The sequence below is a fragment of the Micromonospora sp. CPCC 206171 genome (assembly GCF_036906755.1).
Lineage (GTDB): Bacteria > Actinomycetota > Actinomycetes > Mycobacteriales > Micromonosporaceae > Micromonospora > Micromonospora purpureochromogenes.
In genome coordinates this window covers 1-55,993 of record NZ_JBAKHT010000001.1, presented here as the reverse complement: position 1 = coordinate 55,993, position 55,993 = coordinate 1, and the positions used below count along the sequence as shown (strand labels likewise).

General features: G+C 73.3%; 54 protein-coding genes (1 of these 54 cut by a window edge). 18 read left to right on the top strand and 36 right to left on the bottom strand.

Translation table 11 applies throughout. From position 1 onward, the window contains the following. The 3 genes from V6U89_RS00270 to V6U89_RS00260 form a co-directional block, all read right to left on the bottom strand. Positions 1 to 879, bottom strand: partial view of a long-chain-fatty-acid--CoA ligase gene (locus V6U89_RS00270; RefSeq protein WP_334568521.1) — the 5' portion only. 648 nt of this gene lie to the left of the window's left edge; 879 of the gene's 1,527 nt are visible here — the first part of the coding sequence; it begins with the start codon at positions 877 to 879; its stop codon lies beyond the left edge, outside the window. A 140-nt stretch (positions 880 to 1,019) separates the two neighbouring features. Then, positions 1,020 to 1,898, bottom strand: a complete 879-nt coding sequence (locus V6U89_RS00265; RefSeq protein WP_334568520.1) for a LysR family transcriptional regulator — start codon at positions 1,896 to 1,898, stop codon at positions 1,020 to 1,022. Beyond that, positions 1,895 to 2,779 carry a LysR family transcriptional regulator gene (locus V6U89_RS00260; RefSeq protein ID WP_334568518.1) on the bottom strand — a complete coding sequence of 295 codons (885 nt, stop codon included), beginning with the start codon at positions 2,777 to 2,779 and terminating at the stop codon, positions 1,895 to 1,897. Before V6U89_RS00260 ends, V6U89_RS00265 begins: the two co-directional genes overlap by 4 nt. 136 nt (positions 2,780 to 2,915) lie before the next feature. On the opposite strand from V6U89_RS00260, the gene V6U89_RS00255 reads away from it, so the two are divergent. After that, positions 2,916 to 3,284, top strand: coding sequence for a VOC family protein (locus V6U89_RS00255; protein WP_334568517.1), 369 nt, complete (start codon positions 2,916 to 2,918; stop codon positions 3,282 to 3,284). 44 nt (positions 3,285 to 3,328) lie between these two features. On the opposite strand, the gene V6U89_RS00250 is transcribed toward V6U89_RS00255, so the two are convergent. From V6U89_RS00250 to V6U89_RS00240, 3 genes are read right to left on the bottom strand one after another with little or no spacing between them, the layout of a single operon-like run. Then, the gene (locus V6U89_RS00250) at positions 3,329 to 4,489 is read right to left on the bottom strand and encodes an aminoglycoside phosphotransferase family protein (protein WP_334568515.1); all 1,161 of its coding nucleotides are present in this window, start codon (positions 4,487 to 4,489) and stop codon (positions 3,329 to 3,331) included. A 42-nt stretch (positions 4,490 to 4,531) separates the two neighbouring features. Next, complete coding sequence (gene yidD, locus V6U89_RS00245) at positions 4,532 to 4,918, bottom strand: membrane protein insertion efficiency factor YidD (protein WP_442933841.1); 387 nt, start codon at positions 4,916 to 4,918, stop codon at positions 4,532 to 4,534. A 39-nt stretch (positions 4,919 to 4,957) separates the two neighbouring features. Beyond that, a complete protein-coding gene (locus V6U89_RS00240; protein WP_334568513.1) occupies positions 4,958 to 5,746 on the bottom strand; it encodes a PPOX class F420-dependent oxidoreductase in 789 nt (262 codons plus the stop codon). Positions 5,747 to 5,805: 59 nt separating this feature from the next. On the opposite strand from V6U89_RS00240, the gene V6U89_RS00235 reads away from it, so the two are divergent. After that, positions 5,806 to 6,225, top strand: coding sequence for a VOC family protein (locus V6U89_RS00235; RefSeq protein ID WP_334568511.1), 420 nt, complete (start codon positions 5,806 to 5,808; stop codon positions 6,223 to 6,225). Here V6U89_RS00235 and V6U89_RS00230 read toward each other — a convergent pair. Then, a complete protein-coding gene (locus V6U89_RS00230; RefSeq protein ID WP_334568510.1) occupies positions 6,218 to 7,333 on the bottom strand; it encodes a hypothetical protein in 1,116 nt (371 codons plus the stop codon). The two genes, V6U89_RS00235 and V6U89_RS00230, sit on opposite strands and share 8 nt — an antisense overlap. Before the next feature lie 170 nt (positions 7,334 to 7,503). After that, positions 7,504 to 8,649, bottom strand: a complete 1,146-nt coding sequence (locus V6U89_RS00225; RefSeq protein WP_334568508.1) for a hypothetical protein — start codon at positions 8,647 to 8,649, stop codon at positions 7,504 to 7,506. A 159-nt stretch (positions 8,650 to 8,808) separates the two neighbouring features. On the opposite strand from V6U89_RS00225, the gene V6U89_RS00220 reads away from it, so the two are divergent. After that, positions 8,809 to 10,347 carry a gluconokinase gene (locus V6U89_RS00220; RefSeq protein ID WP_334568506.1) on the top strand — a complete coding sequence of 513 codons (1,539 nt, stop codon included), beginning with the start codon at positions 8,809 to 8,811 and terminating at the stop codon, positions 10,345 to 10,347. A 48-nt stretch (positions 10,348 to 10,395) separates the two neighbouring features. Next, on the top strand, positions 10,396 to 11,919 hold the full coding sequence (locus V6U89_RS00215) for a GntP family permease (protein ID WP_334568505.1): 1,524 nt from the start codon (positions 10,396 to 10,398) through the stop codon (positions 11,917 to 11,919). A 154-nt stretch (positions 11,920 to 12,073) separates the two neighbouring features. Here the strand turns inward: V6U89_RS00215 and V6U89_RS00210 are convergent, their stop codons facing one another. The 9 genes from V6U89_RS00210 to V6U89_RS00170 form a co-directional block, all read right to left on the bottom strand. Next, positions 12,074 to 12,358: a putative quinol monooxygenase gene (locus V6U89_RS00210; RefSeq protein WP_334568504.1), complete on the bottom strand. Its 285-nt coding sequence runs from the start codon at positions 12,356 to 12,358 to the stop codon at positions 12,074 to 12,076. Positions 12,359 to 12,443: 85 nt separating this feature from the next. Next, a complete protein-coding gene (locus V6U89_RS00205; protein WP_334568502.1) occupies positions 12,444 to 13,202 on the bottom strand; it encodes a MerR family transcriptional regulator in 759 nt (252 codons plus the stop codon). A 164-nt stretch (positions 13,203 to 13,366) separates the two neighbouring features. Next, positions 13,367 to 14,005: a hypothetical protein gene (locus V6U89_RS00200; RefSeq protein ID WP_334568501.1), complete on the bottom strand. Its 639-nt coding sequence runs from the start codon at positions 14,003 to 14,005 to the stop codon at positions 13,367 to 13,369. 146 nt (positions 14,006 to 14,151) lie between these two features. Then, entirely contained in the window at positions 14,152 to 16,431 is a 2,280-nt protein-coding gene (locus tag V6U89_RS00195) for a putative bifunctional diguanylate cyclase/phosphodiesterase (RefSeq protein ID WP_334568500.1), read from the bottom strand. 178 nt (positions 16,432 to 16,609) lie between these two features. Then, positions 16,610 to 18,121, bottom strand: a complete 1,512-nt coding sequence (locus V6U89_RS00190) for a hypothetical protein (protein ID WP_334568499.1) — start codon at positions 18,119 to 18,121, stop codon at positions 16,610 to 16,612. Positions 18,122 to 18,170: 49 nt separating this feature from the next. Beyond that, the gene (locus V6U89_RS00185; RefSeq protein ID WP_334568498.1) at positions 18,171 to 19,259 is read right to left on the bottom strand and encodes a hypothetical protein; all 1,089 of its coding nucleotides are present in this window, start codon (positions 19,257 to 19,259) and stop codon (positions 18,171 to 18,173) included. Continuing rightward, positions 19,256 to 20,659, bottom strand: a complete 1,404-nt coding sequence (locus V6U89_RS00180; protein WP_334568497.1) for an MFS transporter — start codon at positions 20,657 to 20,659, stop codon at positions 19,256 to 19,258. The genes V6U89_RS00185 and V6U89_RS00180 overlap by 4 nt, the downstream gene beginning before the upstream one ends. Before the next feature lie 268 nt (positions 20,660 to 20,927). After that, positions 20,928 to 21,161: a zinc-ribbon domain-containing protein gene (locus V6U89_RS00175; RefSeq protein WP_088963789.1), complete on the bottom strand. Its 234-nt coding sequence runs from the start codon at positions 21,159 to 21,161 to the stop codon at positions 20,928 to 20,930. A 41-nt stretch (positions 21,162 to 21,202) separates the two neighbouring features. Continuing rightward, the gene (locus V6U89_RS00170) at positions 21,203 to 21,496 is read right to left on the bottom strand and encodes a hypothetical protein (protein ID WP_334568496.1); all 294 of its coding nucleotides are present in this window, start codon (positions 21,494 to 21,496) and stop codon (positions 21,203 to 21,205) included. Positions 21,497 to 21,950: 454 nt separating this feature from the next. Between V6U89_RS00170 and V6U89_RS00165 the strand changes: the two genes are divergently transcribed. The 3 genes from V6U89_RS00165 (at position 21,951) to V6U89_RS00155 (ending at position 26,749) form a co-directional block, all read left to right on the top strand. Then, a complete protein-coding gene (locus tag V6U89_RS00165; protein WP_334568494.1) occupies positions 21,951 to 23,141 on the top strand; it encodes a low temperature requirement protein A in 1,191 nt (396 codons plus the stop codon). 194 nt (positions 23,142 to 23,335) lie between these two features. Further along, entirely contained in the window at positions 23,336 to 25,309 is a 1,974-nt protein-coding gene (locus tag V6U89_RS00160) for a potassium transporter Kup (protein WP_334568492.1), read from the top strand. Positions 25,310 to 25,588: 279 nt separating this feature from the next. Continuing rightward, on the top strand, positions 25,589 to 26,749 hold the full coding sequence (locus tag V6U89_RS00155; protein WP_334568491.1) for an FUSC family protein: 1,161 nt from the start codon (positions 25,589 to 25,591) through the stop codon (positions 26,747 to 26,749). Between the two features lie 726 nt (positions 26,750 to 27,475). Here V6U89_RS00155 and V6U89_RS00150 read toward each other — a convergent pair. The 4 genes from V6U89_RS00150 to V6U89_RS00135 form a co-directional block, all read right to left on the bottom strand. Then, complete coding sequence (locus V6U89_RS00150) at positions 27,476 to 28,330, bottom strand: SRPBCC family protein (RefSeq protein ID WP_334568490.1); 855 nt, start codon at positions 28,328 to 28,330, stop codon at positions 27,476 to 27,478. Beyond that, positions 28,323 to 28,883 (bottom strand): winged helix-turn-helix domain-containing protein, encoded by a 561-nt coding sequence (locus V6U89_RS00145; RefSeq protein WP_088963794.1) that lies wholly within the window; start codon positions 28,881 to 28,883, stop codon positions 28,323 to 28,325. The genes V6U89_RS00150 and V6U89_RS00145 overlap by 8 nt, the downstream gene beginning before the upstream one ends. Positions 28,884 to 28,977: 94 nt before the next feature. Beyond that, positions 28,978 to 30,324: a class I SAM-dependent methyltransferase gene (locus tag V6U89_RS00140; RefSeq protein ID WP_334568489.1), complete on the bottom strand. Its 1,347-nt coding sequence runs from the start codon at positions 30,322 to 30,324 to the stop codon at positions 28,978 to 28,980. Next, positions 30,321 to 31,703: an FAD-binding oxidoreductase gene (locus V6U89_RS00135; RefSeq protein ID WP_334568488.1), complete on the bottom strand. Its 1,383-nt coding sequence runs from the start codon at positions 31,701 to 31,703 to the stop codon at positions 30,321 to 30,323. The genes V6U89_RS00140 and V6U89_RS00135 overlap by 4 nt, the downstream gene beginning before the upstream one ends. 93 nt (positions 31,704 to 31,796) lie before the next feature. Between V6U89_RS00135 and V6U89_RS00130 the strand changes: the two genes are divergently transcribed. The 3 genes from V6U89_RS00130 to V6U89_RS00120 are packed head-to-tail and all read left to right on the top strand — an operon-like array spanning position 31,797 to position 33,376. Continuing rightward, entirely contained in the window at positions 31,797 to 32,267 is a 471-nt protein-coding gene (locus tag V6U89_RS00130; protein ID WP_334568487.1) for an aminoacyl-tRNA deacylase, read from the top strand. Positions 32,268 to 32,317: 50 nt separating this feature from the next. Further along, positions 32,318 to 32,602, top strand: coding sequence for a DUF427 domain-containing protein (locus V6U89_RS00125; RefSeq protein ID WP_280841445.1), 285 nt, complete (start codon positions 32,318 to 32,320; stop codon positions 32,600 to 32,602). 57 nt (positions 32,603 to 32,659) lie between these two features. Then, positions 32,660 to 33,376: an RICIN domain-containing protein gene (locus V6U89_RS00120; RefSeq protein ID WP_334568486.1), complete on the top strand. Its 717-nt coding sequence runs from the start codon at positions 32,660 to 32,662 to the stop codon at positions 33,374 to 33,376. 5 nt (positions 33,377 to 33,381) lie between these two features. On the opposite strand, the gene V6U89_RS00115 is transcribed toward V6U89_RS00120, so the two are convergent. Continuing rightward, complete coding sequence (locus V6U89_RS00115) at positions 33,382 to 34,731, bottom strand: MFS transporter (RefSeq protein ID WP_334568484.1); 1,350 nt, start codon at positions 34,729 to 34,731, stop codon at positions 33,382 to 33,384. 1 nt (position 34,732) lies between these two features. Between V6U89_RS00115 and V6U89_RS00110 the strand changes: the two genes are divergently transcribed. Continuing rightward, positions 34,733 to 35,725, top strand: coding sequence for a GlxA family transcriptional regulator (locus V6U89_RS00110; RefSeq protein WP_334568483.1), 993 nt, complete (start codon positions 34,733 to 34,735; stop codon positions 35,723 to 35,725). 234 nt (positions 35,726 to 35,959) lie between these two features. Here V6U89_RS00110 and V6U89_RS00105 read toward each other — a convergent pair whose 3' ends face one another. From V6U89_RS00105 to V6U89_RS00090, 4 genes are all read right to left on the bottom strand, one after another. After that, positions 35,960 to 36,475, bottom strand: coding sequence for a hypothetical protein (locus V6U89_RS00105; RefSeq protein ID WP_334568482.1), 516 nt, complete (start codon positions 36,473 to 36,475; stop codon positions 35,960 to 35,962). Between the two features lie 118 nt (positions 36,476 to 36,593). Then, positions 36,594 to 38,546 carry a vWA domain-containing protein gene (locus V6U89_RS00100; RefSeq protein ID WP_334568481.1) on the bottom strand — a complete coding sequence of 651 codons (1,953 nt, stop codon included), beginning with the start codon at positions 38,544 to 38,546 and terminating at the stop codon, positions 36,594 to 36,596. 2 nt (positions 38,547 to 38,548) lie between these two features. Next, complete coding sequence (locus tag V6U89_RS00095; protein ID WP_334568480.1) at positions 38,549 to 40,012, bottom strand: magnesium chelatase; 1,464 nt, start codon at positions 40,010 to 40,012, stop codon at positions 38,549 to 38,551. A 99-nt stretch (positions 40,013 to 40,111) separates the two neighbouring features. Beyond that, entirely contained in the window at positions 40,112 to 40,312 is a 201-nt protein-coding gene (locus tag V6U89_RS00090) for a winged helix-turn-helix domain-containing protein (RefSeq protein WP_334568478.1), read from the bottom strand. Between the two features lie 253 nt (positions 40,313 to 40,565). Here V6U89_RS00090 and V6U89_RS00085 point away from each other — a divergent pair, with 253 nt between their 5' ends. After that, on the top strand, positions 40,566 to 40,772 hold the full coding sequence (locus tag V6U89_RS00085) for a hypothetical protein (protein WP_334568477.1): 207 nt from the start codon (positions 40,566 to 40,568) through the stop codon (positions 40,770 to 40,772). A 10-nt stretch (positions 40,773 to 40,782) separates the two neighbouring features. Here the strand turns inward: V6U89_RS00085 and V6U89_RS00080 are convergent, their stop codons facing one another. The 5 genes from V6U89_RS00080 to V6U89_RS00060 all read right to left on the bottom strand — a co-directional run bounded on the left by V6U89_RS00080 (position 40,783) and on the right by V6U89_RS00060 (position 45,459). Next, a complete protein-coding gene (locus V6U89_RS00080) occupies positions 40,783 to 41,859 on the bottom strand; it encodes a hypothetical protein (protein ID WP_334568476.1) in 1,077 nt (358 codons plus the stop codon). A 72-nt stretch (positions 41,860 to 41,931) separates the two neighbouring features. Beyond that, complete coding sequence (locus V6U89_RS00075) at positions 41,932 to 42,582, bottom strand: response regulator transcription factor (protein ID WP_334568475.1); 651 nt, start codon at positions 42,580 to 42,582, stop codon at positions 41,932 to 41,934. Beyond that, on the bottom strand, positions 42,579 to 43,880 hold the full coding sequence (locus V6U89_RS00070; protein WP_334568474.1) for a sensor histidine kinase: 1,302 nt from the start codon (positions 43,878 to 43,880) through the stop codon (positions 42,579 to 42,581). Before V6U89_RS00070 ends, V6U89_RS00075 begins: the two co-directional genes overlap by 4 nt. A 107-nt stretch (positions 43,881 to 43,987) precedes the next feature. Beyond that, entirely contained in the window at positions 43,988 to 44,485 is a 498-nt protein-coding gene (locus V6U89_RS00065) for a hemerythrin domain-containing protein (protein ID WP_334568473.1), read from the bottom strand. 5 nt (positions 44,486 to 44,490) lie between these two features. Further along, positions 44,491 to 45,459, bottom strand: a complete 969-nt coding sequence (locus tag V6U89_RS00060; protein ID WP_334568472.1) for an aldo/keto reductase — start codon at positions 45,457 to 45,459, stop codon at positions 44,491 to 44,493. A 67-nt stretch (positions 45,460 to 45,526) separates the two neighbouring features. Here V6U89_RS00060 and mgrA point away from each other — a divergent pair, with 67 nt between their 5' ends. Then, on the top strand, positions 45,527 to 46,516 hold the full coding sequence (mgrA, locus tag V6U89_RS00055; protein ID WP_334568471.1) for an L-glyceraldehyde 3-phosphate reductase: 990 nt from the start codon (positions 45,527 to 45,529) through the stop codon (positions 46,514 to 46,516). Between the two features lie 64 nt (positions 46,517 to 46,580). Here the strand turns inward: mgrA and V6U89_RS00050 are convergent, their stop codons facing one another. Then, positions 46,581 to 47,492 carry a lytic polysaccharide monooxygenase auxiliary activity family 9 protein gene (locus V6U89_RS00050; protein WP_334568470.1) on the bottom strand — a complete coding sequence of 304 codons (912 nt, stop codon included), beginning with the start codon at positions 47,490 to 47,492 and terminating at the stop codon, positions 46,581 to 46,583. 82 nt (positions 47,493 to 47,574) lie between these two features. Beyond that, the gene (locus V6U89_RS00045; protein ID WP_334568469.1) at positions 47,575 to 48,069 is read right to left on the bottom strand and encodes a GNAT family N-acetyltransferase; all 495 of its coding nucleotides are present in this window, start codon (positions 48,067 to 48,069) and stop codon (positions 47,575 to 47,577) included. Positions 48,070 to 48,209: 140 nt separating this feature from the next. Here V6U89_RS00045 and V6U89_RS00040 point away from each other — a divergent pair, with 140 nt between their 5' ends. The 5 genes from V6U89_RS00040 to V6U89_RS00020 all read left to right on the top strand — a co-directional run bounded on the left by V6U89_RS00040 (position 48,210) and on the right by V6U89_RS00020 (position 52,849). Beyond that, complete coding sequence (locus V6U89_RS00040) at positions 48,210 to 49,355, top strand: CapA family protein (protein ID WP_334568468.1); 1,146 nt, start codon at positions 48,210 to 48,212, stop codon at positions 49,353 to 49,355. A gap of 188 nt (positions 49,356 to 49,543) precedes the next feature. Further along, the gene (locus V6U89_RS00035; RefSeq protein WP_334568466.1) at positions 49,544 to 49,993 is read left to right on the top strand and encodes a hypothetical protein; all 450 of its coding nucleotides are present in this window, start codon (positions 49,544 to 49,546) and stop codon (positions 49,991 to 49,993) included. 542 nt (positions 49,994 to 50,535) lie between these two features. Beyond that, entirely contained in the window at positions 50,536 to 51,078 is a 543-nt protein-coding gene (locus V6U89_RS00030; protein WP_334568465.1) for a DapH/DapD/GlmU-related protein, read from the top strand. A 152-nt stretch (positions 51,079 to 51,230) separates the two neighbouring features. Continuing rightward, positions 51,231 to 52,223: a DUF1152 domain-containing protein gene (locus tag V6U89_RS00025; RefSeq protein WP_334568976.1), complete on the top strand. Its 993-nt coding sequence runs from the start codon at positions 51,231 to 51,233 to the stop codon at positions 52,221 to 52,223. Positions 52,224 to 52,369: 146 nt separating this feature from the next. Further along, the gene (locus V6U89_RS00020; protein ID WP_334568464.1) at positions 52,370 to 52,849 is read left to right on the top strand and encodes a barstar family protein; all 480 of its coding nucleotides are present in this window, start codon (positions 52,370 to 52,372) and stop codon (positions 52,847 to 52,849) included. A 284-nt stretch (positions 52,850 to 53,133) separates the two neighbouring features. Here the strand turns inward: V6U89_RS00020 and V6U89_RS00015 are convergent, their stop codons facing one another. The 3 genes from V6U89_RS00015 to V6U89_RS00005 form a co-directional block, all read right to left on the bottom strand. Then, a complete protein-coding gene (locus V6U89_RS00015) occupies positions 53,134 to 53,718 on the bottom strand; it encodes a DinB family protein (protein ID WP_334568463.1) in 585 nt (194 codons plus the stop codon). A 219-nt stretch (positions 53,719 to 53,937) separates the two neighbouring features. Further along, positions 53,938 to 54,516, bottom strand: coding sequence for a suppressor of fused domain protein (locus V6U89_RS00010; RefSeq protein ID WP_334568462.1), 579 nt, complete (start codon positions 54,514 to 54,516; stop codon positions 53,938 to 53,940). Positions 54,517 to 54,543: 27 nt separating this feature from the next. After that, positions 54,544 to 55,779, bottom strand: a complete 1,236-nt coding sequence (locus V6U89_RS00005) for a WD40 repeat domain-containing protein (RefSeq protein WP_334568461.1) — start codon at positions 55,777 to 55,779, stop codon at positions 54,544 to 54,546. Positions 55,780 to 55,993 lie beyond the last annotated feature (214 nt).

The following is a 55,993-nucleotide window of genomic DNA, read 5'->3' as shown; positions in this document are numbered from 1 at the left end:
CGCCGCGACCTCGTCCAGCACGCTGAGCGGCAGCGACGCGCCGCCGGAGACACACAGCCGCAACGACGGGCGCGGCGCGCCCCTGCGGGCCGCGTCGAGCAGCGCGATGTACATGGTGGGCACGCCGAGGAACGCCGTCACGCCGTGCGCGACCATCAGCTCCAGCGCCTGGACCGGGTCGAAGCGCGGCTGGAGGACGAGCGTGGCGGCGGCACGGAACGCGGTGTTCATCGCGGCGGTCTGCCCGAAGCTGTGGAACAGCGGCAGGCAGCCGAGGAGCACGTCGTCGCGGCGTACCCCGAGGTCGTCGAAGGCGTTGACGGTGGCGTTCATCGTCAGGTTGAAGTGGGTCAGCACCGCGCCCTTCGGTCGACCCGTGGTGCCGCTGGTGTAGAGCACCACGGCGGGGTCGTCCGGCGCGGTCGGCACCAGCCCGGGCCTCGGCGCCAGCCGGGCGGCCACCGCGGCCAGCGAGTCCGGATCGGCCGGATCCAGTCCGACCGCCGGTATTCCGGCCAGCTCCGCCGCCTTCACGGCCGTCGCCGGGTCGCCGCCGCCGTGCACCAGGGCACGGGCCTGGCTGTCGCGCAGGACGAACGCCACCTCCTCCGCGGTCAACAGCAGGTGGATCGGCACCACGACCGCGCCGAGCGAGAGGATCGCGTAGTAGGCGCGCGGAAAGTCCGGCACGTTCACGGCCATGAGCGCGACATGGTCGCCGGGGCGTACCCCCCGCTCGGCCAGCGCCGCGGCGTACCCCCGGGTCTGCGCCCACAGCTCCGCGTACGTGACGCGTTCGTCGCCGCAGACGATCGCGGGATGCGCGGGTCGGCGTCGGGCGGACTCGGCCAGGACGGAGGCCAGCGACAGTTGGGCCATGGTTCCTCGCTGTCGAAGGAGAGCGGACCGGACGCGGGTGGGTCCACTGATCGAAGACCGGCGGGCCGGTGAAATCAAAGACGAGCCGTCACCCGCCCCATAGGCGGCGGCTATGGGGGCGCGGCCCCGGCGTGGCCGGTCTACTCCGGCCCGGGCAGCAGGTCCAGCAGGGCCTGGGCGGCCGGCGACAGCCGCCCGGACCGGTGGACCAACGCGAACCGGCAGACCACCGGTGGGTCCAGCGCCCGCACGACGGCCCCGGCGCGGGCCGCCTCGTCGGCGTACCACCGGGTCAGGAACGCGGCGCCGGCCTGGGCCAGCACCATGGGTACGACGGCCTCGCGGTGCCGGGTCACCGCCGCGCGACGCATCCGCACACCGGCCGTGCCGAGCGCGGCCAGGACCGTCGCGCGCAGCGCGCTGTGCCCCTGGATGTCGATCACCGGGGTGCCCTGCAGCGCCCGCAGCGGCAGCGGCCCGTCGGGAGCGGGCGTGCCGGGCGGCAGCACCGCCCACACCTGCTGCGCGCCCAGCTCCCGCACGGGCAGCCGCAGGTCGGGGATGGGCAGGTACGTCAGGGCCAGCTCGCAGCTTCCGTCGCGGACGAGCCGGGCCAGGTCCTCGTCGTCGCGGGGCTCCAGCACGCGCACCGCGATGCCGGGGAAGCGTCGCCGCAGGGTGGCGATCGCCGGGGTGAGGGGATCGACGGTCAGTGCGGCGTGCGCGGCGATGTCGAGCCGTCCGGTGCGCAGGTCCACCACGTCGGCGACGGCGGCCCGGGCGGCGCTGGCGTCCTGCAGGACCTGCCGGGCCGGGGCGACCAGCGCCTCGCCGGCGACGGTGAGGACCAGGCCGCGCCCGGTGCGGTGAAACAGCTCGATGCCGAGTTCGCGTTCCAGCCCCCGGATCGCCTGGGACAGGGACGGCTGGGCGATGCGGATGGCCGCGGCCGCGCGGGTGACCCCGCCGTGGTCGACGACGGCGAGGAAGTACTCCAACTGGCGCAGGTCGACCGTCATCGCCCCACCCCGCACCGGGCGCGGGCGTGTGCCACGAACGCGCGGGCGGCCGGCGACAGTGGACCGGGCCGGTGCACCAGCCCGTACGCCTGCCGCAGCGGCGGGTCGACCGGGCGCACGACGGCGCCGAGCGAGGCGGCCGCGTGCGCGGTCTCCCGCACCAGGAAGGCGGCGCCGGCACCGCCGAGGACGAGCGGCGCGAGCGCCTCCGGGTGCGCCACCTCGACCACGAGCCGGGTGCGGACGCCCTGGTCGCGCAGCGCCCGCTCGACGTCGTCCCGTTGCCAGCTCCCGCGCGGCACCCCGAGGACGTCGGCGCCGTGCAGCCGGGCCAGCGGCACGGCGTCACCCGGACCGACATCGGTGCCGGGCGGGAACGCCAACCACAGCTCCTGTACGCCGAGTTCGACCACGTGCAGCCCGAGGTGCGGCAGGGGCAGGTGGGTCAGGCCCAGCTCGCTGTGCCCGTCCCGGACGAGGATGTGCAGGCCGTCGTCGGTCTCCGGCTCGTCGATGTGGACGACGATGTGCGGTTTCTCGCGCCGGAACGAGCCGACCAGGGACGCCCCCGGGTAGGCCGCCAGCACGGGCACGGCGACCAGGTCGAGGGCGGGCGTGGCTCGGGCGTGCGACCCGACCGCCTCGCGGGCGGCGGTGATGCCGCGCAGCATCTGGCGGGCCGGGCCGACGAAGGCCCTGCCCGCGTAGGAGAGCACCAACCCATGCGGGACCCGGTGGAACAGCTCGGCGCCGAGTTCGCGTTCGAGCGCGCGCACCGACTGCGACAGCGTCGGCTGGGCGACGTCGAGCGCCGAGGCCGCCCGACTGAAGCCACCGTGCTCGGCCACCGCGAGGAAGTAGGAGACCTGCCTGACGTCCAATGCGTTCCCGATGACTCAGTTAGGGCTCGGTCAGCACGGATGTTACCGGTTGGTTCGGCCCGGGCCGCCGGGCGTGGCGGGCAGCGTGTCGTACCGGCGTTCTAGCCTGACCCGGACCCGAGGCCGTGGAGGCAGCATGCTCGACCACCTGTCCATCCAGGCCCGTGACGTGGCGGCCAGCGCCGCCTTCTACGACGCCGTCCTGGCCCCGCTCGGCGGTCGCCGGGTGATGGAGTTCGGCCCGGTCATCGGGTACGGCACCGACAGCCCCGACTTCTGGCTCGGCCCGGTGAACACCGGCGGTGCGGCGCGCGAGGCGCACATCGCGTTCACCGCCCCCGATCGGGCCGCCGTGCAGGCGTTCCACGACGCCGCGGTCGCCGCCGGCGCCGAGGTGCTGCACGCGCCCCGGCTCTGGCCGGAGTACCACCCGACCTACTTCGGCGCGTTCGTCCGCGACCCGGACGGCAACAACGTCGAGGCCGTCTGCCACGCCCCCGAGTGACGAGGCCGGCGTCCTAGCCGGGGCCCCGCCTAAACCTCCACGGCTCATCCCCGCCCGAGCAGGGTGGCGGCCTGCGCCAGCCAGTGCGGCACGTCGGCCTCGTGGTACACCCGCTCGCTCGGCTCGATCGCGGCGAGGAAGGCCGCGTACACGGCCGCCGACCGCAGCGCCGCGACCGGCCGCAGCAGCTCTACGGCCCGTTCCGGCTCGCAGCCGGGCGCGTCGGCCCGCCAGCGGGCGCACCACGCGGCGACCAGCGCGTCCGAGGCGTCGGGCGGAAGCCCGCTGGTCAGCGTCAGGATGTCGAAGGCCGGGTGCCCGACGAAGGAGTCGCCCCAGTCGATGATGACCCGCCGGTCACCGTCACTGCGGACGTTGCCGGGGTGCAGGTCGCCGTGCACCAGGGTGTCCGGCACGCCGCACTGCCGGGCCTGCGCCAGCCGCTCCTCCAGCCCGTGCAGCACGGCGTCGGCCTGGTGCGGGGCGAGCGCGGCGCGGATCCAGCGGGCCAGTGCGGCGCCGCGCAGGTCGGGCACCCCGACCGCCACCAGCTCGTCGGCCAGCGGCAGCGCGCGCATCTGGAGGACGTGCTGGTCGGCGGCGATGGCGGCGCGTTCGGCGGGGTCCGCCCCGTAGCGGTCCTCCCCCGGCACGTGGTCGAGCAGCATCCGGCCGTCGTCGTCCGCGGCGAGCAGGGGCGGCACCAGGCCGGGCGTGACCGCGCCGAGCCGGCGCAGCACCGCCGCCTCGTGCCGGAAGAAGCCGGGTACCTGCTTGAGCCAGACCGGGCCGTGCGGACCGTCGAGTCGCCAGATCGCCGACAGGTTCCAGGTGCGCCGCTGCGCCACCTCCTTCGCCGGCCGGCCGAGGCGGTCGAGGGCGGCGGTGGCCCACCCGACGGTGGCGGCCGGTCCGCCGGGCTCGGCGTAGGGCGCGCGCAGCGGGTGCGGCGGGAGTTCCAGGTCCACCGGTCGCAGCGGTACGGCGGGTGGGGCGGCCACCTCGGCCAGGTACGTCACCGCGCCGCCGACCCCTGGCCGGTCGCTGACTCCGGACAGCAGCCGCAGCACCGCGACCTCGACGGGCGCACCGCAGACGACCGCGTCGACCTCCTGCCACCACGGCGTCGGCACCTCGTACGGAGGCAGTGCCCCGAGCAGCCGGCCGGCGGGGTCGACCAGGACGAGGGTCACGGTGCGGGTCACGGTCGCCGACCGTAGCGTCGGGGCGGGGTCAGCGGCGAGCGGTTATCGCACCGGGTCGTGGGTACCGCGCGGCACTCCGGGCCGGCAGCGGCGCAGCCGGTCCGCCGCCATCCGCCCGCCGACCGCCAGGCCGTACCGCTCGACGGCGGCGAGGCCGTACGCACTGCAGGTCGGGGTGAACCGGCACTGGCCCGGCCAGCGGTGCGACAGCCAGCGCCGGTAGCCGAGGATCGCGGCCCGGCCGGCCCGGTCGACGACCGGTGCCCGGCTGACCCGGGCGGTAGTGGCGCCGAGGGTGAGCAGGAAGGAGAAGAGCCCGAGGTCACAGCAGTTCGGACCGTCGCACTCGCAGGCGTCACAGCCGGCGTAGGCCCAGTCGCGCTTCTTCTTGTTCTTGGCGGTGCGCCGGCCCCACAGTCTGTTGATCACGCCGTACATGGTGCGACAGCCCCGCCACCCGGGTGCTGGTCAGGCCGGTCGGTCCGGCGGCGTGGTGAGAGCGAAGTGGACGGTACGGCCGGTGCGCCGCCGCCCGAGGCGGTGAGCCAGCGGGACGAGCACGCCGTGCAGCACGGGGTACTTGCGGACCAGCAGCCGGGCGGCGTGCCGCTCCTCGTCCCCGGTGAGCCGGCGCGCGGTCGCCTCGACGGCCGGGCCGGTCGGTCGGCCGCGAGCGGTGGACGCGGCGACGGTCACCCTGGGGTCGTTGCGGATGCGCCGGGTCTTGCCGGCCCGCTCGAAGCTGCGCACGTACGCCCGGTCGCCGTCGACGGCGATGCTCACCGCCGTGCCGACCGGGCTGCCGTCGCGGCGGAAGCTGGCCAGCAGCACGGTCTTCTGCCGGGTGAACGGCGCCCACCCCGGTGCCGCGCCGACCTCGACGGCGCCGAGCACCCCGCCCAGTTCGCGCCACCGGGCCAGCAGGGCCACCGCCGCCAGCGCGGCGGAGAGCCCGACCAGCCAGGTCTGGCCGGCGCTGCCGCCGAGGTGCCGGTCGGCGAGGTGGGTGCCGGTGTGGGCGAGCGCCCCGGCGAGGTAGCCGGCCAGGGCGACCGCCGGCGCGTCGGCCCAGATCGCGGCGAGCAGCAGGGTCACCCCGATGCCCAGTTGGAACGCGCCGACGTCGTGGACGAAGTGGTGGCTGCCGGGAAAGTCGACCGCCTCGGCGAAACCGCCTGGTCGGAGCAGTGCCCACCCTCCGACCAGCAGTGCGGTCAACCCGAGCAGGGCGCAGGCGGCGCGGACGAAACTCCTCATGCCCACCTGACGGAACGCCTTGCCGGAACGTGACGGTGCCCGGCGGTACGGTCCGGGGCATGGAACAGCGGATCAGCCTGATCACCCTCGGCGTCGCCGACCTCCCGCGCGCCCGGGCGTTCTACGAGCGCCTCGGCTGGCAGGGCCAGGAGGTCGAGGAGACGGTCTTCTTCCAGGCCGGTGGCCTCGCCCTGGTGTTGTGGGGCCGGGAGAAGCTGGCCGCCGACGCGGGCGTACCGGACACCGGCCCGGGCGGTCTGACGCTGGCGCAGAACGTCCGCTCCCGCGCCGAGGTCGATGCCGTGCTGGCCACGGCGGAGCGGGCCGGCGCGCGGATCACCCGCCCGGCGGCGGAGACCTTCTACGGCGGCTACGCCGGCTTCTTCACCGACCCCGACGGTCACGTCTGGGAGATCGCCTGGAACCCGGGTTTCCCGCTCGCCGACGACGGCACGCTCACCCTGCCCGACTTCAGCTGAACACGGTGCGCCGCACGCCCCGGTGCCCGGCGCAGGCGTCGCCCCGCCCACCGGTGAGGCTGACCGCCCCGTCCCTGCACTGCACCAGGTAGCCGCGCCCCGACCAGAAGGTCTGCGCGCAGTCGAAGTAGTCGCAGATCCGGTGGTCGGGCCGGCGGACGCGCTTGCCGCCGCAGAAGTCGTACCCCATGGGGTTGGTCGGGGCGCCGCAGCGTCGCTCGCCCGACGGCGCGGGCTTGGCCGGCGAGCGGCGGGGCTTCGGTGCGGCGGACGTCGGGGGCGCCGCGGCGCGGGGCGCGGCCACCGGGGTGGCGGCGGCGGCGACGTCGGAGCCGGGGCTGACCGGTGGGTCGGACTCGAAGAGGACCGCGGGCACGACCAGGGCGAGCGCGACGGCGACGGCGACGGTGCGCCGGCCGCCGGGGATGCGCCCGGCGAGCCGGGCCTGGCCGGGGGTGGCGATCGCCGGCCGAAAGGGCCGGGTCTGCTCGTGTTCGGCGATCAACTCGTCGAGTTGCGCGATCACCGCCGCGCGCTGCTCGATGGCGTCGGCGAAGGCCAGGGTGAGGGTGAACCGGAACTCGGCCGCCGCCGTGGGCGGCACCAGCAGGCCGCAGGTGCGCCGCCGGTCGAGGACCTGGATCAGCGACACCGGGGCCGCCGGGTCGTGGGACAGGCCGGTCATCTTCCCGTACGCCCAGTCGCGCCGGCCGCGTCCGCCGAGCAGCACCAGTCGGCGGTTGGTGATCACGGCCACGCCGGCGTCGGTGGCCCGCACGCCGTCGGGGAGCCGGTGGCGCAGCGGCGCCGGCAGCGGCTCGACAGTCAGGTCGGGTGCGGGCAGCACCGTGGTGTGCCGGACCTCGACCAGTTGCGCGGCGGGCAGCGCCCAGAAGACCACCTCGCCGGGGGCGAGTTCCAGGGGCAGGCCGTGGCCGGCCGTCACCGAGCCGTGCAGGTCGACGGCGAGGGTACGCAGTCGCCGCAGCTCGTCGTCGCGCTGCCGCCACGCCCGCTCGGCTTCGCGGTATGCCCGCTGCCGGCGCTCGTTCTGCTTGCGCGCCCAGGTGTAACGCCAGGTGGAACCCGTCGAATCAGTATCTGCCACGCCGACTCCTTCGCCGCGCGAGCCACCAACCGGGGTGTCATCCGGATCAACGGTGGCGGCGAGTCCGGCGGACACGCCGAAGCGCGCGAACCACCCGATCGGGGGACCAATCCGGACGATTGGTGGATGCGCTGCGTCGATTCACGTTCGGCGTCGGAACGGCGGTGCGGTCACCCCGCCTCGGCCCGGTACCGACGCAGCCGCTCCGCGGCCATGGCGAACGCCTCCGCCTCGCCCGCCAGGCACGGGGCGAGGATCCGATGGCCCTGTTCCCGCACGGCAGCGCCGTCCGGATGCCCGGGAAGCCATTGCTCCGGCTCGCCGATGGTCAACTCGACCCGGCCGCCGGGCAACCCCACCGCGCCCTCCGGCAGTCCGCCGAGCCGCTCCAGGTGGCCGGGCGAGAGGAGCTGATGCCACATGGCGTCGGGTACCAGGACGTCGGCCAGTGCCGCGACGTCCGGTCGCGACGGTCCGCGGTCGACTCGCGGCACCCAGTCGTGCCGCAGCACCAGCCGGGTGTCCGGCTCGGCGTCGACACCCGCCCAGACCAGCAGCTCGGCGTGGGCGCGGATGACGTCGCGCAGCTCCCGCATCCGGCGGGTCACCTCGGCCCGGTCGCCCTGTCCCGGTGCCATGGTCAGCGTGGCCGCGGGCAGGCCGTTGCGGTACGCGGCACCGACGCTCGCCGCCACCAACTCGGTGGCGAAGTCGCTGGCCACGACGGTCACCGTAGTGGCGCCGGCCGGGGTGGTGAGCACCGCCTCCGCCACCGGCCGCAGGGACCGCGCCGGTACCGGCGTCTCCACCCCGAGAACGACGGCGGCGACATCCGCCGCCGGGTCCCGGGCGACGTGCAGCCAGTCGAGCGCGATGTCGAGCAACGGCAACGGCGGGCGGGGCGGAGCCGGCCCGAACGGCGCCCCGACCGGTCCGGCCAGGTAGGCCCGGGCCGCCATGCTGAACTCCTGGAGCCGGTCCGTCCGGCCAGGCACGGCCAGCGAGACGACGGCGTCGCGTACGTCGCCGCCCCGCAGCTGCTCGGCGAGCAGCCGCGGCACGGCGAGCACCTGCTCGTCGGGGAGGGAACCGAGGTCGAGCAGCAGGAGGTGCGCCCCGGGCAGGGGCACCGGGGGCGGGAGGAAGCCGACGCGCTGCGGCTCGCCGTCCTGATCCGGACCGTCCAGCCGGAGCAGCGCCCCCCGCACTCTCGTCATGGCATCGGGAAGGTGGCCGTCGTCGGACCGGACCTCGATCAGCAGGCTCTGCGACTCCCGCAGCTCCCGGTCGATCTCGGGCAGTACGACGACGGCCATCAGGCTTTCCTTTCTCCGGCGGGAGGCGATCACCCCGTCGCCGCCGTTGAGCCAGTCCCATCATCCCGTGCGCCGTGCGGGGTGCCCGAACCCTCGGTAACGTCAGCCGCAGCCGGACGGCGACGGGGCCACCCGGCAGGTGGGCGCGGAGGTGGGCCGGTGAGCGACAGGGTCGTGCTCGGCGTCGACATCGGCACCACCAGCACCAAGGTGGTCGCCTACGACACCGAAGGCGAGCAGCTCGCGCACCATTCCGTGGGCTATCCGCTGGACGAGCCGCACCCGGGGTGGGCGGAACAGGATCCGTCGACCATCTTCGACGCGGTCGTCGAGTGCGTCCGTACCGTGGCCGGCGAGCTGCCCGGGCCGGTGGCGGGCCTGTCGTTCAGCACCGCCATGCACAGCCTGATCGGCCTGGACGCCGAGGGCGTCCCGTTGACCCCGTCGGTGACCTGGGCGGACTCCCGGGCCAGCGCGCAGGCCGAGCGGTTGCGGGCCGCCCCGCCCGGGCTCGCGCTGCACCGGCGTACCGGCACGCCGGTGCACCCGATGGCGCCGCTGCCGAAGCTGGTCTGGTTCGCCGAGCAGGAGCCGATGGTCTTCCAGCGGGTCGCGCACTGGGTCGGCATCAAGGACTACGTACTGCTGCGCCTGACCGACGCGCTGGTGACCGACCACTCGGTGGCCTCGGCCACCGGGCTGCTGGACATCCACCACCTGGTCTGGGACGCGGAGGCGTTGGGCATCGCCGGCATCGTCGACGAGCAGCTGCCCCAGCTCGTCGCAACCACCACGGTGCTGCCCGGCCTCACCGCCGAGGCGGCCGTGGCGACCGGGCTGCCCGCCGACACCCCGGTGGTGGTCGGCGCGGGCGACGGCCCGCTGGCCAACCTCGGCCTGGGTGCGGTCCGGCCGGGCGTGGTGGCCTGTTCGATCGGCACCTCCGGGGCGATGCGGGTGGCCGTGGAACGGCCGGCCGTCGACCCGCTCGGCGGGGTGTTCTGCTACGCGCTGACCGAGGACCGCTGGGTGGTCGGCGGCGCGATCAACAACGGCGGGATCGTGCTCCAGTGGGCCGGCGACGCGCTGGCCCCGGAGCTGGGCGAGGACTCCGAGGAGGAGCTGCTGGCGCTGGCCGAGCGGGCGCCGGTCGGCTCCGGTGGGCTGATCATGCTGCCGTACCTGCTCAGCGAGCGGGCGCCGCACTGGAGCGCGCTGCCGCGCGGGGCGTACGTGGGGCTGACCCACGGCCACCGCCGCGAGCATCTGATCCGGGCGGCGCTGGAGGGGGTGTGCCAACAGCTCGCCCTGGTGCTGGCCTCGGTGCGCGCCGCCGGCAACGAGGTACGCGAGATCCGGGCCAGCGGCGGCTTCGCGCGCAGCCCGCTGTGGCGGCAGATCCTCGCCGACGCGCTCGGCATGCCGGTGCGTTTCCCCGCCGGGCACGAGGGCTCCAGCTTCGGCGCGGCGCTGCTCGGCATGCAGGCGCTCGGGCTGATCCCGTCCATCGACGTCGCCGCCGACCTGGTGGAGATCGAGGAGACGGTACGCCCCGATCCTTCCGCCGCCGCCACCTACGCCGCGCTGCTCCCGCTCTTCTCCGAGCTGTACGACGCGCTGGTCCCGACCTTCGCGTCGCTGCGACGGCTGGCCCCGAGCCTGCCGCCGGAACCGTCACCCACTCCCGCACCCATGTGATCGCCCGCCCCGCAAGGGACCGGACGCCGTCCGAAGGTCGTGATTACCGTGACCGCTCTCCTCGCCGCACCGGCCGAGCCGCTCACCGACGCCGGTGACGCCCAACTGATCCTCGCGGCCCTGCTGGGCATCGCCGCGGTGGTGCTCCTGATCGCCTGGGGCAAGGTCCACCCGTTCCTGTCGCTGATCCTCGGCGCGGCGGTGCTCGGCGTGGTCGCCGGCGTGGCCCCGGACAAGATCGTCACCTCGTTCAGCGGCGGCGTCGGCTCCACGGTGGGCGGGGTCGGCCTGCTGATCGCACTCGGGGCCATGATCGGTGGCCTGCTCGCCGAATCCGGCGGCGCGGACGGCATCGTCGAACGGGTGGTCGGTCGGGTCTCCGGCACGGCGCTGCCCTGGGCGATGGCCGGGGTCGCCGCCCTCATCGGGCTGCCGCTCTTCTTCGAGGTCGGCGTCGTGCTGCTGGTGCCGATCGTGCTGCTGGTCTCGTTGCGCACCGACGTACCGCTGATGAAGATCGGCATCCCGGCGCTGGCCGGCCTGTCGGTGCTGCACGGCCTGGTGCCGCCGCACCCGGGCCCGCTGGTCGCGATCGACGCCCTCGGCGCCAACCTGGGCCAGACCCTCGCGCTGGGGCTGCTGGTCGCCATTCCGACGGTGATCGTCGCCGGTCCGATCTTCGGCAACTTCATCGCCCGGTACGTGCCCGCCACCGCCCCGGAGGAGTTGCTGCCCACCCGGCGACCGGTCGCGCTCGCCGGCGGGCGGGGGCCGGCGGCCACCGGTCGCGGCCCGCTCGACGCCCACGGCGACCTGGTCACCGAGGACGACCTGGCCAACCCCGGCGCCGGCCGCCCGGGTGAGCCGATCGACGAGGCGGCCACCGCGCGGGTACGGGCGCGCCGCGCGCCGGCCCTGTGGGCCGCGGTCATCACCGTCCTGCTGCCGGTGGTGCTGATGCTGCTGCGGGCGATCGGCGAGCTGACCCTCGACGAGGGCACCGCCGGCCGCAAGGCGCTGGACATCATCGGCACCCCGATCGTCGCCCTGCTCGCCGGCGTCATCTTCGCGATGATCTTCCTGGGCTACCGGACCGGTTTCAGTCGCGCGCAGGTCTCCGGCTTCCTCGGCGGGTCGCTGCCGCCGATCGCCGGCATCCTGCTGATCGTCGCCGCCGGCGGCGGTTTCAAGCAGGTGCTGGTCGACGCCGGCGTGGGGAACCTGGTCGCGGACGCGGCCGATGGCGCGAACCTCTCGCCGCTGCTGCTGGGCTGGCTGGTGGCCGTCGGCATCCGGGTGGCGACCGGCTCGGCCACGGTCGCCACCATCACCGCCGCCGGCATCGTCGCGCCGCTGGCGGAGACCCTCCAGGGACCGGAGGTGGCGCTGCTGGCGCTGGCCATCGGCTGCGGGTCGCTGTTCTTCTCGCACGTCAACGACGCGGGCTTCTGGCTGGTCAAGGAGTACTTCGGACTGACGGTCGGGCAGACCATCAAGAGCTGGTCGGTGATGGAGACGATCATCTCGGTGGTCGGCTTCCTCGGCGTCCTCGTCCTCGACCTCCTCCTCTAGCCCCCCGCCCCGCCCCGCCCCCACCCCCACCCCCGCCCCCGCCCGTCGCGAAGCCAGCCGGGTCGGCACTTTCGGAGAAAGAGGGCTCATCCAGCGCGGAACAGCCACTCTTTCCGAGAAAGTGCGGGGATCTTGGCGGGGGTGGCGGGTGGGGTCAGGGGGCTTCGACGGCGGAGATGCGGTAGCGGTGCACCTCGGCGCCGAGGATCGCCGCCACCTGCTCCTCCGCCGGGCCGGCACCGCGGAAGGCGAGCAGTTGGTCGTCGCTGTCCCAGCGCTCGTAGACGTTGATCCGGCCCGGCTCGACCAGGTCGGCGCTGATCGCGAAGTCGATGCAGCCGGGCGCGGAGCGCGCCTGCCGGACGACCTCGGCGCAGGACGCCAGGTAGGCGTCCCGGCCGGCCGGGTCGACGTAGAGACTGCCCGCGACGATGAGCACGGTGACCTCCGGTGGTGTGGTGGGGCGGTCCGCCTGACAGGCACCAATATGCCTGCCAGGCGGGACCCGCACCGCCCACACCGGCTCAGGCGCGCGTGATCGCGTTGGCGTGGATCGCCTCGTTCAGGTACGCGGCCATGCCCGGCGCGATCGCCTCGTAGTGCGCGGTGAACCTCGGGTCCGCCAGGTACATGTCGGCCAGCCCGGTGTGGATCTCGTAGGAGCAGTCGTAGAACCAGCGGCTGATCAACTGCCGGTGCTCCTCGGCCAGCGCCATCGCCGCCGGCGAGTCCGCCGCCGCACCGGACGCCATCACCTCGACGAACCGCCGCCCCCAGTCCTCGTTCTCCGCCTTGTTGCGCAGCCAGTCCTCCTTCGAGTAGCCGGCCGCCCGCCGGTTCGACTCCCGGTACGCGTCGGTGCCGCCCCAGCGCTGCTCGGCCTCCTCGGCGTGCGCGTCCGGGTCGAAGTCCCCGAAGACCTCGAACCGCTCCTCCGGGGTCAGATTGATGTTCATCCTTCTCGCCTCCATCGCGAGCTCGATCGCGGTGACCATCTCCTGGAGCTTCCCGATCCGCCCGCTGAGCAGCTCGTGCTGCCGGCGCAGGTGCGCCGCCGGGTCGGCGGTCGGGTCGTCGAGGATCGCCGCGATCTCCTCCAGCGGGAACCCCAGCTCCCGGTAGAACCGGATGTGCTGCAGGCGCTCCAAGTCCGCGTCGTCGTAGCGGCGATAGCCCGCCGCGGTGCGTCCGCTGGGCGACAGCAGCCCGATCTCGTCGTAGTGGTGCAGCGTCCGGACCGTCACCCGGGCCGCCTTCGCCACCTGACCCACCGTGTACGCCATGGTTTCCCTCCCTTCCGCGACCAAGGCTCCCGCCTGCCGTTGCGTGAGGGTCAAGCCCGATTCTGCGCGCCGCGTCACACCCTCGCCGGGGATCGGCGCGGCGGCACACGCGAACGCCCCCGGCCTCCGAGAGGGTGGAGAGGCCGGGGGCGTCCGGGGCGGGATCAGGCGGTGACCCGGTCCTTCGCCCGCTCCGGGGCGGCGAAGGCCTCGCTGGCCGGGGTGCGGAAGGCGTGCACCAGGCCGGCGATCGAGAGCAGCAGGAGCAGCCCCGCGCCGACGAAGGTCACCAGCGCCGCCTGCTCGGCCTTGCGGCCGAACTCGCTGAAGCCGTACGAGGTGAGCAGCAGGCCGCGCAGCGTCTCGCCCTTGAACACGGTGTCCCGCTGGCCGCTGACCTCGGCGAGCTGCTTCTGCAGGTCGGCCAGGGCCGGGTCGTTGGTCCTGGTGGCCTGCTCCACCTTGGCGCGCAGCTCGGTCTGCGGCTCACCGAGGTCGGCGTAGGTTTTGCCGCCGGCGATCGAGGTCAGGTGCAGCCCGATGAACTGGTTGGCGTAGCACTCCGCCTGCTTGCCGGTGGTCAGCTTCTGGCCGGCGTACTCGACCAGGCAGTCGGCCTTCTTCTCCTCGTCGGTCAGCTGGTCGGCCGGCTTGAAGCTGATGTGCTGGGCACCGAGCTGGTCGCGTACGTAGTCGTTGGCGAAGTTCGCGTTCGAGGTGAGGACGATGCCGGCCACCAGCAGCAGGACGGTGAGGCCCAGTCCGCCGATGCTGAACAGCAGGTCCAGGGTGCGCCGCTTCATGTCGTATCTCCCGGTGACGGTGGGGCGTCGTTGGTGTCGGCTCCCATCGTGCGGCGGCTCGGGCGGTCCCGGTCAGGGCCGAACCCCCCGTCCCTCCCGGGACCTTCGACTCCCGTCGTCGGGGGCCGTCCGGCCGGGTCGACCGGTCAGACCGGGGCGGAGACCGGGTGCAGGTCGGCCAGGTGGCCGGGCCGACCGTAGCGGTAGCCCTGCCCGTGCACGCAGCCGATCGCGGTGACCGCCGCATGCTGCTCCTCGGTCTCCACGCCCTCGGCCACCACCGCCAGGTCGAACGCGCCGGCCAGCCGGGTCACCATCTCCACTGTCGCGTACGCGCGGGTGTCGGTGTCGAGCCGGGAGACGAACGACCGGTCGATCTTCAGCTCGGTGGCCGGGATGCGGTGCAGGTAGCTCAGCGACGAGTAGCCGGTGCCGAAGTCGTCGATGGCGATCCGGATGCCCAGCTCGCGGAGCTGGCCCAGCCGCTCCAGCACCGCCTCGCTGCCGTCGATCAGCGCCGACTCGGTCAGCTCCAGGGTCAGCGCGCGGGGGGCCAGCCCGGCGCTCGCGGTGGCTGCGGTGACGGTGGCGATCAGGTCCGGCCGGCGCAGGTGCGCGGCGGCGATGTTCACCGCCACGGTGGCCTCCGGCGCCCGTTCCCGCCAGGTCGCGGCGGCCCGGCAGGCCTCGTGGATCACCCAGCGGTCGATCGGCACGATCAGGCCGGCCTCCTCGGCCAGCGGCAGGAACGCGGCCGGCCCGAGCAGCCCCAGCCGGGGATGCCGCCAGCGGACCAGCGCCTCCGCGCTGCGGACCGCGCCGGTGGCCAGGTCGACGATCGGCTGGTAGTCGAGGTGCAGCTGCTGCTCGTCGACCGCCCGGCGCAGGTCGGCGATCAGCTCCGCCCGGGTCACCGCCGACTCCCGCAGCCCCGGCGTGCAGGTCCGGTACGCCGACTTCCCGGCAGCCTTGGCCGCGTACATCGCGATGTCGGCGTCGCGCAGCAGGTCGGTGTGGGAGGCGTGCTGCGGGCCGTACTCGGCGATGCCGATGCTGGCCGACGGGTGGATGCCGACGTCCTCCTCGCCCGCCGAGGGTTGCAGGGCGGCGAGCAGCCGCTCGGCGAGCCGTTCCGGCGCGACCGGTCGGTCCCCGTCGACCAGCACGGCGAACTCGTCCCCACCGAGCCGGGCGATGGTCCCGTCGTCGCCGACCGCGTCCCGCATCCGGTCGGCGATGCTGGTCAGCAGGGTGTCCCCGGTGGCGTGCCCGAACCGGTCGTTGACCTGCTTGAACCCGTCCAGGTCCAGCAGCAGGACGGCGACCGGCGGCCCGTCGCGCAGCGCCCGGCGCAGCCGCCGGTTGAACATCAGCCGGTTGGGCAGGCCGGTGAGCTGGTCGGCGTAGGCGAGCCGGCGCAGCCGCGCCACCAGGCGGAGGTTCTCGTTGGCGGCCAGCCCCTGCCGCAGCGCCAGCACGCCGAGCAGCGCCATCATGCCGATGAAGACCAGGTGCGGGGTCTGCCCGGTGGGGTGCCGGGCGAGCACCACCGCGATGATCGCCCCGCCCACCGGCAGGTACGGCAGGGCGACCCGCCACCAGGGCGGCAGCGGCGACTCGACGCCCTCGTCGCCGCCCTCGCCGACCGGCGGCGGCGGGTACGTGGTGGCCACGCCGATCAGCAGGTAGCTCAGCGGCCAGCAGACGTCGATCACCTGCCCGGGGGCGTAGGTGCCGTCCGCGACGAGCGAGACGTAGACCGCGTCGGCGCCGGCCCGGGTGGCCAGGCTCGCGCCGATCAGGGTCAGCGGCCGCCAGATCGGGCGGGACGGGCCGGCCACCGCCACCAGGATGGTCAGCTGCATCAGGTCGAGCATCGGGTAGAGCAGGCCGAAGGTGCGCAGCGGGTCGGCCAGGTCGGCGGCGGCGATGTCCTGGAACACCACCACCCAGCCGATCGGGATCAGGGCCAGCGCGACGATCACCCCGTCGAGCAGGGTGCGGGCCCGGCCCACCGCGCTGCGCGGGGCGGCGAGCGAGCAGAGCAGGGCCGCGGTGCCGGTGAGGATGCCGGCGGTGAAGACGGCACCGATCAGCGGGGTGTGCGGCAGTGTCTCGCCGCCGAGGCGCTCGATGGTCCACAGGGTACGGCCGGCGGCGGCGAGGGCCATGGTGACGGCCAGCATCGTCCAGAACCGGCGCAGCGTCGCGGGGTGCCGGCGGGCCGCGCCGACGCAGGCGAGGGCCGACCACCCGGCCACCGAGATCGCGCCGACGTCACCGGCCAGGGCGGCACCGGGCAGCGCGGCCGTCAGCCAGACCGCCTCGACGAGGACGACCAGCGCCGCGACAACCGCGCCGACCCGCCGGGCGCGGGTCGGACGGGGCGGCGCGACGGCCTCTTGGCGGGCGTCATCGGGCAGCACGATGGTCGCTCCGACTCTCTCTCCTGTGCGCACCTCGACGGTGAGGACCGATCACGGGCGGCGAACCATCGAAGCCTAGTCAGCACCGGGGCGCCTCGCCAGGGCCGATGGACCCGGGCGGCACCGTCCGTCCAGGACGGTCCGACCGCCGACACGAGCCGCGCCCGTTCGGGAGGGTTCAGGCCCACTCCTCGGCGGCGTCGCTCGCGGCGGGCGCATCGTCGGCGCGGGTGGGCGGGGGGCCGCCGTGCGTCCACGGGGTCTCCTCCGGTGTCGGGAACGCCCCCGCAGGCAGGAACGCCTCGGACAGGGTGGTGTAGCAGAGCCGCTCCCCCACCTCCGGCACGCTGCCCGGCGGCGCGGTCAGCCCCCGGCCCATCGCGCCGGAGAGCTCCAGCACCACCTCGGTCTTGCCGTCCGCCGCCGGGGTCAGGAAGACCACTCTGGCCTTCTGGGTGGGCCGGGCCGGCGAGTAGAGCGTCGTGCCGACCGGCACCAGCACCGGTTCGGTGGTGACGAGCTGGATCCGGGGGCGCAGCACCGGCCGCTTCCCCGTGTCGTCGACCCGCTTCGGGTCGGCCAGCGTCACGTCCCCGACGAACGCCTCCCCGGTCAGCCGGTGCTCGGCCATCACCAGCGGGTCGTCGTAGGCGCGCTGCACCGCGTACGTGGTCAGGGCGCGCTCCAGCCGGTGCAGCCGCTGGGCGGCCACCACCGCGCCGTCGCGCCGGGGCTGCGGGCCGCCGCCCGCGTCGACGTGCTCGGCGTGGCCGGTGAAGGCGTCCTTGTCGCCGTCCCAGCGGCCGCCCACCCGGGCCCCGGGCGGCAGGGCCCGCAGCAGCCCGACGCCGCGCCACATCAGCTCCCAGGTGGGTGCCAGCTGGTCGCGAAGCACCCGCTCCAGCTCCGCGTACGCCGCGGCGCGCGCCACCGGGTCGTCCCCCGCGTCGGCGTACGCGGCGACGGCCGGGGCGAGCACCCGGTTGTCGAACTCCGGATCGGTGGCCGGGCCGGCGGGCGGACAGAGCGCCGGGTCCTCGGCCCGGGCGGCCGCCTGCGCCCCGGTCAGCCCGGCCGGCGGATCGATCCAGCCGAGCAGCGCCGGCAGGTGCAGGTCCTCCACCACGCTCTGGCCGGTGGCCCAGTGCAGGCTCAGCGCGTCGGTCATCGCCACCAGCGCCGACGAGCCGGGGTGCTCGGCCCGCTCGGCGAAGAAGGTCAGCCAGCGCCCGAGCAGCGGCACCGACGGGTGCACCGGATGATCGCCGTCCGGGCGGCGGAACCGGGTGGAGCGGCCCAGCAGCCGCAGGAAGGTGATCCCGGCCGGGTTCGGCACCAGCAACTGCGGCGCGTCGACGTACCGGTGCCGGACGTCCCGACCCCGGTCGATCGGCACCGCCTCGGTGCCGTCGCGGAACCCGTCGAGGTACGGCAGCACGATGGTGGCCAGCTCAGCGGCGAACCGGAAGCGCTGGTCCCGGTTGCGGGGCTGCGGCACGATCAGCAGCCGCGCCTCGTCGGGGGCCGCGCCGACCAGCATCGCCAGGGGCGCGTTCGCCTCGCCGGCCATGGCCAGCGGCACCAGCACCAGCGGGCGCGCGGACAGGTGCAGGTGCCGGACGGTGGCCACCGGCTGGGCCACCCCGGCGGCCAGCGCCTGCGCCCTGGCGAGAGCCCGGAGCGTACTCATGCGGGCCGCCGGATCGGGGCGGCCGGCGCGCGGCGGGCGCGGGGCGTACTCATGCGGGGTTCCCGGCGAGGGCGTCGGCGCGCAGCCGGGCGGCGGCCCGCAGCAGCGCGGCTGCCTCCTCCTGCTCGGGCTCGGGGGCGCGCTCGCCGGTCGCCAGCGCCAGCACCTCGGCGACGGTGGCGACGCCGCCCAGCGCCTCGCGGACCGGCCGACCCAGCGCCCCGGTGTGCCCGCCCGCCTCGCTGCGGCAGAAGTACGCCAGCTCGCAACTGGCCAGGCAATCCGGCGCGTAGCGGGCCGGCACCCGGCGCAGGCCGGCGGCCAGCGCCGCCGGGTCGGCGGTCGGGTCGGCGGTGAAGTCCGCCGGCACGGTGTCGAGCAGCGCGTCCAGCTTCGCCATCCGGTCGAGCTGCCGGCGCAGCACCAGCAGCTGCTTGCGAACGTCGAGCAGGCTGGCCACCGGCCGGTTGCCGAAGTCGCGCGGGCAGATCAGCACCACGTCGGGCGAGACCAGCTCCTCGGGGTGCCCCTCGGCGGCGAGCAGCTCGCGCAACGCCAGCACGTAGACGGCGGACTGGATGGCCGCGGCGGCCACCTTCGCCGGGTCGGCCTGCCCGTCGACCACCGGGAACGACTTGATCTCCACCACGTGGAACCGGCCGCCGAGCCGGGCGGCGACCAGGTCGGGCTCCAGGTGCACCCGCTGACCGGCGACGTCCAGACCGAGCAGCGGGTGGTCGAAGAGCGCCGCCTCGGGCCCCGGCGTGGTCAGCGCCCGGCGGGACCGCTCGTGCCGGTCCGGCAGGTCGTCCGCGCCGCCCAGATCCGTCCAGCCGGCCCGCTCCGGCACCGGTACGCCGAGCCGCTCGGCGACCAGCCGCAGCAGCTCCGCCCCGCCGTCGGCCTTCACCTGCGCCTCGAAGGCGTTGCCACGGGTGATGGCGAACCGCGACTGCCCGAAGCGGGCCGGGAAGCCGATCGCCTCCGCCAGCCTCGGCTTGTCCACCCCGGCGCCGTCCAGCACCGCCCGACGGGCGCAGCCCGGGTTGCCGGTGAGCGCGGCGATGGTCCGGGCGTTGTGCCGCTTCGGGGGCAGGTCGCCGCGGATCGCGGCCAGGCGCTGCGCGGTGCTCGTCACGATCCGCCAGGATAGGCGCTCAGCGCCGGTTCGGCCGGGACGCGGGCCCGGCGGACCAGCACGGCGGTCGCCACCGCCGCGAGCAGGGCCACGCCGGCCATCGCCCAGAGCACGGTACGCAGGCCGCCGGTGAAGCCGGGATCGGCGAGCCGGCCGGCGGTGGTGCTGGCCAGCACCGCGCCGACCACCGCGATGGCGACCGTCTCGCTGGCCAGCCGAGCCGTGTTGATCATCCCGGCGCCGGTGGCCGCCCGGTGCGCGGCGACGCTGCCGATCGCCATGGCGTCGAGCAGGCCGATCGACAACCCCACCCCCACGCCGATGGTCAGCAGCGGGCCGGCCAGGGCGGCGGTGCCGCTGTCCGGGGCGAGCACGGTGGCCCAGGCGGCGCCCACCGCGACCACCACCACCGAGGTGACGATCACCGCCGGGGCCGGCACCAGCCGGGTCAGGGCACCGCTGAGCAACGGCAGCACCAGCGTCGGCGCGGTCAGCAGGATGAGCGTGGCGCCGGCCGCGCCGGGGCTCATCCCGACCACCGTGGTCAGGTACGACGGCAGGTAGACCAGCAGCGGCACCAGCACCGCGACGATGGTGGCCGCCGCCAGGCAGATGCCGAGGAAGCGGGGGCTCGCCAGCAGGGCCAGGTCGAACATCGGCTCGGGCCGCCGGCGTTCCACCCGGACGAAGGCCACCAGCAGGGCCACCGCCGCGGTGAAGGCCGCCACGATCACCGGTGCCGACCAGCCCAGCTCGGGACCCTGCACGAAACCGAAGATGAGCAGCAGCAGTGCAGCGGTGAAGGTGACCGTCCCGGGCCAGTCGATCCGCCCGGCGTGGGGCTGGCGGGACTCGGGCAGCAGCGGGGTGAGCGCCAGCACCGCCACGGCGGCCAGCGCCGGCGCGGCGAAGACCGCCCGCCAGCCGAACGCGGAGATCAGCAGGCCGGCGATGGAGGGCCCGAAGGCCAGGCCGACGCCGATGGTCGTACCGAAGATGCTGAACACCCGGGCGCGGGCCCGGCCCGGGAAGGCGTGGGCCAGCAGGGCCGAGGCGCTGGTCGCGGCGGCGGCCGCGCCGACGCCGGCCAGCGCGCGCAGCAGGTCGAGCAGCACGATGTTCCCGGCGACCGAGGCGAGCAGCCCGGAGCCGGCGAAGATCGCGACGCCGGTGGCGAAGACCCGACGCCGGCCGAGCAGGTCCGCCAGCGCCCCGGTGGCCAGCATGAAGCTGGCGAAGGTGGCGTTGTAGCCGTTCACCACCCACTGCACGCCAGCCAGCCCGGCGTCGAGGTCCCGCCCGATGTCCGGCAGCGCGACCGACGCGCCGGTCAGCGAGACCGGCAGCGAGAGGGTGGACAGCAGGACGGCGACCAGCACGACGGCCGGGTGGTTACGCAAAGATTCTCCCCGTTCGGACGGCGGCCCCAGCCTAGAACGCGGAGGTGGGCAGGCATCCGGTACGGGCGGAAGATCACATGGTCAGCGCTCGGCGGACCGGTTCCAGGGTGAGCGGGGCGAACGGGCCCCGGCCAGCGGCCGGCTGCGGCGGCGGTGCCGGCGACGGCCCGGGGTGCAGGGCGGACGGGAGACGGTGTGCACCGGCGCGGGGGCCGGCACGACCGGTTGCCGGCCGATCAGCCAGCAGAGGAAGCGGGCCATCGCCGGGTCAGCCGACCGGGAGGCTGCGAGCCTCGTCCTTCGAGATGCCGTACTCGGCCCCGCAGAACGAGCACTGCTGCACGTAGCGGGTGCGGACCGGGAACAGCGGAATGAAGAAGAGGGTGAACTTCGTCGACCGGCGGGTGATCACCTGCGCGGCCCGGTTGCCGCAGTTGCGGCAGACCGCGGTGACCACGCCGGACCGGTTGACGGACGTGCGCAGTCCGAAGATGAAGAACATCGCCGGCCTGTACCCGCCGGAGGGCGCTCACACACCCGTTCTCAGGAAGTGGTTCGCCGCCACGGCCGACGGGCGTCGAGCTGGACGGCGAGCAGCTCCAGGAACTCCCGGAACCGCTCCTCGTCGTGCGGGGTGGGCAGCTCGTCGGTCAGCGGGCCACGGTGCCGCCGGGCCCGGGCGATCGCCGCGGCGTAGACGCGCGGACCGGCGCCGAACAACCGGCGCTCGACCATCGCCTCGGCCATCCGGACGGCGGCCACGTCGTCCAGCTCGGCGGTGAAGATCAACCCGTAGAGGATCTGGTTGACGACAGCCTTCCAGTCGTCGCGGGGCATCGCGGTCCTCCTCGGTCAGTCCGTCGCCGGTGAGCGGTGCCGATGACATGATCCACCCGGGTCCGGCCGCGACCCGGTGGACCCGCCGTACCGGTGCGTCGGCGAAGATTTCTCGCCCGGCGGTGTCCGGATCCGGGTCCGGCGTTCGTCACCCTGGTGAGACCACGACACCGAGGAGCGCCGACCGATGAAGTTCATGATGTTCGTCTGCGCCGACACCGAGCCCACTGGATCCAGCATGCGCGACGCGCGCCTCAGGCGGTGGATCCACCGGTGCGACAGTCGAGCTGTCAGGTACCCGCCGCCGTGACCCACGATTCGTCGTACCCGGCACGGCCCTGCACCGGGCAGGTCGTGAATCCAGCGTGATTGCCCGCGGAAGGTGCTAGGACTGCTCTGTGAGCTGCATCGACGGAACGACGCGCTGATCGTGGCAGCGAAGGCGACAAGACGCTTGGAGCCCATCGCCGGCGAATACGGCGGCGCGACGTTCCTGGAGTTGTTCTTCGACCTGGTCTTCGTGTTCGCCCTCACCCGCATCTCCACCCGCGCCTTCGAGGACCTCGCGCTGGAACCCGGCGGCGGCCAGGCGTGGATGGCCATCACCGGCGGCGGGAAGACACTTCTGCTGCTGCTCGCACTCTGGGGCGTGTGGCAAGGCACGGCGTGGACCACCAGCCGCTACGACCCGCAGCACATCTGGCTGCAGACGATAGTGATGACCGCGCTGGTGGCCAGCATGGTGATGGGCGTGGCCATCCCTCGGGCGTTCACCGAGACCGGTCTGATGTTCGCCATCGCCTACGTGATCGCCCAACTGTCCCGCCCGCTGATCCTGCTCGTCGCCCTCGGCCCGCACCCGTACCGCCGGCTGAAACTGCGCATGGCCATCACCTTCACCGCCACCGGCGTGCTCTGGATCGTCGGGGCACTGCTGCCGACCAACCCACGAGTGGTCTGCTGGGTCGGCGCGCTCGCCGTCGAGTACGCGGCGGTACGCCTCGGCTGGCCGGTGCCCGGGCTGGGCCGCTCCACCATGTCGAAGTGGGACATCGCCGGCGAACACCTGGCTGAGCGCTACCAACAGTTCTTCCTCGTCGCTCTCGGCGAGACGATCCTGGTCGCCGGCTTCGCCTACAGCACGGACCCGCACGGAGCCGGCCGCACCATCGCCTTCGCGCTGGCCCTGGCAACCGCGATCGCCATGTGGCGCATCTACGTCCAGCGGGCCGGGCAGATCCTCGGCGAGGCCGTCGCCAAGGCCCGACACCCGGCAACCATCGGCCGCTCCGCCGCCGACACCCACGCCGTCATGGTGATCGGCCTGACCGCCACGGCGATCGGCTACGAACTGGTCATCGAACACCCCAGCAGGCACCTCGAACCCGCCTGGCTCGCGATGGTGATCGGTGGACCCGTGCTGTTCCTCGCCGGACGGGCCCGCCTCGAATACGAGGTCTTCGCCCGGGTGTCCCCGTCACGCTGGATCGCCATCCTGGCCCTACTCGCCCTCACACCGGTCCTGCCCCACGCTCCCGCACTGCTGGCCGCCGCGGGCGCCCTGGTCGTGTTGGCCGCGGTGGGCGTCGCCGACACCCGACGCGCACGCGGCGACACCGCCGAGGCAGCGGCACCGCCCTTCTGACGCTGCCGTCCGAGCCGGTCGGCGCCGCGCAGACAGCTGGCGCGCTGGCAACAGGCCTCACGGCATGACGGCGTGACCCAGTTCCCCGTGGGCACGACTGCCGAAGCCCTTCCCCGCTACGCCCTTCAAGGCTGGGTTGACCAAAGTTCGGAGTCCCGGACAGGCGCGTCGTACCGGCTGCTATGCCTGTGAGGGTGACGAACCGGGCGAACAACGCGCAGCCCACGCCGGGCGGCCAGGGACCAGGAGAGGACGCTGGGTCCCAGCCATCGCCGGCGGGCCACCCGAAGGCGGGCCTGGGCCTGTTGCTGGGCGCGTTGGGGGTGGTGTACGGCGATATCGGCACGAGCCCGCTGTACGCGTTGAAGACAGTCTTCACTCTGGACCGCAGCCTGACGCCGGACGCTCCCGACGTGTTCGGTGTGATCTCGTGGGTTTTCTGGTCGATCATCCTGATCGTGTCGGTCAAGTACGTCATCTTCATCCTGCGGGCCGACAACGAGGGCGAGGGTGGGGTGATGGCCTTGGCCGCCCTCGCCCGAAGGGCGCTGCTCAACGTCAGTGAAAGGCGCGCCGCATCCGTGCTGGCGCTTGGGGCGCTCGGCGCCGCCTTGTTCTACGGCGACAGTGTGATCACCCCGGCGATCTCGGTGTTGTCGGCGGTGGAAGGGCTGGAGGTCATCTCCCCGGGATGGGAGGTGATCGTGCTGCCGGCGTCGGCGGTGATCATCACCCTGCTGTTCGCCATCCAGCGCTGGGGCACCGGACGGGTCGGGGCCGTCTTTGGGCCGATCATGCTGCTCTGGTTCGCCTCCCTGGGCGTCGCCGGCGCAGCCGAGGTGATACGTCACCCGAGCGTTCTGGCCGGACTGTCACCGACGTACGCGGCCCTGTTCGTCGTCGACCACCCGATCATCGCGTTCATCGCGATGGGCGCCGTGGTGCTGGCGATCACCGGCGCCGAAGCGCTCTACGCCGACATGGGGCACTTCGGCCGCGCCCCGATCCGCCGGGCCTGGTTCGTGATCGTCTTCCCCGCCCTGACCCTGAATTACCTCGGCCAGGGCGCACTGATCCTCCGGGCGCCAGAGAGCCGGGACAATCCGTTCTTCCTGCTGCTACCAGGCTGGGCGCAACTGCCGATGGTCGCCCTGGCCACCGTTGCCACCGTGATCGCGTCCCAGTCGGTGATCACCGGAGCGTTCTCGGTGTCCCGGGAGGCCATGCGGCTGGGCTTCCTGCCGCACCTGCGCATCCGGCAGACCTCCCGCCGCCAGTACGGACAGATTTACGCCCCAGGTGTGAACTGGAGCCTGTTCGCGGCAGTCCTCGTGGTGGTGTTCGCATTCGGCTCGTCCACGAACCTCGCCGCCGCGTACGGGGTCGCGGTTACCGGCACCTTCCTGATCACCACGACCCTTTTTCTGGTCGTCGCGCGAGCGCGATGGCGCTGGACGATCTGGCGGCTGGCGCTGTTCGGGCTCGTCTTCGGCAGCATTGAGCTGACCTTCTTCACCGCGAACCTGGCCAAGGTCACCCACGGCGGTTGGCTGACGCTGCTCATCGCGATCATTCTGTTCACGGTCCTGCTCACATGGCGACGCGGCGCCGAACTCGTCACCGCCCGGCGGATCGAACGCGAAGGCCCCCTCCCCGACTTCATCGACACCCTGCACGCCACGAACATCCCCTGGGTCCCGGGCACCGCGGTGTTTCCCCACCCGAACAAGGAGACCACGCCCCTGGCACTGCGCGCGAACGTCGCGTACTACCACGTCCGCCACGAAAGAATCGTGATCATTACGGGTCGCACTGCCAACGTCCCGCACATCCCCTGGAATCAGCGCCTCACCATCGATGACCTCGGCGACCCGAACGACGGCATCATCCACATCGACGCCCTCTTCGGCTTCCAGGATCCCACCGACTTCCCCGAGGTACTTCGCCGCGCCGCCGCTCACCCCCTCGCCGAGGGAATGCACCTCGACCTCGACCAGGTCTCGTACTTCGTCTCAAAGATCACTCTGCGTTGCACCCGCCGGCCCGGCATGGCCATTTGGCGTAAGCGCCTGTTCATCGCCCTCGCCCACAACGCCGCCAGCCACGCCGAGTTCCTCCACCTGCCCGAGGAACGCACCATCGTCCTCAGCGCCGAAATCGCGGTCTGAACCTGTCTCGATGCTGGTTCGAGGGCCTGGCGTTCAGGAGGGCGAGCAGCCCGCGCTCCCGTGGCCGCTGATCCCCACGCCCCGGCAGACCACGTCCGACAACACGGTCAGTTCGGTGGTCATCCGCACAGCGTAGGCGGGCCGGCGGACGATCTGCTCCGCCGGCACCCGGTGGCCGGGCAGAGCCGTCCGAAACAGGGCACCGCACAGGATTTGCCCGGCCGACAGCGGGTAGGCCCGGCCGTGGTCGGTGCGGGTCCGCCGGAAGAGCGCAGCGAGATGCGTGCCGACCACGAGCGCGCGACGGCCGCGCGGCTGTCCCGTCGCTGGGCCGGGGTCCTGCGCGACCGGCTGCGCCGGGTGCGGGCCGGTGCCGGCCTGGCCGCCCAGGCCGGGCTGGCAGCGGGCCTGTCCTGGTGGGCCGCCGACTCCCTGCTCAACATCCCGCAGCCGTTGTTCGCGCCCATCTCGGCGGTCGCCACATTGGCCGCGTCGGTCGGTCAGCGGCTGCGCCGGACGATCGAGCTGGTCATCGGCGTGGCGGTCGGCATCCTCATCGGCGACCTGCTGATCTACCTGCTCGGCGCGGGCCCATGGCAGCTCGGCCTGATCGTGGTGCTGGCCGTCCTGGTGGCCGCGTTCGTGGGTCGCAGCCCCGCGCTGGTGGTCCAGGCAGGGGCGACGGCGGTCCTGATCGGCACGTTGGCGCCTTCGGTACCGAACGTTGAGCTTCCCCGGTTCGGCAGTGCGTTGATCGGCGGCGCGGTGGCCCTGATGGTGACCACGGTGCTGTTGCCGCTGAACCCGCTCCGGACGATCAACCGGGCCGCCGGGCCGGCACTGGACCTGCTCATCGACCAACTCGACGCCACTGCCACCGCGCTGCGGCAGCGGGACGCCGCCCAGGCGCAGGAGGCCCTCGAGAGGCTCCGGAACAACAAGAAGGAACTCAGCTCCTTCGGCGAGGCGGCGCAGGCCGCCCGGGAGGCGACCACCCTCTCCCCGGTGTTCTGGAGCGCCCGGGAAGGACCACTCGGCCGGTACGCCCTAGCCGTGGATCCGATCGACCGGACCATGCGGAACAGCGGCACCCTGATTCGCCGGGCCATCACCCTGATCGAGGACGGCGAGCCGGTACCGGAGTCGATGCCGGCGGCGGTGTCGGCGCTCGCCGAGGCGACCCGGACGCTACGTCGTGAGTTCGCGCGCGGGGCGGCTGAGGCCGACCGGACCCGGGAGCGGGCGTTGCGGGCGGTGGCCGAGGCCGGGCGCGCCTACCGGAGCGGGGTGGGCTTCTCCGGATCGGTCGTGGTCGCCCAGGTCCGCACGGCGGTCAGTGACCTGCTGGTAGCCACCGACCTGGCGCAGGACGACGCGAACCAGCTGGTCCGGCAGGCCTTCGGCCCGCTCACTCCGCCTGGAGAACAACGTCCGGCATGAGCCGCATCTTCGGTCTCGCGCGGACGTTGCCGAGCTGACCGCCCGCCACGGCGACCCGGTACGCGCCGCCGCGCTGTTCCGCGCCGCCGCCGACCTGGTCGGCTCCGACCAGGAACGCCGGGCGCTGCTGCGCCGCGCGGGCGAGTTGGACCGCTGACGCCGCGCGACCGTCCCGCCGCCACCCACCGGGTTCGGGGTCGGTGGGTGGCGGCGGGACGGCCGGCGGTCCGACCAGCGCGGAGGCGCCTGCCGGCCGGGAGGCCGTCGGTGATCGACGAGCATCCGCCCAGGCACACCTGTCGAGCGACCTCAGGGGCAGACGTCACCAGGCCGCCGCCACCACGACATGGGTGTGCGAGCCCTTTCGAGCTGATGACGTGAACGAATCGGGGCTAGCGAGGCGACCGACGCGGTGGCCTCCACCATGGACGGCTTCAAGTACCCCGGGCCGCCGGGCGCCCCGGCCGGTGCCGGATGAATCGTTTGCGTCATCAGCTCGAAAGGGCACCGACAGCCCCTTGCCGCCCGGCCACACCCGATCAGCCCATCCCGCCCGAGGTGCTCGGGCGGGCACCGCGCACAAGCACGAGCAACCCGGAGCAGCCCCCGCCGGACCACCGCCGGTCGACGCGCCAGGGGTCACGCCGGAACCGGCTCAGGCTGCACGGACGGCGCGGGCGCACCTCCAGAGGTGCGGCCCGCGCCGGCGCAAGAGGGCGGGACGGGTCAGGCGCCGGTGGGCAGCTCCTCCATGACCCAGATCGGCTGCCAGTCGGCCATCTCGTGGTAACGGCGCAGCTCGGACAGGCCGGCCACCGACCCGCTCCAGGCCGCGTACGGCGGGTTGCCCTCGTCGAAGCCGCTCTGCACGAAGGTCAGCTTGGTCTTGCCGTCGGACTCGGCCAGCTCCCAGGTGCTGATGCCGGTCGGCCCCCAGTCGACGGACATCCGGTGGCCGGGTTCCAGGTCGACCACCTTGGCCGCGTACCCGGCCTCGAAGCCGCCCATGGCGTACCGGCCGCCGACCCAGGGCTCGATGCCGATCGGGTACCCGAACCAGGCGCTGGCCTGGGCGGAGTCGGTCAGCGACTGCCAGACCCGCTCGACCGGTGCGCCGATCAGCAGCTCGCCGCGCAGGTCGGCGGAGGTGAAGTCGGTCTTCGGCAGCAGCGGGCGCCCCTCCAGGTGCGCGGCGAGGTTGGCGATCGACAGGCTCCACCAGGTCTGGAGCACCCCGCGGATGGTGCTGCCGTCCATCGCCTCGGCGAAGGTGAAGTGGCTCTGGGTGAGGGTCAGCAGGGTGCTGCCCGGGCCCTCGGGCGTCAGGGCTATCTCGCTGGTGGTCTCCACCCCGTCGAGCAGCCAGGCGAAGCGCAGCGTGTCCTCGTCGGCGTGCAGCAGGCGCTGGTGCGGCGCGTCGCCCTCGGGCGTGAAGCGGCCCCAGAACTCGTACCGTCGGGGCAGCTCCACCTCGGCGTGCTCGGCGAACCAGACGCGCAGCTCGGCCGGGTCGGTCAGGGCGCGCCGGACGGCCTCGACCGGCGCGGCGAGACGGGCACCCAGCTTCAACGAATCACTCACGGTCGTCCCCCTTGGGGTAGCAGGCCACGGCGAGCTTGAAGGCGTCCCCCTCGGCGCCGCCGTAGCGTGTGAACAGGTCCCGCAGCGTGGACTGCAGGTCGTGCAGGAACTCCTGCCGGCGCTCGGCCGGCACCCGGATCTCGCCGGACACCCCGATGGAGGGCAGCTCCGGCGCGGACCGGTCGAGGGCGGCGACGTCCGCCTGGACCTCCTCCATCAGGTCGAGCAGGTAGCCCAGGCTGAGCTCGTCCCGGGCCCGGCGCACCCCGCCGACCCGCCCCACCAGGCGGGGCGAGAGCCAGTACGACCGGGCGGCGGCCTGGTAGATGCCCTCGCTGATGCCGCGCACCTTCCGGCTCGACACCTGCTCGACCAGGCCGGCCGCCACCAACTGCTTGACGTGGTAGTAGACGCGCTGCGGCGTCTGCTCCAGCCGGGTGGCGACCTCGGTGCAGGTGCGGGGCTCGGCCAACTGCCGCAGCACCTCGACGCGCTGCGGCTTGAGCAGGACCTCGGCCTGCTCGATCTGCTCCAGGTACATGACGTCTCTCATCGCACAAATGAGCTTGTACGTAAAAACTCTCTTTGTCAATAGGGTCGAGGAAAGCCGCGCCGACCCGGCGCGGCTTTCCTCGGCGGTTCCGCGGTCAGGGCGTCCAGTCGGGACGCAGCGGATACGACGTCTGCCCCGCCGGCCCGTTGCGGGTGGCCAGCACCTGGTGCAGCTGGATGCCGTTGGTCTCGAAGGCCAGCCGCGACCCGGCCATGTAGAGGCCCCACACCCGCGCGGTGCCCTGCCCCACCTCCGAGACGCAGAAATCCCAGTTCTCGACGAGGTTGCGGCACCAGGCGGCCAGGGTCAGCGCGTAGTGCTGCCGCAGGTTCTCCTCGTGGTGGACCTCCAGCCCCACGTCGTGGATCTCACTGATCAGCCGGCCCGGCCCGGCCAGCTCGCCGTCCGGGAAGACGTACCGGTCGATGAAGGCGCCGGAGCGGTGCGGGGCCCGGTTGTCGGCCCGGGTGATGCAGTGGTTGAGCAGCCGGCCGTCCGGCCGCAGCCGGTCGCGCAGCGCCCCGAAGTACGCCGGGTAGTTGCGCACCCCGATGTGCTCGGTCAGCCCGATCGAGGAGACCACGTCGAACTGCTGGCGCGGGGCGTCCCGGTAGTCCAGGTGGCGCACCTCGGCCAGCTCGGTCAGCCCCTCCCGCTCGATCGCCGCCTGCGCCCACCGCGCCTGCTCCCGGGACAGGGTGACGCCGAGCGCCTTCACGCCGTACTCCCGGGCGGCGTGCCGGACCATGCCGCCCCAGCCGCAGCCCACGTCGAGCAGCCGCATCCCCGGCTTGAGCGCCAGCTTGCCGGCGACCAGGTCGTACTTGGCCGCCTGGGCCTGCTCCAGCGTGTCGCCTGGACTGTGGAACACCGCGCAGGTGTACGTCATGGACGGGCCGAGCACCTTCTCGTAGAAGGCGTTCGAGACGTCGTAGTGGTGCGAGATGGCGGTGCTGTCCCGTAGGCGGGAGTGCCGCAGCCCGTTCATCACCCGCCGCCAGCGCGGCTGCGCCTCCTGCGGCGGGGGCGGCGGGGGCAGCAGCCGCTCCCAGCCCAGCCCGCGCACCAGCGCCAGCCCCTCGGCCAGCGACGGGGTACGCACCCGCAGCTCGTCCTTGAGCACCCGCAACGCCTCGTACGGGTCGCCGGGGTGCACGCCCGCCAACTGGAGGTCGCCGCTGACGTACGCCCGCGCCATGCCCAGGTCACCGGGGGCGGTGAGCAGGTACGTCAGACCACGCTCGGAGCAGATGGACAGGGTGATCCCGCTGTCGGCCGGGCCGATCGCGCTGCCGTCGTACCCGGTGATCCGCACCGGCAGCTCCCCGGTGGTCAGCGCCCGGACGACGTCGGCGACGGTGGGGCCGGTGCGCCGGCCCCCGGCCGGCGGTGGTGTGGCGGGGGAACCGCTCGCCCCCTGTTCTCGGTCGGTCAGGCTCATTTTCGTGCTACCGCCTTCTCGTAGAGTCCGGTGAGCCGGTGATCCGGGTCGTAGCGGTCCTTCACGGCGCGCCAGGTCTCCCCGCCGTAGAGCCGGTCGAAGGCCGCTCGGTCGTAGTACGCGTCCGAGTAGAGGGACTTGTGACCACCCATGTCGGACACCGCCCGCTCGATCGAGCGGTTCACGTCGCCGTCGGCCGCTCCCTCGGCGATCGGCACACTTCCCCAGAAACCGATGTTGACGTAGGTCTGCCCCGGCCGGAGCGGATACAGCGGCCAGGACCGCGCCGAGCCCGGCCCGGCCGGCTCGCGCAACCGCAGCGGGCAGAGCCAGACCGGGTTCATGCCCACGTTGGCGGCGAACCAGCGGAGGAAGTCGGCGGTGGCCTCCAGCGGGATCTCGACGTCCTGCACCACCCGCTCGCGGGCCGGACGCCCGCGCCAGCGGTCGACCCGCGCGGCGACCTGGTGCCGGTGTTCCAGCCGGACCAGCCGGTGGTAGAAGTCGCTGCGCCGCCACCGGGCCGGCCAGAGCCGACGGACGACCGGGTGCTGCACCCCGAACGCCGCCGAGCACCAGAACCAGTCGGTGTCCCAGCGCCAGAGGTAGTCGTGGGTGGTCAGCGCGTCGCGGGTGCGCCGGCGCAGCGACCGGTAGTAGATCTCCTGGCCGGTGTAGTCGCTGAGCTGCGGCGCGTCGTCGGTGAAGGTGCCCAGGGTCAGGTACGCCTCGCCGGGGCTGAACATCACCCCGTCCATCGCGTCGACGGGCTGCCCCTCCCACTCGCCCTTGACGACCACGTCACCGATCGCCTCGGTCAGCTCCTCCAGCCGGCTGAAGCGCACGTTGCGCAGCGCCACGGCGTGGCGTACGGGCTGGAGCTCGATACGCAGCCGGGTCGCGTAGCCGAGGCTGCCCAGCGAGTTGGGGAAGGCGGCGAAGAGGTCGGCGTGCTCGCCCTCCGGGCGGGCGGTGAGGATCTCGCCAGCCCCGGTGAGCACGTCCATCTCGGTCACCGACTCGTGCGGCAGGCCGTTGCGGAACGAGGTCGACTCGATGCCCAGCCCGGTGACCGCGCCGCCCAGGGTGATCGTGCGCAACTGCGGCACGACCAGCGGCATCAGTCCGTGCGGGAGGGTGGCGGCGACCAGGTCCTCGTACGTGCACATGCCCTGCACGTCGGCGGTGCGGGCCCTCGGGTCGACCGCCAGCACGCCGTCCAGCCCGGACACGTCCAGGCCTGGCGAGCTGGTGGTCGCCCGGGGGCGGAACAGATTCGAGGTGCGTTTGGCGAGGCGGACGGGTTCCCCGAGGGGTACCGCGGCGTACGACCGCCGCAACGTGTCGACCGCCTGTTCATGATCACGCAGCGCGCGCATGAGATCACCTTACGCGCCGAACCGCCCGCGCGTGGGAGGTCCACGGTGGCCTTTTCGCCACCACGATCGGACGATCCCGTTACCGTGGCGGACGTGCCGTCGCCCGCCCTCGCCGCCCTGGACGCCGCCGGTCTGCCGTACCGGGTGATCCGGCACGGGCCGGTACGCAGCCTCGCCGAGGCCGCCGCCGCCCGCGGCGTCGCGGTGCCGGACGTGGTGAAGACGATCGTGGTCCGCCGCGGCCCGGACGACCATCTCTTCGTGCTCACCCCGGGCGACCGGGTGATCTCCTGGCCCAAGCTGCGCGCGCTGCTCGGCGTCAACCGGCTCTCCATGCCGGACGCGGCAGCGGCCCGCGACGCCACCGGCTACGAGCGCGGCACCATCACCCCGTTCGGCGCGACCACCGCCTGGCCGGTCGTCGCCGACGAGCGGCTGCGCGGCCGGGAGATCACCCTCGGCGCGGGCGAGCACGGCGCGGCCGTCGCGCTGGACGCCGACGCGGCGATCACCACGCTCGGGGCGACGGTCGCCGACGTGACCGACCCGGAGCCCGCACGCTGACCCGCCGCCGATCGGTGGTCGGTACGGGGCGGACGGCATAGCGTGGAGCCATGCCGAAAGCCGTCTGGAACGACCTGGTGATCGCGGAGAGCGACGACACCGTCCTGGTGGAGGGCAACCACTACTTCCCCCGCGCCGCCCTGCGCGACGACCTGATCCGGGAGTCCGCCACCCACACGTTCTGCCCGTGGAAGGGCACCGCCTCCTACTACACGCTCGAGCACGACGGCCGGACCAGCGCCGACGCCGTCTGGTACTACCCGGACCCGAAGCCCGACGCCGAGATGGTGCGCGACCGGGTGGCGTTCTGGAAGGACGTCACGGTCGTCGACTGAGTCACCGCCGGCCGGGCCGGGTGGCCATCGACCGGTCCGGTGGGTCAGGATTCCCCCATGTCCGTCCCCGACGAACACCACGACCCGGCCGGCACCGTCTACGGCGCCCGCCGGGCCGCCCGCCCCGGGCTGCCCCGGGACCCGCTGATCCGGTTCGCGCTGGCCGCCGGGCTGGTCGGCGTACTGGTGGGGGTCTTCTTCGCCACCGGCGTGCTCGGCGGCGGCGACCAGCCGGTGGTGCCGGCGTCGGCCGCCTCCGCGCCCCCGGCGCAGCCGCCGTCGCCGGAGGTCACCGAACCGGCCGCGACCACCCCCGCCGCGCCCTCGCCGACCGCCGCGCCCACCACCCCGCCCGCCCCGGTGGCCGGGCCGAAGGTGTTCCGGGCGGTGGCCTCCGGCCTCTGCGTCGGCACCGACGGCGACGACGAGAAGGCCGTTGCCGAGCTGGCGGCCTGCACCGGTGGGCCGGAACAGCAGTGGGTCGCCAACCCGGTCGCCCCGGACCTGGTCACCCTCACCAACACGGCGTACGGCCAGTGCCTGGACGTCGAGGGCGGCAGCACCGACGACGACGCGAAGCTCCAGCAGTATCCGTGCCACGGCCAGGCCAACCAGCAGTGGCGGCTGACCCCGGTCGGTACCGGCCCGGTGCTGCTGGTGGCGGTGCACTCCGGCAAGTGCGCCGAGGTCGAGGACGGCGGCACCGAGGCCGGCGACGAGATCCGGCAGGTCCCTTGCACCGGCGCCGCCCAGCAGCAGTGGACGGTGGGCTGACCCCCTCAGCCCCGGTAGCTCCAGGCCCGGGCCGGCGGCGCCACCACGGGCACGGGTACCGGCACCGGTTCCCGGCGGCGCAGCAGCAGCGAGAGCCCGGCCGCGCCGATCGACAGCGCCCCGGCGACGTACCAGGCCAGCGCGTAGTCACCGAGGCGGTCGCGGACCAGGCCCGCCCCGGTCGCGGCGATCGCCGCGCCGAACTGGTGGGCGGCGAAGACCCAGCCGAAGACCACCGCGCCCGCCGCGCCGAAGTACTCCCGGCACAGCGCGACGGTCGGCGGCACGGTGGCCACCCAGTCCAGGCCGTAGAAGATGATGAAGACCAGCATGCTCGGCTCGGCCGTGCCGGCGAAGAGGCCGGGCAGCACCAGCAGCGACCCGCCGCGCAGCGCGTAGTAGGCGCCGAGCAGCAGCCGGCTGTCCACCCGGTCGGTGAGCCAGCCGGAGGCGATGGTGCCGACGATGTCGAAGAGCCCGACCAGGGCGAGCAGCCCCGCGGCGGTGGTCTCCGGCATGCCGTGGTCGTGCGCGGCGGGCACGAAGTGGGTGCCGACCAGCCCGTTGGTGGTCGCGCCGCAGATCGCGAACCCGCCGGCGAGCAGCCAGAACGGGCGGGTCCGGGCAGCCGCGGCCAGCGCGCCGACGGCCCGGGAGGCGGCGCCGCCCGTCGTCGGCGCGGGCGGCACGACCTCCGCCGCGCCGTAGGCGGGCAGGCCGAGATCCGCCGGGTGCTCCCGCAGCAGCCAGGCCACCAGGGGTACGACCGCCAGCGCCGCCCCGGCGACGACGAGTGCCGCCGTGCGCCACCCGTGGTCGCGGACCAGCACGGCGAGCAGCGGCAGGAAGACCAGTTGCCCGGCCGCCCCGCCGGCGGTCAGCACCCCGGTGACCAGCCCGCGACGGCGGACGAACCAGCGCCCGGTGACCGTGGCCACGAAGGCGAGCGCCATCGACCCGGTGCCCAGCCCGACGAGCACCCCCCAGCAGAGGATCAGCTGCCAGCTGGCCGTCATGAACACCGTCAGGCCGCTGCCGGCCGCCACCAGCGCCAGCGCGCCGGCCACCACCCGTCGGACGCCGAACCGGTCCATCAGCGCGGCGGCGAACGGCGCGGTCAGCCCGTAGAGCAGCAGGTTGACCGAGACGGCGGCGGAGACGGTGGCCAGCGGCCAGCCGAACTCGGCGTGCAGCGGGTGCAGCAGGACCGAGGGGGTGGCCCGGAAGCCGGCGGCGCCGACCAGCGCGACGAACGCGACGGCGGCGACCAGCCAGGCGGGGTGGAGACGGCGGGTTCGGTTCACGATACGAGTCTCGACGGCCGGCCGGCGGACGACGAGTGGCCGGAAAGCCATCATGCGCAATAATCGGGCCATGACGATCGTCCCGCACCGGGTGGCGGTGCTCGCCATCGACCAGGTGGTCGGCCTCGACCTCGGCACCCCCTCCCAGGTCTTCGGCACCGCCCGCACCAAGGACCTGCGGCCGCTCTACACGGTCGACGCCTGCACGCCGGGGGGCCGCCCGGTGCGCAGCACCGCCGGGTACCAGGTGCTGCCCGACCATGGGCTCGAACTGGTCGAGGCCGCCGACACGGTGGTCGTACCGGGCATCCACGGCGGTCCGGCGCTGACCGACGGCATCCTCGACCCGGAGGTGGCGGCGGCGCTGCGGGCGGCCCACGAGCGGGGCGCGCGGATCATGTCGATCTGCACCGGCGCGTTCGTGCTGGCCGCCGCCGGGCTGCTCGACGGCCGCCGGGCCACCACCCACTGGGCGTACGCGGAGGAGTTCCGCCGGCTGCACCCGGCGGTCGACCTGGACCCCGACGTGCTCTTCATCGACTCCGACGACGTGCTCACCTCGGCCGGGGTGGCCGCCGGCCTCGACCTGTGCCTGCACGTCATCCGCACCGACCACGGCAGCGAGGTGGCCAACCGCTCGGCGCGGCGCTGCGTGGTGCCGCCGTGGCGCGACGGCGGCCAGGCCCAGTACATCGAGCGGCCGGTGCCCCACCGGGCGGGGACCGGCACCGCCGGCACCCGGGAGTGGGCCCGGCAACGGCTGCACGAGCCGGTCACCCTGCGCGACCTGGCCGAACACGCGCGGATGAGTGTGCGCACCTTCACCCGGCACTTCCGTTCCGAGACCGGGCTGAGCCCCGCCCAGTGGCTGCTCCAGGAGCGCACCGACCACGCCCGGCTGCTGCTGGAGACGACCGACCTGACCGTCGACCAGGTGGCCCACCGCTGCGGCTTCGGCACCGCCGCCGCCCTGCGCCAGCAGCTCCGCCAGCGCATCGGCGTCGCGCCGAGCGCGTACCGCCGGGCGTTCCACCGGCACCCCTGATCCGTGAGCGAGCCGGGGTCGAGCGGACGAACTGGTCGCGATGTGGGGCCGGCGCCCGCGCACCCGTGCCCGGCGGTCGGGCATCGGGATCGGGGGTCGGGACGGGCTCGGTCGGCCGGATCAGGGTGAGGCGGCGCGGAGCCCGTGCAGGGCGGCGGTGGCGGCGGAGAACTCCGCCAGCCCACGTCGTGGCAGAGCGGGCCCGTCCCGCGTCGGCTCACCGCACCGGCTGGCTCACGACCCGACCGACCGGTCGACGGTCGGCCGGTCGACGACGGGCGCCCCCGGCGGCGTCCGCAGGACCCGGAGCTGCGCGAGGTGTTTCGGCAGGTGGACGCGGGCGTGCAGGTCCAGGGTGCGCGACCACGGCAGGGTGTCGTCGACGACCAGGTCGAAGCCCTCCCGCAGGTGGGTGTCGACCGCGGTGTCCGCCGCCGGGCCGAGCCGGTCCACCAGGGCGCAGAGCTTCTGGCTGGTGGCCCGCAGCAGGGTGGCCAGCCCGTCCAGGCCGCCGCAGTCGACGACCAGCGCGTCCACCTGGGGGCGGTGGATGGTCTCCAGGTCGTAGTAGGCGAAGGGCGAGCCGGCGAGGACCGCCTCGGTGGCCTCGCTCATCAGCTCGTCGTTGGCCGCCAGGTGGGCCACGATCTGCTCGGCGGTCAGCTGCCCGTGCGGCGGCTCGCCGAAGCCGCCCGCCTCCACCTCGGCGAGCAGTTCGTCGTAGATCCGCCGCAGCCCCGCGCTCTCCACGTCCCCAGTCAACCCCGCCGACCGGCGCGGACCGGGGCGTTACCGCACCGGGATCACCCGGACGGGCGGTTCCGCGCCGGCCCCGCCGGGTGGTTCAGCGCCGGCCCCGCCGGGTGGTTCAGCGCCGGCCCCGCCGGGCGCGCAGGTAGTCGGAGACGACGTACTCACCGAGGTCGTCGAGGTCGGGGGTGAACATCCGGCCCTTCGAGCGGCGGGCCACCGCGTCGACGAAGCGGCGCAGCCCCGGATCGTCGCCGAGCATGAAGAGGTTGAGCGTGGCGCCGTAGCGGGTCAGCTTGTCCACCTCGCGGATGGTCGCCTCGATCGTCTCCGGCAGCGGCGGCCAGTGGAACAGCGCCTCCCCGTCGTCGGGGTCGAGGTGGGCGGTCGGCTCGCCGTCGGTGACCACCAGCACCACCGGCTCCGCGCCCGGGTGCCGGCGCAGGTGCCGCCCGGCCAGCCGCAGCGCGTGCTGGAGGTTGGTGCCCTGCTGCATGTCCGGCTCCACCGCGGCCAGCTCCTGCTGGGTCAGCGTCAGCGCCTCCCGGCCGAAGCCGACGATCTCCAGGGCGTCCTGCGGGAAGCGGGTCGCCACCAGGTGCGACAACGCCAGCGCCGTCTGCTTCATCGGGCCCCAGCGCCCCTGCGAGATCATCGAGTACGACAGGTCGACGCAGAGCGCCACCGCCGCCGAGGCCCGGCGCTCGGTCTCCACCACCTCGAAGTCGGAGACGTCGAGCTGGACCGGCACCGTGGGGCCGGCCCGGCGGACCGCCCGGGTGAGGGTGCGGACCACGTCCAGCGGCTGCTCGTCGCCGTACTCCCAGGGCCGGGACGCCCCGCTGACCTCGCCGGCCGCGCCCGCCGAGCGCAGGTCGTGCTGACCGCGCGGCCCGGCCGTGAGGTCGGCGAAGACCCGCCGCAGCGCGGTGCCGGCGAGCCGGCGCAGCGCCTTCGGGCTCAGGGTGAGCCCGTCGGCGTCTCGGCTCACCCACCCCTGCCGGCGCAGTTCCCGCTCCAGCTCCCGCAGCCGGCGGACGTCGTCGGCGGCGTCGCGGCCCAGCGTCCGGGCCACCGCCTCGACGTCCACGTCGTCGAGGGTCGCGCCGGGGTGCTCCTGGTCGAGGGAGTCGAGCAGGTCGTCCAGCTCGCCGATCTCGTCGAGCGCGCCGGCCGCCTCGCCGTAGCCGAGCGGCTGGTCACCGCGGACCCGCTCGCCGCGGTGCCAGTTCAGGTCGGGGCGCAGCGCCCGCAGGTGCCCGTCCAGCGCGGACAGCTCGCCGGCCAGCCGGTCGCCGAGGGACTGCCGCATCAGCCCGGCCAGCTCCTCGCGCTGCCGGTCCGACAGCGACCGCATCAGCCGCTCCCCGGCGGCCGAGCGGCGGGCGAGCACGTCGACCAGCTCGTCGACGTCCTTCGGCTGCTCCGGGAAGAACTCGCCGTGCCGGCGCATGAACTCGGCGAACGCGTCGGTGGTGTCCTCGGCGCGGGCGTGCCGGGCCAGCAGGTCGTTGAGGTCCCGCATCATCTCGGCCAACTGCCGCTGCACCGCCGGGTCGGCGGCGGCCCGCGCCGCGTCGCGCAGCCCGGCGAAGCGCTGCTCCAGCACCTCGCCGCGCAGCCCGTCGAGGATCCGCTGGTACGTCCGCCGCGCCTCGTCGCTGGCCCACTCGTAGCCGGCCAGCTCCTGCACCGCGCGGGCGGTGGAGCGGGGCAGGTTGTCCAGCACCGCCTCGGCGAACCGCGCGTCGTCGTCGGCGCGCCCGCGCAGCTCGTCGCGTTCCGCCGCCAGCGCCTGGTCGAGCAGCGCCCGGGAGCGGGTCACCGCCCCGTCCAGGTCGCCCCGGCGCAGCGCCTCCCGGCGCAGCCGGCGGGCCCGGGCGGCCAGGTCGTCCAGGCCGCCGCGCCCCTGCGGGCCCCGCCGCAGCAGGTCGCGCAGCGCGTCCCGCAGGCTGCCGCCGGCCAGCACCTCCGCGCCGACGGCGTCCACCGCGGCCCGGACGTCGTACGGCGGGGCGAGCGGGTCGGGCCCGCCGCGCCACTGGCCGTACCGGAACCGGTTGCCGGCCACGCTCAGCCCCGGCCGCCGTAGACGGTACGGCCCGACTCGGTGACGTCCTTGCCGAGCCGGCGGGTCAGGTGCAGCCCCTCCAGGACGAACTCGATCCCGGCGGCGGCCTCCTCCGGGGTGGGCGCGTCACCCAGCCCGAGCCGGTCCAGCGCCTTGGCCAGCCCCGGCACGGTGCCGACCTGGCGCAGCAGCTCCGCCGAGGAGACCAGCTCGCCGGTCTCTATGGCGGTGCCCTCGGCCACCAGGCCGGTGAAGCCGGACAGGTCCAGCCCGGCCAGCCGGGCCCGGAACGTCTCGGCGGTGGCGGTGCGCAGCAGGTGGGCCAGGATCTCGATCTCGCGCCCCTCCTCGCCGCTCTCGAACTCGACCTTGCCGCGCAGGGTCGAGGTCACCGACACCGCGTCGCCGACCCGCGCGACCGGGGCTTCGGGGCGTACCCCCGGGGCGGCGGGACCGGCGGCGAGCAGGCCGGATCGGCGCAGCGCGGCGGCCGCGACCGTCTCGGCGGCGGCGATCGCGAAGCGGGCGGAGACGCCGGAGCGCGGGTCCACCGACGGCGACTCCCGCACGGCGCGCGCGAACCGGGCGAGCACCTCCAGCACATGCTCCGGCACCTCGGCGACCAGCTCGGCCTCCTGCCGGATCAGCGCCAGCTCCAGCTCCAGGTCGACCGGGTAGTGGGTGCGGACCTCCGCGCCGAACCGGTCCTTGAGCGGCGTGATGATCCGACCCCGGTTGGTGTAGTCCTCCGGGTTGGCGCTGGCCACCAGGAACAGGTCCAGCGGCAGCCGCAGCTGGTAGCCGCGGACCTGGATGTCCCGCTCCTCCAGCACGTTGAGCAGCGCCACCTGGATCCGCTCGGCCAGGTCGGGCAGCTCGTTCACCGCGAAGATCCCCCGGTTGGTGCGCGGCACCAGTCCGAAGTGGATGGTCTCCGGGTCGCCGAGGGTACGGCCCTGGGCCAGCCGGATCGGGTCGACGTCGCCGATCAGGTCGCCGACGCTGGTGTCCGGGGTGGCCAGCTTCTCGCCGTAGCGCATCGAGCGGTGCAGCCAGCCGACCGCCAGGTCGTCGCCCGCCTCGGCGACCAGCGCGCGGGAGGCCGGGGTGAGCGGGTGCATCGGATGCTCGTTGAGCACGGAGCCGGGAATCACCGGGGTCCACTCGTCGAGCAGCGCCACCAGCGAGCGGATCAGCCGGGTCTTGCCCTGGCCGCGCTCGCCGAGCAGCACCATGTCGTGGCCGGCGAGCAGGGCCCGCTCGACCTCGGGCAGGACGGTGTCGTCGTAGCCGACGATGCCGGGGAAGCGGTCGCCGCCGGAACGCATCCGGGCGAGGAGGTTGTCGCGGAGTTCCTGCTTGACGGTGCGGTGCCGGTGCCCGGCCGCGCGCAGCTCGCCGAGCGTGCCCGGCAGGTCGGCGGGCGGGACCGGGAGGACCTGGTTTGGCGCAGTCACCCGACCCACGCTAGCGCGGTGTCCGCTGAACCTGCGCCTGTCGCCCGTGAAGAAGTGAGGTACGGGTGTTGTCGGCTTCGGCTCAAGAAAGTTTGATCAAGAAGGAGATCACTGCGGTAGCTCCTCAGTCACCCAGAGACCGCGACCCTGTAGCCCGACCACCAACCCCTGGGTCTGAAGAACGATGATCGCTCTCTGCACGGTGGTCACGCTGACCTTGTAGAGGTCCGCGAGCTCTTTGTAGGTCGGCAGACGTTCGCCCGGCGCATACTCGCCGGTCCTGATGCGGGCCGCGAGGTCTTCGGCCACCTCGCGGTATCCGCCGGTTGGTATGGGCATGTGGGAGGTTCCTTCGCTCGGCCCATCCATCGGATCACGCTGCTTACCCCCCTTCAAGACCAACATTGCCTTAGGTACTAAAGGTCTCTAAGGTTGCTGGTGTGGCGAGGTTCCTTCGTTCGGCAAGCGGCGGACCGGGCCACGAAGCCGCCCAAGGGAGCACGGCGTACTGGCCCTGCCCCCTTGGGCGTGCCTACTCGTCTAGCGCGGAGGGTGCCCGACCATGCCGATGGATGACGGCGACATCACGTCGGCAGATGAACTGTTCGCGATGATGAGGATCATCGACGCTCACTGGATCCGGGCACTGGATGTCCCGTGGCGAGCAGGTGGCTGCCTGGAATGCCGAGATCGGAACAACTGCCCACAGCTTGATTGGGCTCTGGGGATGATGGCCGACATCGCCTCGGTGATGTTTCAAAAACGATGACCTGCTGCTCTCACTTTCGGGCGCAGGACCGGCAGGCGCCCCGCCGTCGCAGGTAATAGGCGAGCGCCGCCGCGCCGAGCGAGACGCCCCACAGCGGCCAGAGCAGCATCGGCGCGGTGGTCAGGCTGAACCCGCCCTCGATGGCCCAGAACTGCGGGCTGGTGACCAGCCCGAGCGAGGCCGCGGTGACCGAGAGCGCCACCAGCGTCGCCGGCACGACGGCCAACCCGATCGGCACCCGCCGGCCGGCCAGCCCGGGCATCCAGCGCGGGAACCGCTCGCCCCAGGGGCGGACCAGGCCGAGGGTGAGCAGCGCGCCGACGGTGGCGAAGGCGGCCAAGCCGGCGCCGGCCCAGACCAGCCCGGTCTCGCGCATCTCGGCGAGGAAGTCCGGGGTGATCCCCAGCGGGACGCCGGCCGCCCAGGCGAACCGGGTGACCGCGTAGGTCAGCGGGATGACCGCCGCCGTCCCGGCCGCCCAGCGGCCCCACCGGGCGGCCGCGTCCGGCGCGGTCCAGCCCCGCGCGCCGCCGCCGCGTCCGCAGGACAGGCCGGCCCCGGCGGTACGGCGTTGCCAGGCCAGCAGCGCCCCGGCGAGCAGCACGCCGCCGACCAGGGCCGCGCAGCGCGCGAAGAGCGCCCAGGTGAAGACGTCGGCGTAGTCGACCGGCGGCCAGCCGAACGGGGCGCCGAGGATCAGCATCGGCGCGTAGCCGAGCACGACCAGCACCCGGGCGTCCGGCACCACCACGGCGAGGACGAAGGCGAGCGCCCAGCCGTAGCCGAGCACCAGCGCCCGCAGCGGCCGGGGCGGGCGTACCGCGTCGGCGAGGACCAGGGCGGTGACCGCCCCGGCCAGCAGCAGCCCGGCGAGCAGCGGCGCGCCGACCGCGACCGGGACCAGCCGCAGCAGGTTCGCCCCGCCGCCGTGCGGGTCGTTGGCGCCGAACGGGTAGCCGGCGCCGGTGAGCGTGCCGACCAGGGCGAGCAGGCCCCAGCCGCCCAGCCAGGCGGCGGCGAGCGGCGGGGCCAGGTCGAGCCGGACCCGCCGGCGGGACGGGGTGGAGGTGGTGGTGGTCGTCGTCATGGCTCCAGCCTCGGCGGCGGTGCCGCCGCCGCCCTCCCGAGCGGTGACGAACCCGCTCCCCCGGCGGTGGGATCAGCCGGTGGGGACGACGAAACCCGACTCGTACGCCGCGATCACGGCCTGGGTGCGGTCCCGCACCCCGAGCTTGGCCAGCACGTTGCCGACGTGCGTCTTGACCGTCTCCACCCCGACCACGAGCTGCCCGGCGATCTCGGTGTTGGAGAGCCCGGTGGTCATCAGCCGCAACACCTCCGCCTCCCGCTCGGTCAGCCGGGCCGCGCGCAGCCGGTCCCCACCCGAGGACCCGTACGCCCCGGCGAGGCGGCGGATCGCGGCCGGGAAGAGCAGCGAGTCACCGGCCGCGACCGCCCGGACGGCGGCGACCACCTCCGCCGGGCGGGCCCGCTTGAGCAGGAAGCCGCTCGCGCCGGCGCGCAGCGCCTCGTAGACGTACTCGTCGTTCTCGAAGGTGGTGACCACGAGGACGCGGGGCGGGTCGGCGGAGGCGGCGAGCAGCAGCCGGGTGGCCTGGATGCCGTCGATGGCGGGCATCCGCACGTCCATCAGCACCACCCGGGGCCGCAGCTTCGCCACCAGCGGCGGCACCTCGGCGCCGTCGGCGGCCTCCCCCACCACCCGCAGGTCCGGCTGGGCGTCGATGATCGCCCGCAGCCCGACCCGGATCAGCTCGTCGTCGTCGACGATCAGCACGTCCGTGCTCACCGCGCCTCCCCCCTCGGCACCGGCAGCCGCACCCGGACCCGCCAGTGACCATCCTCCGGGCCGGCGGTGATCCGCCCGCCGAGCAGCAGCACCCGTTCCCGCATGCCGTCCAGGCCCCGGCCGCCGCGTCCCGGCCGGGCCGCGCCGCCCAGCAGGTTCGCCAGCTCGATCTCCAGCCACCGCCGGCTCGGCGCGTCCGACGGCCCGCGCGCAGCGGGCACCGTCGCCTCCCCGGGTACGTCCACCCGCAGGCGCACCGGCCCGCGCCCGTACCGGGCGGCGTTGGTCAGCCCCTCCTGCACGATCCGGTAGCCCTCCCGGGACACCGCCGGGGGCAGCTCCGCCAGCTCCCCGTCGACCCGCGCCTCGACCCGCAGCCCGGCCGCCCGGGTGTCCGCGACGAGCCGGTCGAGCTGGGCCAGGGTCCGCTGCGGCGCGGTGCCGGCCGGGGCCCGGGCGGCGTCCTCGGTCTCCCGGAGCAGGCCCAGCACGTGGTCCAGGTCGTCCATCGCGTGCCGGCTGGTCTCCTCGATCGCGGCGAGCGCCCGGCGGGCGAACTCCGGGTCGCCGTCCAGGAGCTGGCGGGCCGCACCGGCCTGGAGGGTGGCCACGGTCAGCGCGTGACCCACCGAGTCGTGCAGTTCCCGGGCCAGCCGGTTGCGCTCGGCAAGCCGGGCCGCCCGCGCCGCCAGGGCGGCGAGCTGCTCGGCCGCCGAGGGGCCGAGCAGCGCCGGCGCCATCGAGGCCGCGAGCGTGCCCAGCCCGGCGACCGCGTAGCCGAGGCCGAGCAGCACCAGCACCCCGGTGAGGGTGAGCCAGCCGGTGTCCCGCCCGTCGAGCGGCCCCCAGCTCTGCTGGGCGACCAGCTGGGTGCCGACGCCGAACTGCTGGGCGATGAACGACAGCGCCATCGGCAGGGCGCTGATCAGCGCGAACATCACCGTTCCGCCGACGGTCATGTGCAGGGCGATCCAGAGCGCCGCGCGCAGCCGGGTCTCCCGGTCGGCCGGGTGCCCAGCGGCGGGCTCCGGCAGCGGCACGCCGAGCAGGGCGCGGGCTGCGGCGATCTCCAGCGTCCGGCTGCCGTCGAGGAAGAACGGCACCGCGCCGATGACGGCGGCGACCGCCATCAGCGCGAAGACCAGCAGCCGGGGCACCTCGCCGCGGGTGAGGAGCTGGACGAAGGTGCCGGCCAGCAGCGCGTACGGCAGGGCCAGCACCCCGCCGAGCAGGAGGAACACGCCACGGCGACAGGTGCTCGCACGGACGAGCGGCGCGATCAGCGCCCGGGGAGTCACCGGACCATTCTCCCGCCCCGCCACGCCGGGCCGACTCCCCCGTGTCGGGGATTCCGGCGCCGCCTCGTCGCCCGCGCATCACCGGGCGCGGCGGTTTCCGGTCCGCCTCAGCGGTGCTCCTGCACGTACTTGTGCGGGTCCTTGTCGTCGAAGCGCAGGTTGCGGCCGTTCTTGTGCTCGCCGTAGAAGGTCAGCCAGCGGGCGCCCAGCTCGGCGCGGAGTTCGACGCTGGTGTGCCGGCGGAAGTCCGGCAGCGCCCCGTCCTCCTCCTCGGCGAGGTGTTCGCTGTTCTCCCGGCGGGCCTTCCACACCGCCGCCCACCACTCGTCGGAGCCCACCGGGTGCAGCTTGGACTCGGCGATGGCGTCGCGGATCTCGTTGTGGTCGCCGATGGCGTCGGTGGTCTCGTCCTCGCCGTCGTCGCCGTGCCGCACCAGGTGCGGATAGAGGATCGCCTCCTCCGCCTCGGCGTGGATGTCCAGGTGCAGGGCGAGCGCCTCCCAGACGGCGAGGAGTTCGGTCTCGTCGCGGGCGTCGTCGAGCCGGGCGAAGCCGCGCCGGAAGGCGGCGTGGTCGTCCAGGATCAGCGCGGTGATGTCGTCCATGTTGCTCACTTCCCCACTCGGGCGCGGATCAGCCTCGGCACCGCGGCCAGGCCGGTGACCGGCCGGAACTGCCGGGCGGCGGTGGCCAGGGCGGTGTACTCGTCGGCGCCGAGGTCGATCTCGGCGGCGGCCGCGTTGCGCTCCATCTGCTCCACACCGGACGCGCCGGGGATGGCCACCACGTTCGGGTGGTGCAGCAGATAGGCCAGCGCGATCTGGCTGGGGGCGGCGTCGTGCGCGTCGGCCACCTCGCGCAGCGTCGCGATCAGGGCGGTGCCGCGTTCCAGGTTCTCCGGCAGGAAGTACGGGTTGGCCCGGCGCACCGCCCCGCTCGGCGGATGCTTCGCGTCGTACCGCCCGGAGAGGAAGCCCTGCGCGAGCGGGCTGTACGCGATGACGACCCGGCCGGCCTGCTCCGCGTACGGGATCAGGTCCTCCTCCGGGCCCCGGTCGATCATGCTGTAGCGGACCTGGTTGCTCAGCACCCGCCGGCCCAGCGCGGCCTCGGCGAACCGCCAGCGGCGCAGGCTGTAGTTGCTGACGCCGACCTCGGCGACCAGGCCGACGTCCTGCAACGCGCGCATGCCGCGCATGGTGGTGGTGTCGGCGACCACCGGGTTGGGCTGGTGCACCTGGTAGAGGTCGATGCCCTGCACGCCGAGGCGGGCCGCCGAGGCGACCGCCCGCTGCTGCACCACCGGGGCGACCGGCAGGACCGGGAAGACCTTGCTGGCCACCACCACCTTCTCCCGGTCGGCGCCGAGGGCGGCCCCGAGGATCCGCTCGCTGCGGCCGAAGCCGTACAGCTCGGCGGTGTCGAACAGGGTGACCCCGAGGTCGAGCGCCCGCCGCACGATGTCCGCCGCCCGGCGCTCGTAGTCGGAGCCGTAACCCCACTCCTTCGAGCCGAACTGCCAGGTACCGAGACCGATCTTGGAAATCGGCTTGGGCGTGTCGAGCGGGACGAAGCGCATGGGCTCGAAGCTACCCCCGCGCACCGGGACGGCACGCCCGTTCTCCGACGCCGATAGGGTCGGCGTCGTGACCTACCTCGCCGCTGATCAGCGTTACGACTCGATGACCTACCGACGGACCGGACGCAGCGGGCTGCGGCTGCCCGCCATCTCGCTCGGCCTGTGGCACAACTTCGGGCCGGACCGGCCCTTCGACCGGCAGCGGGACATCGTCCGACGCGCGTTCGACCTCGGGGTCACCCACTTCGACCTGGCCAACAACTACGGCCCGCCGCCCGGCGCGGCGGAGGAGGCCTTCGGCCGGCTGCTGGCCACCGACCTCAAGCCCTACCGGGACGAGCTGGTCGTCTCCACCAAGGCCGGCTACCTGATGTGGCCCGGCCCGTACGGCGAGTGGGGCTCCCGCAAGTACCTGGTCTCCTCGCTGGACCAGTCGCTGCGCCGGATGGGGCTGGACTACGTCGACATCTTCTACTCGCACCGGTTCGACCCGGACACTCCGCTGGAGGAGACGATGGGCGCGCTCGACGCCGTCGTCCGCTCCGGCAAGGCGCTCTACGTCGGCATCTCCAACTACGACTCGGCGCAGACCGCCAGGGCGGCGGCGATCCTGCGTGACCTCGGCACGCCACTGCTGATCAACCAGCCGTCGTACTCGATGTTGAACCGGTGGACCGAGGACGACGGCCTGCTCGACACGCTGGCGGAGGCCGGCGCGGGCTGCATCGCGTACAGCCCGCTGGCCCAGGGCCTGCTCACCGACCGCTATCTCGCCGGCATCCCCGAGGACTCGCGGGTGCGCACCAGCGTCTTCCTCAACGAGAGCGACCTGACCGAGGAGAAGCTGGCCACCATCCGCGGCCTGGGCCGGGTGGCCGAGCGGCGGGGGCAGACCCTCGCCCAGCTCGCCCTCGCCTGGGCGCTGCGCGACCCGCGGATGACCAGCCTGATCATCGGCGCGAGCAGCGTGGCCCAGCTGGAGGGGAACGTCGCCGCGGTGGAGAACCTCGACTTCACCGCCGAGGAGCTGGCCGAGATCGACGGCCTGCTCGGCTGAGTCGCCGAGGCGTCCCGGCCGGCCACCTCAGGTGGCGCGGCCGGGGCACGGCGGCGCCCGGGGGTCACCAGATGCGGCGGCGGCCGGCGCGATGGTTGCGGACGTCGCAGGCGCGGCCGGGCGGAACGGTGCCGGCCCGGCGCAACCGCATGGCGACCAGCGCGGCGAGCAGCACGGTGACCGCCGCCGCCGCGCCGACCACCAGCCGGAGGCCGTCACCGCCGAGGCGGGTCACCGACGCCACGGGTACGCCCGGATCGCCCTGCACCGGCGCCGCGGTCAACCCGGGCACGGCGGTGCTGGCGGCGCGCGGCGCGACGGCCGGGCTGGCCGCCGCGGTGGGCGTGGCCTGGCCCGGCTTCCGGAACACCACGTCGGAGCAGGAGTAGTAGCTGTCCGGGGTGTCCGAGTTCTGCCACACGGTGTAGATGAGGTGCCGCCCGGTCAGTCCGGCCGGCAGCCGGCCCGCCAGCTGGTACGACCCGCTGCGCAGCGGCGGGTCGGTCATCGTCAGGAACGGGCGCGGCGCGAGGTCCGCCCAGGTCAGCGGGCTCTGCGGGTTGTAGCCGGGGCGCGTGGCGTAGAGCCGGAACGTGCCCTTGTGCGGAATGGTCCCCCGGTAGCGGAAGGTGAACTTCGTCCCGGCGGTCAGCTCCGTCGCCGGCCAGTCGGTGCGCGGCAGGTCCAACCCCCGGTACGCCGACAGCCCGCCGCTGCACAGCTCACCGTCCGGGATCCGGTCCCGGTCCCGGCCGTTGACGCCGAAGACCCGGATGTTGTCCCACTCGCGTACCGCCGCTCCGGCCCGGACGGCGGCCCGGCAGGCGGGCGTCTCGGCGTGCGGGCCTTCCGGGCCGCAGGCCGCGGACCGGCTCAGCGGGCTGGTGGGTGCGCCGTGCGCGGCGGCGGGGGTCGCGGTCGGCAGGACGCTCGCGGCGACGGCCGCGAGGACGGCGAGCACTCGGCGTACGGTCATGATGGACCTCCCGGGCACTGGTACGGCCGGGAGACCCCAAAGGTTCGATTGGCCACCCGGGGTGCCGGGCGACCGGACGCCGCTAGGCCACGAGGATCTTGGCCATGATGTGCTCCCGACGCACGCCGTCGGGCATGAGGTCGCCCAGCTCACCCGTGTCACGGAAGCCGTTGCGCCGGTAGAGCGCCCAGGCGTTCCGGTTGCCCTCCACCACGGCCAGGCGCAGGGTCTCCGCGCCCACCAGCCGCGCCCACTGCTCGACCGCCCGGACGAGGTGGTCGCCCACGCTCCGGCCACGTCCCGCCGGCGCCACGTACATCGAGATCAGCTCGACGACGCCGCGCTGATCGGTCGGCACCCCGCTGGCCATCCCGACGGGCTCCCCGTCGAGCATCGCGATGATGTTGTACGAGCCGGGGATGGCCAGCCGAGCGCGCCAGCGTTCCGCGCGGTCGCCCTCGCCCTGCCAGTCCGCCAGCTGGGAACCGAACGCGTACGCCGCCTCCGCCAGCGCGGCGAGCCGCAGCTCCCGCCACATCTTCCAGTCGCCCTCGCTGAGCACCCGCGTCTCGATCATGCGGGGAGGATGCCCGCGGGGTGGGGAGTGGGCAACCCGGTATCCGGTGACGAGGTGTGCCGAGCGGGTCCTGTCGGGCGGCGGCCACCTCCGTCAGCAGCGGTGCGGCATCATCCGCCGCTGATCGGGAAGAGCCGGGCGTGCGCCTTTCCGTCATCCGCATGCTGCTCGTCGCCGCGCTGGTGGGCTCACCCCCCATGGTCGGGGCAGCCCGTGAAGAAGTGACCCGCGACCGGTCGGCCGGCACCGTCACGTCGACGGCCCCGGCGGGAGCCCGGCAGGTCACCATCCTGGGTTCCGGCGACATCCTGGTGCACCCACCCACCTGGCAGCAGGCCGGCGCCGACGCCGTCAAGGCCGGTCGGCCCGGTTACGACTTCGACCCGATCTTCGCCCCCATCCGGCCCGCGGTCGAGTCCGCCGACCTGGCCATCTGCCACCTGGAGGCGCCGATGGGTCCCGGTGCGCCGGCGGACTTTCCCCGGTTCCGCGCTCCCACCGACCTGGGACCGGCCATCCGGACCGCCGGCTACGACACCTGTTCGACGGCCAGCAACCACTCCTTCGACCAGGGCGAGCAGGGCGTCTACGCCAACCTCGACGCCCTCGACGCCGCCGGACTGAACCACACCGGCACCTTCCGCAGCAGCGCCGCACAGGCCACCCCCACCATCTACCAGGTGAAGGGCGTCAAGATCGGCCACCTGTCCTGGGCTGCGCACTTCAACGGCCACCCGCCGCCACCGGACAAGCCGTGGCTGGCCAACCGCATCGACGTGCCCGCCATCAGGAAGGCCGCCGCAGCGACCCGCAGGGCGGGCGCGCAGATCATCGTCCTGTCCGCCCACTGGGGCACCGAGATGGAACACACGCCTGACGAGAACCAGCTCCGCTGGGCCAACGAGTTGATCGCCGACCCGGACATCGACCTGATCATCGGACACCACGCCCACGTCGTGCAGCCCTTCGAGAAGGTCGGCGGCAAGTGGATCGCCTACGGTGTCGGCAACACCCTCGCCCGCCACGACTTCCCCAAGGACGCCAACCGCGAAGGCGTCCTGGCGAAGTTCACCTTCACCGAACAGGCCGACGGCCGATGGACCGTCACCCGGGCAGAGGCCATCCCCATCTGGCTCTCCCTGAAGCCCACCATCCGGGTCCTCGACCTCGCCCGGCTCCCGGCCGCCGACCGGCGGCGAGAGACGTACCGGGCCGCCATGGACCGGATCAGCGGCTACCTCGACGCCCGCGGCGGCATCGACGACGGCCTGCACATCGCCCGCTGACCCCCTGCTGGACAGCCCCGGCCGGTAGGCCGAGCCGGTCCCCCGCCGGAGCAAGAGTTTGGGTGCCGGGGGTGGGGGAAGACACGGGCGCCGAGCGGGCCGGTCGGCTCGACCCGGCTGGACCGGCCCGTCCCGTCAGCGGCACCGTCGGTGCGGGCCTCGGCAGGACACCCCGAGGAGGAGCGACGATGGCCGACGCTCGACGGAGCACGACCGGGGCCACCAGCGCCCGGAAGGCCACCGGGGCCAGCAAGGCCCCGCTGAACCGCAAGGCGGCGGCGAAGAAGGTCGCGGCCGCCACCAAGCGAGCCACCGGGGCGAGCGCGGCCAAATCCCCGGGCGAGAAGCCCACCCCGACGACGGAGCGGGTGGCCCGGAAGAAGGCGACCTCCGCGACAGCCGCCCCGACCCGCACCCCGACCGCCAAGGCGGTTGCCGCCAAGAAGGCGCCCGCCGCCAAGAAGGCAGCCCCCGCCATGAAGGCGCCCGGGACGAGGGCGGCGACGAAGAAGGCTCCGGCGAAGAAGGCCGCGGCTGCCCGCGCGCGGACGACCACGGCCACCCGGGCGCCGGCGAAGAAGGCCACCACCATGGAGACCTTCGGCAACCGGCGCACGGCCCGCAAGACCAACCGCTGACGGTCCGCCGATCCCAGCGGTGATCCGACGAAGGGCGTTCGTCATCTCTGACGAACGCCCTCGTCTCTGTGGTGGAACCGAGGGACTCGAACCCCTGACCCCCACACTGTCAGGAGCGGGCAGGGGCCCGTCAGCCTCACCCAGCACTGCTCAGCGGTCCCGCCGAAGTACGGGTGGTTCGGCCGGCTACGCCGCCTTGGCTTCCTCGATGGCTACTCAGCCCGCCGACCCCGCTGGGCTCCGAGCCCCGTCCGGAGAGCCGGACGCAGGCTGTCGACACGTGTCGGTCGGTGCCGCGCAGCAAGGGTGCGGCGCCTACGGCCGCACCCCCTCCTACCAGGACATTCGCCCGACGACTCCCCCGCAATACACTTGATCATTCCAAGCATGTGCCGGTCCTTGTCTGCTGGGCCGGTAGATCCATCGATTGCCGGCGATCCGGACAGGGTCGGGCGGACGGCGTGCCGCTGCTAGTCTCGCGGGCTGATCACACGTTGCTTTCGGTGACCGGGCCACCGATCGACACCAGAAAGGGTCGTGGCATGTCCAGCGACCGTCTCATGCGCATCCACAGCGCCGAGTTCCAGGCCATGGCCGCGAGGGTCCTGCGGGTCACCGAGCTCACCTCCCGCCTCAACGTCCTGCCCTTCGAGGACGAAGCGGGCAAAGCGGAACTGTTCGAACAGATCCTCGGCAAGCCGCTGCCGACGAGAGTCACGATCTATCCGCCCTTCTACACCGATCACGGCCTCCACCTGGACCTCGCCGAACGCGTGTTCATCAACCAGAACTGCACGTTCCTGGACTACGCCGGCATCCGGCTCGGCGAGCGCGTGATGGTCGGCCCGAAGGTCACGTTCATCACCAGCGGCCACCCGGTCGATCCTGAGGATCGGCGGTCGTACCTCACCGGCGCGCCCATCGACGTGGCGGAGAACGTGTGGATCGGCGCCGGTGCCACGATCCTGCCCGGCGTCAGCATCGGCCGTGATGCCGTGGTCGCCGCCGGCGCGGTCGTGGCCGATGACGTTCCGCCGGCAAGCCTGGTCACCGGCACCAAGGCAACCGTCCACCGACGGTGGTGACGACCTCTCCGGGACCACACCGAGCCCTCGGCTACGGCCCCGCCGGGCCCACTCGTTGCACATCCATGCGCTGCGCCATGTGCCTACCCCCGATCACTGTTGCCGGTCACGGTGGCGTGGACAGCCGGGGCGTGGCTGATCATTGAGCGGTGATGAACCCTGCCGCGCTGCCGGCCGACCCCGGTGCGTTCTCGTTGGCCGTTCCGCCGCTGTTCGCCGCGCTGGCTCCGGCACGGAGCATCCTCATCGCCGGGGCGGGCGGGGGGTTCGACGTGTACGCCGGCCTGCCCTTGGCGTTCGCCCTGTGGCGCGGCGGCGCACAGGTGCACCTGGCCAGCCTGTCCTTCTCCGAGCTCGAGTTGATCGACCGGGACGCGTGGGTAGCGGAGCACGTCGCGGCGGTGCAGCCGGACACTGGCAGCCCAGACTGGTACTTCCCCGAGCGGACGCTCGCCCGGTGGCTGGCGGCTCAGGAGCTGCCGTCGACCGTGTACGCCTTTCCGCCACTCGGTGTCCAGCCGTTGCGGGCGGCGTACCGGTACCTGATCGAACAACTCGACATCGATGCGGTGGTGCTGGTCGATGGCGGCACCGATGTCCTGCTGCGCGGCGACGAAAGCGATCTCGGCACCCCGGTGGAGGACATCACCAGCCTGGCCGCCGTGGCCGCGCTGGACGTGCCGGTCAAGCTGGTGACCAGTCTCGGCTTCGGCATCGACGCCTACGACGGCGTCAACCACGTCCAGGTGCTGGAGAACCTCGCCGCACTCGACCGCGACGGCGGTTACCTCGGTGCCCTGTCCATCCCCGGTTCCAGCCGGGAGGCGGCGCTGTACCGCGATGCCGTCACCGACGCCCAGGCCGCCACCCCGGACCGGCCGAGCATCGTCCAAGGTCAGATCGCCGCCGCCACCAGCGGCGCGTTCGGAGACGTCCGGTTCACCCGGCGCACCGACGGCGGCGACCTGTTCGTCAACCCGCTGATGGCGATCTACTTCACGGTCGACCTCGACCAACTCGCCGCCCGATGCCTGTACCTCGACCGGATCGAGAACACCATCGGCAGGCGACAGGTCATCACCCGCATCCAAGCGTTCCGCGACGAACTCCTCAGCGCTCGCATCCCCCGCGCGTTTCCCCACTGAACGCCCGGACGGCGGCAGATCCGGTCATTCGGTCGAGGCCTGCCCGTTGTGCTGTGCCGCCTCCCGGCCACACTCAAGACCATGGAGGACATGGCATGCGCGAGGCCGCTGAGGTCGTCAAGCTACGTCGACCCCGGTGGGGCTGAATGATGAAAGACTGGTGGAACGACTCCACTGATCAGCTTGCGGTGTGCTTGCGTAGTGCCCTGGTGGGACTGGCGGCGGTGATACCGGCAACGGGCAGGTTCGTAGTTGCCCGGCTTGACGGAACGAGGATGACGGATGCGCACCACGCCTTCTACGAGTTCTCCGACGCGCTGCTCTTTCCTGGCTACTTCGGCTGGAACTGGGACGCGTTGTCCGACTGTCTCCGGGATCTGAACTGGTTGCCCGCAGACGGGTATCTGATCGTTGTCGAGAACGCGCCCCGGCTGCTGTCGAGCAGTGCCGAGGATCGGCACACGATGTTCCAGATCCTGTCTCGGGCCGTTCATCACTGGGCTAGCCCGCTCGGCAGGCCGGACGGCAAGGGCGTCCCGTTCAAGGTGTTGCTGTTGTGCGACTGCGATGAGGAGGCGGCACTGTTGCGGCAGGATATCGCCTACGCAATCCATAGCAGGCGGTGAAATCCTCGACATTCGTGACCGTCACCTGCCACCCGCACATCGGCAGCTCCTGCCGTCACGTTGCGTGCCGCGCGGATCGCGGCATGAGAGTGAGGCTGATCTTGGCTGGATTGATGTCGGCCGGCCCTGCGCCCGCTGCGCGACCCGGACGCGCCCGAGCTGGACGAGGACGACGAAGGCGTGGACTGAACGCCCACATCGGGTGACGCGGGCATGTCAGGTGGCCGGGTGCTCGGAAATCGCAAGCGCCGGTAGGGGAGCTGATGTCAGGCTGCCATGTCTAACTAAGCCTTGATTGGTGCGGCCGACCTGGCGGCCTGCTCGATCTTCGCGCAGTAGGCTGCACGGGCTTCCTCGTCGATCTGCTTCTCGTGTTCGGCGCGCAACCCGGTCCGGCCGTCGAGGCCCTCGCGCAGGATATCGGCGTGCCCGGCATGCCGGATGGACTCGCCGAGGACATGGACCATGATGGCGAACAGGTTCGTGTCGGCATAAGGCTCCGGCCACCACGGCACGTGGCCGGGGGCGTCGAGGGGAAGCTCGTTGATCGTCGCGTCCGAGTGTTCCCACGTGCGCCGGTAGAACGCGATGATCTGATCGCGGGTCTCGTCCTCGGTCGCCCACAGATCGCTGCCGTTGGAGTCCTGCCACCGGGGCAGCGGTTCCGGGGAAGGGCGGTCGAAGATCTCGCCGAAGTACCTGGCCTCGACGGTGGCCACGTGTTTGACCAGGCCGAGGAGGTTGGTCCCGGTCGCTGTCAAAGGTCGGCGGGCGTCGTATTCGGACAAGCCGTCGAGTTTCCAGAGCAGCGCCTTGCGGTCCCGCCGCAGTCTCCCGTGCAGGTTGGCTTTCGCGAATTCATCGTTCATGCGGCATGAGCCTGCCATGGGCTACTCGTGGTCTCAAGATCCCGTACGTGGTCCGCAACGACTGGCAGAGCCGAGGCCTGAGGTCTATTCGGCAGTGGGTTCGCCGTGCCCGTGTCCTCCGTCGACTGATGCGCGACACTCGTCCGCCAACTGATCTGCGACACCTCCGCGCGCTGATTGCGGCTAGATCCGGATACTCGATCACCCGCCGATCGAGGCCTACGAGCCCAACCCATCCAGCGCCACTTCTGCCCGACCGGGGTCAGCCAGGTCAGGATCCTGAGCCGCGAACGCCTGCTCCAGCGTCCCCCACCCGAACTTCTGGGCTACCTCAGCTTCACCCGTGGTGATCGGAACCAACCACGTGAAGACCACCGGCGCGGGTTCGGTGTGACAGACGGCGAAGGACTCCGGCAAATATCTCGGGCTGATCGCCACGATGGCTGTGGTCTGGCTGCCCGGGAAGAGAGGCCCCCGCGGACCAATCACCTGCCCATGCGACAAGCCGGCCCTGCGGCGCACCATCTCACCGGCCACCTGGAACAACAGACCAGCCGCCCGAGCCGGGTAGTCGCCGGTTGGAACGTGCATCACCAACTCTTGGTGCAAGGCCCCGTCAGTCGGCAGGTTGAGATGACGCCGCGACAGCCCGACGGTCACCAGCGTCGTGACCCCAGCGAACGGGACGTCCGGGCCAAACCACGCCACCTGAACGCCCTCCGGCGTCGTATCGTCGCCTCGGCTACCACCCGCGATGAGCCCGAGGAACGACTCCAAGTGTTCAATCAACCCAGCCACTCGATGATCATCTCCGATCGAGCCACGTCAGGGTTGGCCGGTCAGGCGGTGCACAGACAGTTGGCCGGTATCGCCACCACAGGCGAGCAGGGTGCCGTCGGCGGAGAAGACGATTCGGTGGGTGCGGCCGGTGTGCGACGGCGCGATCGTCACTGGTGAGGGTTCGCCGGTCGGCAGGTGCAGGGTGGCGCCGAGTCGGCCGCCGATGGCAAGCAGCTCCCCCTGAGGGGAGTACTGCCAGCTGAAGCAGGTGCCGTAGCGGTCGGTGCGGTGCGGGTCCGCCACGGCCCAGGCGAGGGTGTCGCCCTCGATGGGCAGGGCGAACGGTCCCTCGGCGAACCCGCCGGCGGCGAGGACGAACCTCTCGGTGGGGTCGAAGCCCAGGTGGCTGATCCCGGTGCGGCCGGTCGTGCTGGCGAACGGGAACGGGAATCGGGTGCTGTGCAGCAGCCGACCGGTGTCGACGTGCCACAGCTGCACGGTGGCGTCGTGCACGCCATAGGTGAGGGCAAGCAGCCGCCCGGAGGGCGACAGGGCTCCAGCGCGACACTCGGGTTGGTCGGCGACGTGCAAGACCAGTACGTCATCGCCGGTGCTGGTAGTACGGACACGGACCCGATCGTCAGCATCGAACAGCAGCAGCCGCTGTCGGGTGGCGTCCTGGGCGGGCCGGGCGGAGAAGGGGTTGAACCGGGCAGTGCTGAACTGTTCGTAGGCTGCGAGGATGCGGGTGGCACCGGTGGTGAGGTCGAGGTGACGGGTCTCGCCGTTGAGCGCGTAGACCAGGCCGGTGCCGTCGGCGTCGAACAGCACCCTGTGGATGAACGTCTGCCTCGCTGGGCCGCTGCCGGGTGTCTCGGTGTGCACGAGTCGGCGCCGGCCGGTCGTGACATCGATGAGATGTAGGTCGGCACCGCAGGCGCCACGGTGCAGCGAGGCAACGGCGAGGGTGTGGCCCTGCGGATGCAGGTCGAAGGTCTGGTCCCCGCCGCGGTTCGGCGGGGCGCAGCGCAGGACGGGTTCACCAGGTGGGGTGCCGGCTGAGTCGCGGACAAAGACGAAGCCCTCGCGCATGCGAGCGGCGGCCTCACGTGCGAGGGCGTCGCGGGCGGCCTGCGGGTTGGGAAGATCGCGGCTACTGTGCCGCTCCTTGGCGGTGCCTCGCCACGAGCGGCGCAGCAGGCGGGCACCGTCGACCGCGAGGTGCAGGTGTTTGGGTGCGGGCAGGTCGGGATGGGTAAGCAGCACCTCGTCGGTCGGCACGGACGGACTGTAGCGAACCACCGGCCGCGTTCAGGCCAGGACCGGTAGGCCGTCGAACCGGGGTAACGCGCTCGCACATCGAACATCCGCTTCTCGGCACGCCCGGACGGCAACCCGGGCCAGCTCGGCGTGACGCTGCGTAGCGCGCGGATCGCGGCTACCTGTTAGCTGGTGGTACGACCGCAGCCCGGCCAGGCTTGGTCGAGGTGACCGG

Bases quoted from the DNA above. Each gene is read 5' to 3' on its own strand.
- V6U89_RS00045 (WP_334568469.1), bottom strand. From the start codon at position 48,069: ATGATCGAGACGCGGGTGCTCAGCGAGGGCGACTGGAAGATGTGGCGG.
- V6U89_RS00050 (WP_334568470.1), bottom strand. From the start codon at position 47,492: ATGACCGTACGCCGAGTGCTCGCCGTCCTCGCGGCCGTCGCCGCGAGC.
- V6U89_RS00145 (WP_088963794.1), bottom strand. From the start codon at position 28,883: ATGAGAGACGTCATGTACCTGGAGCAGATCGAGCAGGCCGAGGTCCTG.
- V6U89_RS00120 (WP_334568486.1), top strand. From the start codon at position 32,660: ATGTCCGTCCCCGACGAACACCACGACCCGGCCGGCACCGTCTACGGC.
- V6U89_RS00240 (WP_334568513.1), bottom strand. From the start codon at position 5,746: ATGAGGAGTTTCGTCCGCGCCGCCTGCGCCCTGCTCGGGTTGACCGCA.
- V6U89_RS00085 (WP_334568477.1), top strand. From the start codon at position 40,566: ATGCCGATGGATGACGGCGACATCACGTCGGCAGATGAACTGTTCGCG.
- V6U89_RS00225 (WP_334568508.1), bottom strand. From the start codon at position 8,649: ATGGCCGTCGTCGTACTGCCCGAGATCGACCGGGAGCTGCGGGAGTCG.
- V6U89_RS00030 (WP_334568465.1), top strand. From the start codon at position 50,536: ATGTCCAGCGACCGTCTCATGCGCATCCACAGCGCCGAGTTCCAGGCC.
- V6U89_RS00190 (WP_334568499.1), bottom strand. From the start codon at position 18,121: ATGAGTACGCTCCGGGCTCTCGCCAGGGCGCAGGCGCTGGCCGCCGGG.
- V6U89_RS00255 (WP_334568517.1), top strand. From the start codon at position 2,916: ATGCTCGACCACCTGTCCATCCAGGCCCGTGACGTGGCGGCCAGCGCC.
- V6U89_RS00205 (WP_334568502.1), bottom strand. From the start codon at position 13,202: ATGGCGTACACGGTGGGTCAGGTGGCGAAGGCGGCCCGGGTGACGGTC.
- V6U89_RS00265 (WP_334568520.1), bottom strand. From the start codon at position 1,898: ATGACGGTCGACCTGCGCCAGTTGGAGTACTTCCTCGCCGTCGTCGAC.
- V6U89_RS00170 (WP_334568496.1), bottom strand. From the start codon at position 21,496: ATGCCCCGCGACGACTGGAAGGCTGTCGTCAACCAGATCCTCTACGGG.
- V6U89_RS00200 (WP_334568501.1), bottom strand. From the start codon at position 14,005: ATGAAGCGGCGCACCCTGGACCTGCTGTTCAGCATCGGCGGACTGGGC.
- V6U89_RS00065 (WP_334568473.1), bottom strand. From the start codon at position 44,485: ATGGACGACATCACCGCGCTGATCCTGGACGACCACGCCGCCTTCCGG.
- V6U89_RS00135 (WP_334568488.1), bottom strand. From the start codon at position 31,703: ATGCGCGCGCTGCGTGATCATGAACAGGCGGTCGACACGTTGCGGCGG.
- V6U89_RS00155 (WP_334568491.1), top strand. From the start codon at position 25,589: ATGCGTGCCGACCACGAGCGCGCGACGGCCGCGCGGCTGTCCCGTCGC.
- V6U89_RS00110 (WP_334568483.1), top strand. From the start codon at position 34,733: ATGCGCAATAATCGGGCCATGACGATCGTCCCGCACCGGGTGGCGGTG.
- V6U89_RS00080 (WP_334568476.1), bottom strand. From the start codon at position 41,859: ATGACGACGACCACCACCACCTCCACCCCGTCCCGCCGGCGGGTCCGG.
- V6U89_RS00125 (WP_280841445.1), top strand. From the start codon at position 32,318: ATGCCGAAAGCCGTCTGGAACGACCTGGTGATCGCGGAGAGCGACGAC.
- V6U89_RS00140 (WP_334568489.1), bottom strand. From the start codon at position 30,324: ATGAGCCTGACCGACCGAGAACAGGGGGCGAGCGGTTCCCCCGCCACA.
- V6U89_RS00025 (WP_334568976.1), top strand. From the start codon at position 51,231: ATGAACCCTGCCGCGCTGCCGGCCGACCCCGGTGCGTTCTCGTTGGCC.
- V6U89_RS00115 (WP_334568484.1), bottom strand. From the start codon at position 34,731: ATGGCTTTCCGGCCACTCGTCGTCCGCCGGCCGGCCGTCGAGACTCGT.
- V6U89_RS00020 (WP_334568464.1), top strand. From the start codon at position 52,370: ATGATGAAAGACTGGTGGAACGACTCCACTGATCAGCTTGCGGTGTGC.
- V6U89_RS00060 (WP_334568472.1), bottom strand. From the start codon at position 45,459: ATGCGCTTCGTCCCGCTCGACACGCCCAAGCCGATTTCCAAGATCGGT.
- V6U89_RS00235 (WP_334568511.1), top strand. From the start codon at position 5,806: ATGGAACAGCGGATCAGCCTGATCACCCTCGGCGTCGCCGACCTCCCG.
- V6U89_RS00175 (WP_088963789.1), bottom strand. From the start codon at position 21,161: ATGTTCTTCATCTTCGGACTGCGCACGTCCGTCAACCGGTCCGGCGTG.
- V6U89_RS00035 (WP_334568466.1), top strand. From the start codon at position 49,544: ATGGCCGACGCTCGACGGAGCACGACCGGGGCCACCAGCGCCCGGAAG.
- V6U89_RS00015 (WP_334568463.1), bottom strand. From the start codon at position 53,718: ATGAACGATGAATTCGCGAAAGCCAACCTGCACGGGAGACTGCGGCGG.